54 protein-coding genes, 2 tRNA genes and 1 other RNA gene (2 of these 57 running past the window's edge) are annotated in these 55,680 nt (G+C 64.5%); 34 read left to right on the plus strand and 23 right to left on the minus strand.

Annotation, left to right across the window (positions count from 1 at the left end; all coding sequences use genetic code 11):
- Positions 1–678 carry the 5' portion of a serine hydroxymethyltransferase gene (gene glyA / locus DM806_RS05900; RefSeq protein ID WP_179042301.1) on the minus strand. Its footprint begins 642 nt before the window's first position, so only the first 678 of its 1,320 coding nucleotides appear in the window; it begins with the start codon at positions 676–678; its stop codon lies beyond the left edge, outside the window.
- A gap of 11 nt (positions 679–689) precedes the next feature.
- Positions 690–1,127, minus strand: a complete 438-nt coding sequence (gene rpiB / locus DM806_RS05905; RefSeq protein WP_179042302.1) for a ribose 5-phosphate isomerase B — start codon at positions 1,125–1,127, stop codon at positions 690–692.
- Between the two features lie 103 nt (positions 1,128–1,230).
- On the opposite strand from rpiB, the gene DM806_RS05910 reads away from it, so the two are divergent.
- Positions 1,231–1,422 carry a hypothetical protein gene (locus DM806_RS05910; protein WP_179042303.1) on the plus strand — a complete coding sequence of 64 codons (192 nt, stop codon included), beginning with the start codon at positions 1,231–1,233 and terminating at the stop codon, positions 1,420–1,422.
- On the opposite strand, the gene DM806_RS05915 is transcribed toward DM806_RS05910, so the two are convergent.
- The 4 genes from DM806_RS05915 to DM806_RS05930 form a co-directional block, all read right to left on the minus strand.
- A complete protein-coding gene (locus tag DM806_RS05915) occupies positions 1,419–2,201 on the minus strand; it encodes a helix-turn-helix transcriptional regulator (RefSeq protein WP_179042304.1) in 783 nt (260 codons plus the stop codon). The two genes, DM806_RS05910 and DM806_RS05915, sit on opposite strands and share 4 nt — an antisense overlap.
- Positions 2,202–2,261: 60 nt before the next feature.
- The gene (locus DM806_RS05920; protein WP_179042305.1) at positions 2,262–3,383 is read right to left on the minus strand and encodes an HPP family protein; all 1,122 of its coding nucleotides are present in this window, start codon (positions 3,381–3,383) and stop codon (positions 2,262–2,264) included.
- 66 nt (positions 3,384–3,449) lie between these two features.
- Positions 3,450–4,193, minus strand: coding sequence for a LytR/AlgR family response regulator transcription factor (locus DM806_RS05925; protein ID WP_179042306.1), 744 nt, complete (start codon positions 4,191–4,193; stop codon positions 3,450–3,452).
- Positions 4,194–4,199: 6 nt separating this feature from the next.
- A complete protein-coding gene (locus tag DM806_RS05930; protein WP_179042307.1) occupies positions 4,200–5,312 on the minus strand; it encodes a sensor histidine kinase in 1,113 nt (370 codons plus the stop codon).
- A gap of 157 nt (positions 5,313–5,469) precedes the next feature.
- Here DM806_RS05930 and DM806_RS05935 point away from each other — a divergent pair, with 157 nt between their 5' ends.
- From DM806_RS05935 to DM806_RS05950, 4 genes are all read left to right on the plus strand, one after another.
- Positions 5,470–5,679 (plus strand): hypothetical protein, encoded by a 210-nt coding sequence (locus DM806_RS05935; protein ID WP_179042308.1) that lies wholly within the window; start codon positions 5,470–5,472, stop codon positions 5,677–5,679.
- Between the two features lie 80 nt (positions 5,680–5,759).
- Positions 5,760–6,014, plus strand: a complete 255-nt coding sequence (locus DM806_RS05940; RefSeq protein ID WP_179042309.1) for a hypothetical protein — start codon at positions 5,760–5,762, stop codon at positions 6,012–6,014.
- Positions 6,015–6,064: 50 nt separating this feature from the next.
- Positions 6,065–6,445 carry an STAS/SEC14 domain-containing protein gene (locus DM806_RS05945; RefSeq protein WP_179042310.1) on the plus strand — a complete coding sequence of 127 codons (381 nt, stop codon included), beginning with the start codon at positions 6,065–6,067 and terminating at the stop codon, positions 6,443–6,445.
- A 157-nt stretch (positions 6,446–6,602) separates the two neighbouring features.
- A complete protein-coding gene (locus DM806_RS05950; protein ID WP_179042311.1) occupies positions 6,603–7,151 on the plus strand; it encodes a hypothetical protein in 549 nt (182 codons plus the stop codon).
- A 153-nt stretch (positions 7,152–7,304) separates the two neighbouring features.
- Here the strand turns inward: DM806_RS05950 and DM806_RS05955 are convergent, their stop codons facing one another.
- Positions 7,305–7,961, minus strand: a complete 657-nt coding sequence (locus DM806_RS05955) for an alpha/beta hydrolase (protein ID WP_179042312.1) — start codon at positions 7,959–7,961, stop codon at positions 7,305–7,307.
- A gap of 141 nt (positions 7,962–8,102) precedes the next feature.
- On the opposite strand from DM806_RS05955, the gene DM806_RS05960 reads away from it, so the two are divergent.
- The 13 genes from DM806_RS05960 (at position 8,103) to DM806_RS06020 (ending at position 18,997) form a co-directional block, all read left to right on the plus strand.
- Positions 8,103–9,164, plus strand: a complete 1,062-nt coding sequence (locus tag DM806_RS05960) for a cysteine desulfurase family protein (RefSeq protein ID WP_179042313.1) — start codon at positions 8,103–8,105, stop codon at positions 9,162–9,164.
- Positions 9,161–10,249: a cysteine desulfurase family protein gene (locus tag DM806_RS05965; RefSeq protein WP_179042314.1), complete on the plus strand. Its 1,089-nt coding sequence runs from the start codon at positions 9,161–9,163 to the stop codon at positions 10,247–10,249. Before DM806_RS05960 ends, DM806_RS05965 begins: the two co-directional genes overlap by 4 nt.
- 18 nt (positions 10,250–10,267) lie before the next feature.
- The gene (locus DM806_RS05970; protein ID WP_179042315.1) at positions 10,268–10,603 is read left to right on the plus strand and encodes a 2Fe-2S iron-sulfur cluster-binding protein; all 336 of its coding nucleotides are present in this window, start codon (positions 10,268–10,270) and stop codon (positions 10,601–10,603) included.
- 8 nt (positions 10,604–10,611) lie between these two features.
- The gene (gene blaSGM, locus DM806_RS05975; protein ID WP_179042316.1) at positions 10,612–11,577 is read left to right on the plus strand and encodes an SGM family class A beta-lactamase; all 966 of its coding nucleotides are present in this window, start codon (positions 10,612–10,614) and stop codon (positions 11,575–11,577) included.
- A gap of 39 nt (positions 11,578–11,616) precedes the next feature.
- On the plus strand, positions 11,617–11,961 hold the full coding sequence (locus tag DM806_RS05980; RefSeq protein ID WP_179042317.1) for a hypothetical protein: 345 nt from the start codon (positions 11,617–11,619) through the stop codon (positions 11,959–11,961).
- Between the two features lie 251 nt (positions 11,962–12,212).
- Positions 12,213–12,310: signal recognition particle sRNA small type (gene ffs / locus DM806_RS05985), an RNA gene on the plus strand.
- A 216-nt stretch (positions 12,311–12,526) separates the two neighbouring features.
- On the plus strand, positions 12,527–14,146 hold the full coding sequence (locus DM806_RS05990) for a DNA polymerase III subunit gamma/tau (protein WP_179042318.1): 1,620 nt from the start codon (positions 12,527–12,529) through the stop codon (positions 14,144–14,146).
- 3 nt (positions 14,147–14,149) lie between these two features.
- The gene (locus DM806_RS05995) at positions 14,150–14,473 is read left to right on the plus strand and encodes a YbaB/EbfC family nucleoid-associated protein (RefSeq protein ID WP_179042319.1); all 324 of its coding nucleotides are present in this window, start codon (positions 14,150–14,152) and stop codon (positions 14,471–14,473) included.
- Between the two features lie 133 nt (positions 14,474–14,606).
- A complete protein-coding gene (gene lon, locus DM806_RS06000) occupies positions 14,607–17,003 on the plus strand; it encodes an endopeptidase La (protein WP_179042320.1) in 2,397 nt (798 codons plus the stop codon).
- A 179-nt stretch (positions 17,004–17,182) separates the two neighbouring features.
- Entirely contained in the window at positions 17,183–17,455 is a 273-nt protein-coding gene (locus tag DM806_RS06005; RefSeq protein WP_024019962.1) for an HU family DNA-binding protein, read from the plus strand.
- Positions 17,456–17,667: 212 nt separating this feature from the next.
- A complete protein-coding gene (locus tag DM806_RS06010) occupies positions 17,668–18,240 on the plus strand; it encodes a septal ring lytic transglycosylase RlpA family protein (protein WP_179042321.1) in 573 nt (190 codons plus the stop codon).
- A complete protein-coding gene (locus tag DM806_RS06015; protein WP_256869132.1) occupies positions 18,237–18,845 on the plus strand; it encodes a nucleotidyltransferase family protein in 609 nt (202 codons plus the stop codon). The genes DM806_RS06010 and DM806_RS06015 overlap by 4 nt, the downstream gene beginning before the upstream one ends.
- 75 nt (positions 18,846–18,920) lie before the next feature.
- Positions 18,921–18,997: transfer RNA gene (locus DM806_RS06020), tRNA-His, on the plus strand.
- A 157-nt stretch (positions 18,998–19,154) separates the two neighbouring features.
- Here the strand turns inward: DM806_RS06020 and DM806_RS06025 are convergent.
- Entirely contained in the window at positions 19,155–21,431 is a 2,277-nt protein-coding gene (locus DM806_RS06025) for a TonB-dependent receptor (protein WP_179042322.1), read from the minus strand.
- A gap of 336 nt (positions 21,432–21,767) precedes the next feature.
- On the opposite strand from DM806_RS06025, the gene hisI reads away from it, so the two are divergent.
- Together hisI and DM806_RS06035 are read left to right on the plus strand one after the other, a co-directional pair.
- Positions 21,768–22,139 (plus strand): phosphoribosyl-AMP cyclohydrolase, encoded by a 372-nt coding sequence (hisI, locus tag DM806_RS06030; RefSeq protein ID WP_179042394.1) that lies wholly within the window; start codon positions 21,768–21,770, stop codon positions 22,137–22,139.
- Positions 22,126–22,656 (plus strand): hypothetical protein, encoded by a 531-nt coding sequence (locus DM806_RS06035; protein ID WP_179042323.1) that lies wholly within the window; start codon positions 22,126–22,128, stop codon positions 22,654–22,656. Before hisI ends, DM806_RS06035 begins: the two co-directional genes overlap by 14 nt.
- On the opposite strand, the gene DM806_RS06040 is transcribed toward DM806_RS06035, so the two are convergent.
- The 3 genes from DM806_RS06040 to DM806_RS06050 form a co-directional block, all read right to left on the minus strand.
- On the minus strand, positions 22,653–23,282 hold the full coding sequence (locus DM806_RS06040) for a YitT family protein (protein ID WP_179042324.1): 630 nt from the start codon (positions 23,280–23,282) through the stop codon (positions 22,653–22,655). The genes DM806_RS06035 and DM806_RS06040 overlap by 4 nt on opposite strands.
- A 93-nt stretch (positions 23,283–23,375) precedes the next feature.
- Complete coding sequence (locus DM806_RS06045; RefSeq protein ID WP_179042325.1) at positions 23,376–24,515, minus strand: aspartyl/asparaginyl beta-hydroxylase domain-containing protein; 1,140 nt, start codon at positions 24,513–24,515, stop codon at positions 23,376–23,378.
- 40 nt (positions 24,516–24,555) lie between these two features.
- Positions 24,556–25,764: an MFS transporter gene (locus DM806_RS06050; protein WP_372859313.1), complete on the minus strand. Its 1,209-nt coding sequence runs from the start codon at positions 25,762–25,764 to the stop codon at positions 24,556–24,558.
- A 154-nt stretch (positions 25,765–25,918) separates the two neighbouring features.
- Here DM806_RS06050 and DM806_RS06055 point away from each other — a divergent pair, with 154 nt between their 5' ends.
- Positions 25,919–26,821, plus strand: coding sequence for an EamA family transporter (locus tag DM806_RS06055; protein ID WP_218647382.1), 903 nt, complete (start codon positions 25,919–25,921; stop codon positions 26,819–26,821).
- A gap of 91 nt (positions 26,822–26,912) precedes the next feature.
- Here the strand turns inward: DM806_RS06055 and DM806_RS06060 are convergent, their stop codons facing one another.
- Genes DM806_RS06060 through DM806_RS06070 form a run of 3 tightly spaced genes read right to left on the minus strand, consistent with a single transcriptional unit; the run spans position 26,913 to position 30,858 of the window.
- Positions 26,913–27,605, minus strand: coding sequence for a L,D-transpeptidase family protein (locus DM806_RS06060; protein WP_179042327.1), 693 nt, complete (start codon positions 27,603–27,605; stop codon positions 26,913–26,915).
- A 52-nt stretch (positions 27,606–27,657) separates the two neighbouring features.
- On the minus strand, positions 27,658–29,925 hold the full coding sequence (locus DM806_RS06065; RefSeq protein WP_179042328.1) for an NADP-dependent malic enzyme: 2,268 nt from the start codon (positions 29,923–29,925) through the stop codon (positions 27,658–27,660).
- A gap of 27 nt (positions 29,926–29,952) precedes the next feature.
- The gene (locus tag DM806_RS06070) at positions 29,953–30,858 is read right to left on the minus strand and encodes a LysR family transcriptional regulator (RefSeq protein WP_179042329.1); all 906 of its coding nucleotides are present in this window, start codon (positions 30,856–30,858) and stop codon (positions 29,953–29,955) included.
- A gap of 107 nt (positions 30,859–30,965) precedes the next feature.
- On the opposite strand from DM806_RS06070, the gene DM806_RS06075 reads away from it, so the two are divergent.
- The 5 genes from DM806_RS06075 to DM806_RS06095 all read left to right on the plus strand — a co-directional run bounded on the left by DM806_RS06075 (position 30,966) and on the right by DM806_RS06095 (position 38,330).
- Positions 30,966–33,080 carry a malate synthase G gene (locus DM806_RS06075; RefSeq protein WP_179042396.1) on the plus strand — a complete coding sequence of 705 codons (2,115 nt, stop codon included), beginning with the start codon at positions 30,966–30,968 and terminating at the stop codon, positions 33,078–33,080.
- Between the two features lie 136 nt (positions 33,081–33,216).
- Entirely contained in the window at positions 33,217–34,488 is a 1,272-nt protein-coding gene (locus DM806_RS06080) for a M24 family metallopeptidase (protein WP_179042330.1), read from the plus strand.
- Positions 34,489–35,061 carry a M50 family metallopeptidase gene (locus DM806_RS06085; RefSeq protein ID WP_179042331.1) on the plus strand — a complete coding sequence of 191 codons (573 nt, stop codon included), beginning with the start codon at positions 34,489–34,491 and terminating at the stop codon, positions 35,059–35,061. It abuts the gene before it with no gap.
- On the plus strand, positions 35,058–37,712 hold the full coding sequence (gene alaS / locus DM806_RS06090; protein ID WP_179042332.1) for an alanine--tRNA ligase: 2,655 nt from the start codon (positions 35,058–35,060) through the stop codon (positions 37,710–37,712). The genes DM806_RS06085 and alaS overlap by 4 nt, the downstream gene beginning before the upstream one ends.
- A 102-nt stretch (positions 37,713–37,814) precedes the next feature.
- A complete protein-coding gene (locus DM806_RS06095; protein WP_256869133.1) occupies positions 37,815–38,330 on the plus strand; it encodes a nucleoside 2-deoxyribosyltransferase domain-containing protein in 516 nt (171 codons plus the stop codon).
- Here DM806_RS06095 and DM806_RS06100 read toward each other — a convergent pair.
- A complete protein-coding gene (locus tag DM806_RS06100; protein WP_179042334.1) occupies positions 38,327–39,064 on the minus strand; it encodes a GIN domain-containing protein in 738 nt (245 codons plus the stop codon). The genes DM806_RS06095 and DM806_RS06100 overlap by 4 nt on opposite strands.
- On the minus strand, positions 39,016–39,765 hold the full coding sequence (locus DM806_RS06105) for a head GIN domain-containing protein (RefSeq protein WP_256869134.1): 750 nt from the start codon (positions 39,763–39,765) through the stop codon (positions 39,016–39,018). The genes DM806_RS06100 and DM806_RS06105 overlap by 49 nt, the downstream gene beginning before the upstream one ends.
- A 118-nt stretch (positions 39,766–39,883) precedes the next feature.
- Here DM806_RS06105 and DM806_RS06110 point away from each other — a divergent pair, with 118 nt between their 5' ends.
- From DM806_RS06110 to DM806_RS06125, 4 genes are all read left to right on the plus strand, one after another.
- Entirely contained in the window at positions 39,884–41,473 is a 1,590-nt protein-coding gene (locus DM806_RS06110; RefSeq protein WP_179042336.1) for a M28 family metallopeptidase, read from the plus strand.
- Positions 41,474–41,558: 85 nt separating this feature from the next.
- Positions 41,559–42,554: a porphobilinogen synthase gene (gene hemB / locus DM806_RS06115; RefSeq protein WP_179042337.1), complete on the plus strand. Its 996-nt coding sequence runs from the start codon at positions 41,559–41,561 to the stop codon at positions 42,552–42,554.
- Positions 42,554–44,773 (plus strand): fused MFS/spermidine synthase, encoded by a 2,220-nt coding sequence (locus DM806_RS06120; RefSeq protein WP_179042338.1) that lies wholly within the window; start codon positions 42,554–42,556, stop codon positions 44,771–44,773. The genes hemB and DM806_RS06120 overlap by 1 nt, the downstream gene beginning before the upstream one ends.
- Before the next feature lie 12 nt (positions 44,774–44,785).
- Positions 44,786–45,388 carry a gamma carbonic anhydrase family protein gene (locus tag DM806_RS06125; RefSeq protein WP_179042339.1) on the plus strand — a complete coding sequence of 201 codons (603 nt, stop codon included), beginning with the start codon at positions 44,786–44,788 and terminating at the stop codon, positions 45,386–45,388.
- Positions 45,389–45,398: 10 nt separating this feature from the next.
- Here DM806_RS06125 and DM806_RS06130 read toward each other — a convergent pair whose 3' ends face one another.
- From DM806_RS06130 to zwf, 5 genes are all read right to left on the minus strand, one after another.
- Positions 45,399–45,911, minus strand: a complete 513-nt coding sequence (locus tag DM806_RS06130) for a hypothetical protein (RefSeq protein WP_179042340.1) — start codon at positions 45,909–45,911, stop codon at positions 45,399–45,401.
- A 175-nt stretch (positions 45,912–46,086) separates the two neighbouring features.
- Entirely contained in the window at positions 46,087–46,704 is a 618-nt protein-coding gene (eda, locus tag DM806_RS06135) for a bifunctional 4-hydroxy-2-oxoglutarate aldolase/2-dehydro-3-deoxy-phosphogluconate aldolase (protein ID WP_179042341.1), read from the minus strand.
- 79 nt (positions 46,705–46,783) lie between these two features.
- Complete coding sequence (gene glk / locus DM806_RS06140) at positions 46,784–47,758, minus strand: glucokinase (RefSeq protein ID WP_179042342.1); 975 nt, start codon at positions 47,756–47,758, stop codon at positions 46,784–46,786.
- Positions 47,759–47,871: 113 nt separating this feature from the next.
- Entirely contained in the window at positions 47,872–49,713 is a 1,842-nt protein-coding gene (edd, locus tag DM806_RS06145) for a phosphogluconate dehydratase (protein ID WP_179042343.1), read from the minus strand.
- Positions 49,706–51,181 carry a glucose-6-phosphate dehydrogenase gene (gene zwf / locus DM806_RS06150; RefSeq protein ID WP_179042344.1) on the minus strand — a complete coding sequence of 492 codons (1,476 nt, stop codon included), beginning with the start codon at positions 51,179–51,181 and terminating at the stop codon, positions 49,706–49,708. Before zwf ends, edd begins: the two co-directional genes overlap by 8 nt.
- A gap of 32 nt (positions 51,182–51,213) precedes the next feature.
- On the opposite strand from zwf, the gene DM806_RS06155 reads away from it, so the two are divergent.
- The gene (locus DM806_RS06155) at positions 51,214–51,609 is read left to right on the plus strand and encodes a hypothetical protein (RefSeq protein ID WP_179042345.1); all 396 of its coding nucleotides are present in this window, start codon (positions 51,214–51,216) and stop codon (positions 51,607–51,609) included.
- On the opposite strand, the gene DM806_RS06160 is transcribed toward DM806_RS06155, so the two are convergent.
- Both DM806_RS06160 and DM806_RS06165 read right to left on the minus strand, forming a co-directional pair.
- Entirely contained in the window at positions 51,594–52,022 is a 429-nt protein-coding gene (locus DM806_RS06160; protein ID WP_256869135.1) for a MerC domain-containing protein, read from the minus strand. The genes DM806_RS06155 and DM806_RS06160 overlap by 16 nt on opposite strands.
- Positions 52,006–52,152: a hypothetical protein gene (locus tag DM806_RS06165; protein ID WP_179042346.1), complete on the minus strand. Its 147-nt coding sequence runs from the start codon at positions 52,150–52,152 to the stop codon at positions 52,006–52,008. Before DM806_RS06165 ends, DM806_RS06160 begins: the two co-directional genes overlap by 17 nt.
- 63 nt (positions 52,153–52,215) lie before the next feature.
- On the opposite strand from DM806_RS06165, the gene DM806_RS06170 reads away from it, so the two are divergent.
- From DM806_RS06170 to DM806_RS06180, 3 genes are all read left to right on the plus strand, one after another.
- A tRNA-Leu gene (locus DM806_RS06170) sits at positions 52,216–52,300 on the plus strand.
- 291 nt (positions 52,301–52,591) lie between these two features.
- Positions 52,592–53,992, plus strand: a complete 1,401-nt coding sequence (locus DM806_RS06175) for a TolC family protein (protein ID WP_256869136.1) — start codon at positions 52,592–52,594, stop codon at positions 53,990–53,992.
- A protein-coding gene (locus tag DM806_RS06180; protein WP_179042348.1) for an ATP-binding cassette domain-containing protein crosses the window boundary here: on the plus strand, positions 53,989–55,680 show its 5' portion. The gene runs 36 nt beyond the window's last position; only the first 1,692 of its 1,728 coding nucleotides appear in the window; the start codon lies at positions 53,989–53,991; the stop codon falls past the right edge of the window. Before DM806_RS06175 ends, DM806_RS06180 begins: the two co-directional genes overlap by 4 nt.

Raw genomic sequence — 55,680 nt, forward strand, 5'->3', positions numbered from 1 at the left:
TGCGACTAGACCGGCGAAATGCGCCATGTCGACCATGAACAGCGCGCCGACCTTGTCCGCGATGGCGCGGAAGCGGGCGAAGTCGATCTGGCGCGGATAGGCGCTGCCGCCCGCGATGATCAGCTTGGGCTGGCATTCGACGGCCTGCGCCTCGACCGCGTCATAGTCGATCAGGTGCGTGTCTTCGCGTACGCCATATTGCACGGCGTTGAACCACTTGCCCGACATGCTGGGCTTGGAACCATGGGTCAGGTGGCCGCCGGCATCCAGCGACAGGCCCATGATCGTTTCGCCGGGCTTGACCAGCGCCAGCATCACGCCGCCATTGGCCTGCGCGCCCGAATGGGGCTGGACGTTGACGAAGTTGCAGCCGAACAGTTGCTTCGCACGGTCGATGGCGAGCTGTTCCACCACGTCCGACGGCGCGCAGCCCTGATAGTAACGCTTGCCCGGATAGCCTTCGGCATATTTGTTGGTGAAGACGCTGCCCTGCGCTTCCAGCACCGCCTTGGAGACGATGTTTTCCGACGCGATCAGTTCGATCTGGTTCTGCTCGCGCTTCAGTTCCTGGGCGACGCCGCCGAACACGGCGGGATCGGCTTCGGCCAGGCTGCGCGTGAAATAGCCTTCGGAACGGATGTCCGACAGGGTGGGCTGGGTGAGGGTTTCGGTGCTCATCTCAAGTCCTTTCAGAGCGCGGGCTGGGATAGTTTCTCGACGCGGCCGGCATGGCGGCCACCGCCGAAATCGGTGGTGAGGAAGGCGGTGACGCAGGCCTTGGCCATGTCGATCCCGGTCAGGCGTGCGCCCAGGGCGAGGACGTTGGCGTCATTATGCTCGCGCGACAGGGCGGCCGACAGCGGCTCGCCGACCAGCGCGCAGCGGCAGGCGGGATTGCGGTTGACCGCGATCGAGATTCCGATGCCCGAACCGCAAAGCGCGATGCCGCGCTCGGCATCGCCGGATGCGACGGCCGTCGCGAGCTTGTAACCAAAGTCGGGATAATCGACGCGATCGGCGGTCGCCGGACCCAGATCGTCGACGTCATGGCCTTCATCGCGCAGCCACTGGGCGAGTTCCGCCTTCAGGTCGACGGCGGCATGATCGGAAGCGATAGCGATTTTCATGTGAGAAGCGTCCCTTCACCGAAAGGGTGATTCGTTTCTGCGCGCCTCATAGGGGCAAGGAACGCCAATTGCCACAGTCCAGCTTGGTCCCTATGGCATCCTCATGGCTGGCACCATTTTATCCATCCTGATGCTTGCGGGCGTATTGCTCACCGGCGGCGGCATTTACACCATCGCGAAGAAGCGCGACCGCAAGCGCGGCGCGCTGATGATCTTCGCGGGGCTGGTGATGTTCGCCAATGTCGCGATCACGGCGATCCCGGGGCCGGACCTTCCGATGCTGGAGCAGCGCTAATTTTTGGGCGCGTCGGCTCGGGTCCAATAGGCGGAATGGACGAGGCTCTTTCCAGGCCCGCCGAAACTGCGGACTGAGGGCTTCAGTCTGTCCTTGGCCATTGCCTCCGTTAGCGTGGAGTCTTGCAACTCTTCCATCAGCTTGTTTATCGAACCACTTGGTACGTCAGCCTGAAAGGCGACCTCGCACAAGGTCCGGCCGCACAGGACACGGACAGGCTGGTTGCTCCCGTAGCGCTTCAGCAGTTTGACATATTGCGCATGCAGAGCCACTTCCGCTCCCCCGGCCCAGGCTGGATCGCGCGTTTCACCGCGAAGCATGGCATATAGCTGCGAAGGATAGGGGCCACTTAGCGTCTCGGCCAACAATGGATCATCTTTGGCGGGGTTGGTGATGTCCTGCGCGGCAGGGGTGGACGCCTGCATGAAAAGGGCTGCGCCGGTCAGAATGGTGGCGATGATGGCGATCATGACAACTCCTCGAATCAGGGCGGATCGGGGTTTTGCGGCCGCCTGGAGAGCATCTGCATCGCCTGGAGGGCTTTCCTCGACCCCGATAATCATGTCCCGATTTTCTTGGTCGGCGAGATGACGGGACAGGGCGCGGCTGCTGGTGACGCCTGTCTTGCGCCGAGCGTCGCGTAACCTCTCGTTGATCGATCCGACCGACTTCCCGGTCAGCGCGGCGACGCTCTTGGCGGTGTGACCCTGCGCGAAAAGGCGCAGCACTTCACGCTCGCCATCGTTCAGTTGCGACAGGTCCGGCATGTCTTCAGGCATGGAGCGATCCTGTCATGCGCCATCCGGCATGCAATCCCCAAAAAAATTGGACGAGCAATTTCAGGACGGTTGCACCGCCACCATGGCATTTGCCCGCAACGCCAGCGACGCAAGCAGGTCGGTCTGGGTGATGAGGCCCTTCAGCCGCTGGTCGGCGTCGACCACGATGGCCGCGCGGCGGGCGCCGCTGCTCAGGGGACCGATCAGACGGGCGACGGGCGTGTCGGCGTGGACCAGCAATGGTCGGTGGGCGATGTCGCCGGCCTGCGCACCGTCCTTGCCAAGGTCGAGCGCGCCGATGATCCCTTGCACCCGCCCGGCATCGTCGAGCACCGGCAGGGAGAGAAGGCTGCGTTCCTGCATCAGCGTGCGGACCTGCGCGATCGGCTGGTGCGAGGACACGTGGATCACGTCGCGCGACATGATCTCGGCGCAGGGCACGGTGCCGTGCAGCCGCTCGGCCGCGCGCAGTTCGGCGTCGGCGAGAAGCTGGCGCAGATCGGCTTCATCGACGTCGAGCGCGTCGCCGAAGCCATGCAAGGCGTCCGCGACATCCTGGTCGGACGGGCCGGCGCGCAGCAGCGGGGCCGGGTCGGCCGTGCCGTGGGGCGTTGGCGCCTTGGGCGCGACATGGGGATAATTATGGCCGGCGATCCGATGGAAGAGGATGGCGACGACGAGCAGCAGCAAGGTGTTCACGCCCACCGGCACCAGCGCGAACAGGTAGCTGCTGGCCACGCCCTTCACGCCCAGTGCGGCGGACAGCGCGACCGCGCCACCGGGAGGATGGAGGCAGCGCAGGAGCGACATGATCGTGATCGCCGCGCCGACCGCCAGCGCCGCGGCGAGCGTCGGATCGGGCACAGCCTTAGCCACGGCGATGCCGACAAGCGCGGAAATGACATTGCCGCCCAGCACTGGCCAGGGTTGGGCGAGCGGACTGGCGGGCACCGCGAACAGGAGTACGGCCGTTGCGCCCATCGGCGCGACCAGCAATGGATGGGCGAGGCCATTGCCCAGCATCAGGCCGCAGAGCAGGCCGGTTACGGCAATGCCGCCGATCGCGCCGCTTGCAGCCTTGAGGCGGTCGAACAGGCTGGGACAGGCCGGACCGGCGGGGATGAAGGCGCTGTAATAGCGGCTCCAGATCAGGCGGCCTTCTTTTTGCGGGGCGTCGGACATAGCGTCTCGCTAAAGGTGTGCGGGCGTCGGGCCAAGCGGGAAAATCCTCGACCCGCTCAAGCGCCGCTATCGCCCGGTCATCGCCCGCGCATTGGCGAGGAAGGTGCGTCCGATGCGGATTTCGCCGCCATCGGCGAGCGAGGCGAACCAGACGCCGCTGCCGTCATGTCGCAGCCGCGCAATGTGGTCGCGCCGGACGATATGCGACCGGTGCAGGCGAACGAACTGCTGCGGGTCGAGCCGTTCCTCCAGCGAACTGATCGTCTGGTGGAGCAGATAGCTGTGCTGGCCAACATGAAGGCGCATATAGTCGCGCTCCGCCTCGATCCGGTCGATCTGGTCGGTGGCGATGCGGATCAGTTCGGAACGGTGCGGCACCCAGAATTCCTCGGCCCATTCGGGCTGCGGCTCGCGGGTCGTCGCGGCGGCTTCGGGCAACTGGTTGCGCAGTGCGATTTCCACCCGGTCGATGGCGCGGGTCAGCCGGTCATGGGCGACGGGCTTCAGCATATAGTCGACGGCAGCCAGATCGAAGGCCTCGACCGCAAACCCCTCGAACGCGGTGACGAAGATCACCGCCGGACGGATGCCGAGCCGCCCCACCGCGCGCGCCACGCCGATTCCGTCGAGCAGCGGCATGGCAATGTCGAGCATGACGAGGTCGGGCTTCAGCCCCTCGATCAGGCGCAGCGCCGCTTCGCCATCGGTGGCGGTGCCGACCAGCGCGATGCGCGGTTCGCGGGCGCAGAGCATCTGGAGGCGCTCGATCGCGAGCGGCTCGTCATCGACGATCATGGTGCGGATGGACATGGGCGGTCAGCAACCCCGACGGATGATGGGAAGGGTGAGGAGAACGGCGAAGCCCGCCGTCTCGCGCGGACCATAGACGATGCGGCCCTGATCGCCAAAGCGTGCGGTCAGCCGGTCGCGCACATTGGCGAGGCCGATGCCGCTGCCGCGATCCCCATCGCTGGGCGGATTGTCGCCATTGTCGGTGACGTTGATATGCATGAGGTCGCCATCCTCGCGCGCGGTGATGCGGATCTCCACCGGGCTGGAGGTGCGGGACACGCCATATTTGATAGCATTTTCCACCACGGGCTGGAGGATCAGGCCGGGGACGCAGGCGCTCAGCAAGTATGGCGGGATGTCGATGACGGTGGTGAGCCGTTCGGGGAAGCGCACCGCCTCGATATCCAGATAGAGTTTCTGGAGATGCACTTCCTCTTCCAGCGGCACATCGTCCAACGGATCGCCGGTCAGGCTGGTGCGGTAGAAGTTGGATAGAGACATGATCATCTGCTCCGCTTCGTCGGGGCGATTGCGCATGACAAGGGTCGACAGGGAATTGAGCGTGTTGAAAAGGAAATGCGGGTTCACCTGATAGCGCAGCGAGCGTAGCTCGGCCTGCTGCGCCGCCTGTTCCAGCCTTGCGGCTCTCCGCTCTGTGCTCCGCGCCTGCGCCGCATAGGACAAGGCCAGATAGAGGCCGGCCCAGGCGGACAGGAAGAAGAAGCGGCTGATCGCATCTTCGACGATGCTGATCAGGACATAATTCTCCTCCGCCGCCTTCTTCTGCATGTCCGCATCGGAGAAGAGGGAGATGGGATCGTAGACATTGAACATATAATAGTTGGCCGCCGCCATCGCGAGCGCGAAGGGAGCGGCGAGCGAGAAGGCGGCGATCACCCGGACCATCAGCGGGCGCTGGTCGAAGCGGCGCAACACCAGATAGAGGATCCAGGTGACGATGATGCCGATGATCGCGACCACCATCCGGCGCGCGGCCAGTTCCATCTGCGCATCGAAGCCGATGACGATGGCGCGCAGGCTCACAATCAATGTGTAGAACAGCCAGAAACCCAATATGGAATAAAGAGCGACCGCAGGAGAGACGCCGCGTTCGCCGTCTTCGGAAACATATGTCATCCATCCTGTCTACGCGCCCCCGTGGCGCTTGTCGCCCTGTCTGGCGGTAGCTGGTCGAACCGCTTTGCATGTTGGTCGAACGGCTAGGGAGGAACCGCCTTCTGCGCCTGTCCGTTGATGCAAAGCGCATGCAAGCACGGCGCGAAAGGAGAGTGTAATGGGCAACAAGAGCGACATTCGTCCCCATAGTCGAGAGGAGGTCGGCGATGAGCGTGACACAGACCGACAGGACCATGCCGTCAGCCGGGAGGAGAAGTTGGAAGAGGGACTGAAGGATTCGATGGATGCGTCCGATCCGCCATCGACGACCAAGCCGGGCGATCATGGCGATCCGGTACCCTCGTCGGGATATACGCCACAGGATTGATGGCCGAGCCATGATTTTATGTTAGTCTGTTGAGGCGGAAGAGCGAAATGGCCGCCGCTTGCGAGAGGAGCGAATGATCAATGCCAACATCCTGCACCCCAGCCGTCGAACGTATTGCGCGGGTACTCGCCGGACGGCATCTGAGCCTGAATGGCGGGGGTAGCGATCCCCATGCAGCCGGCGCCGTGGACGCAGCATGGCGCGACCATGTGGATGATGCCTATGCCATCCTGAGCACGCTGCGCGAACCGGACGCCCAGATGGCGCAGGCCGGTGATGTGACGGTGTGGCGCAGCATGATTGGCGCGGTGCTGGACCGGCGTCCCGGCGCGTAAGCCTTTTGCTAACTATTGGAAGGCATTGGGATGGGCCGGAGATCCATCCCATGCCCAACGCGCATTACACGATAAATTTTCGCCACGATATCGGCCTGATGGATGTCGCTTGGCACCGCTTTTTCGCTGCCGACGATGTCGGCCCCTATGCCGATGAATGCAAAGCGCGATTCGTCGCCGAAGCCTTTCAGCCCGGCTATCTCCTGCGCATGGACATGAGCGATAGCGCCGTTCAGCCGCAGGATGCAGTTGCGATGTTCCGCACACATTTCGATGGCTTTCCGCGCGCACGTCGTATCGCCGTCGTCACTTCCAGCGCGATTGCCCGGATGCAGGTGCGTCGGGAGATGACCCAGCCCTATATGCGCATATTCGGTACCGCCGATGGAGCACTGCAATGGCTGTTGGAAGACAGGTGCGTTCCCGCCTGATTTCTGTCATCATCCTGTCGCACAAGGATGATTTTCATGTTGCGCTGCACAAAGAAATCTGATCCCTTGTGAACGACGGTGGAACAGGCGCTTAAGCCTTCAGTAACCATGAGGAGCGCATGTTCTATCGTACGACTTGAAGTCGGAGGGCAAGGACATGAGCACGAGTGCAAGACCGGCGGATGGGGCAGTAACCCTAGCGGAGTTGCGTGAATTCGCGAGCTTCCCGTCTGCCACGCAACGCTATATCCGCAGATCGCTGGACATAGGGCTGCATCGCCGCGACGCGATGAAGCTCTGGTCGCGCGACATGGTGGAGGAGGCTTCGATCCGCGCACAGGCACGGATCTACGGTCGCCTTGACGATATCAAGACGCGCGTGCCCGACGACAGCGGACTGGAACTGGTGGAGCCGTTCATGGCGCCGCTGGTGACGATTTCCGCCTTCGACCTGGGGCAGGACCGGCTCTGCAGCTTTTCCGCCTATCGTTTCCTTTACGAGCGGTTGCTGGGCGCGGGGGCGCGGCCCTGGCTGCCGGGCGCCTTCTGCGCTGCGGCGAGCCTGCCGCACCTCCATCCCGACAAGCGGCGCGCGCTGCTCCAGTCGATCAGCGAGGCGGCGGCGACGGCAGTGGGCTGGTCCAATCGCGAGCCGACCTTCTATCCCGAATGGGTCGAGAAGGTCGATATGAGCAAGGCCAACTGATTCAAGGGGCCATTCCATCCGGGGGGAGGAATGGCGGGCAAGAAGGGGCGCGACGGCATTGGCCGGTCGCGCCCTTTTTGCTTTTGTTGTCCAGACAAATAAAAAGGGGCCGCCCGCCGGGCAGCCCCCTGATAGTCGATACGATTCTGATCCTCAGCGGATCGGCGAGTCGGGTGACAGGCGCATGTCGAGATAATTATCGACCGACTTCATCAGCTGGTCGAGTTCGTGCTCGAAGAAATGGTTCGCGCCCTTGATCTCGTCATGATGGATGGTGATGCCCTTCTGGGTGCGCAGCTTGTCGACCAGCTTCTGGACGGCACTCGCAGTCACCACCTCGTCCGACGTGCCCTGAACGATGATGCCCGACGAGGGGCAAGGGGCAAGGAAGGAGAAGTCGTACATGTTGGCTGGCGGCGCGACCGAGATGAAGCCGCGAATTTCCGGGCGGCGCATCAGTAGCTGCATGCCGATCCACGCGCCGAAGGAGAAGCCCGCGATCCAGGTGGTCTGCGCTTCGGGATGGAAGCTCTGCACCCAGTCGAGTGCCGCTGCGGCATCGGACAGCTCGCCAATGCCATTGTCGAACGTGCCCTGGCTGCGACCGACGCCCCGGAAGTTGAAGCGCAGCACGGCAAAGCCACGCTTCACGAAGGTCTTGTAGAGTGCCTGGGTGATGCGGTCGTTCATCGTGCCGCCGCCCTGCGGATGCGGGTGCAGGATCATGGCGACCGGCGCGCGCGGGCGGGGCGGGGGGCTGAAGCGGCCTTCGAGGCGGCCTTCGGGTCCGGGGAAGATTACGTCGGGCATGGCACCTGTTATGGTTCTGGGCCGCCTTTTGGGGCGGCGGGGATAGGATCGGTGCGCACGCCAAGGCTTGCGCTGGCGCGGCGCGGCAAACCGCCTATATAGATGCCGCCGCCATTTCCGCAATCAATGAGTAACGCCCGCTTGGCCGCCGACCGCCTTTATCTCGATCATGCCGCAACCACCCCGATGCTGCCGCAGGCGCAGGCGGCGATGGTGGCGGCGTTGGCCAGTTGGGCCAATCCGTCCAGCCCGCATGCCGACGGCCGCGCCGCTCGCGCTCGCCTTGAGGATGCGCGCAGGCGCATCGCGGCGGCGCTGGGGTGGACCGGGCATGTCCTCTTCACCTCCGGCGCGAGCGAGGCGATTGCCATCGCGCTGACCCAGGCGAAGGCCGGGCAAGTCGTCACCTCGCCGGTCGAGCATGACGCCGTGCTGCGCGTGACCAAGGGCGCGGAGCGGCTGGCGGTGGATGGGGATGGACTTGTCTCCTCCCGTCATCGCAGCGAAGGCTGGGATCTCCCTTCTTCTGTTTTGGCCATCCAGCATGTCAACAACGAGACCGGCGTCATCCAGCCGCTCGACCTGATCGAACGCGACGGTGCGATCCTCTTCGCCGATTGCGCCCAGAGCGCGGGCAAGCTGCCGCTGCCGGATGCCGACATGATCGCGATCAGCGCGCACAAGTTTGGCGGCCCGCCTGGCATCGGCGCGCTCCTTATCCGCGACCTCGCCCTGATCGAGCCGAGCGGCGGGCAGGAGCAGGGCTATCGCGCCGGCACCGAGAATCTTCCCGCCATCCTCGCCATGGCCGCAGCGCTGGAGGCGCGCGGCGACTGGCTGGAGGCAGCGGCGGCGCTGCGCGCCCGGCTGGACGCGGGCATAGAGGCGGCGGGCGGCGCCATCGTCGCGCGCGATGCGCCGCGCCTGCCCGCCATCGCCAGCTATCGGATGCCGGGCCTGTCCGCCCGCGCGCAGCTGATCCAGTTCGACCTAAAGGGCATATCGGTGTCGGCGGGTAGCGCCTGTTCGTCCGGCTCTCTCAAGACCAGCCATGTGCTGGGCGCGATGGGCTGGGACGATGTCGCTGCATCCGAAGTGGTGCGCGTGAGTTTCGGGCCGCAGACAACGGAGGCGGATGTGGATCGCTTCCTCGACGCCTGGGTGGGTATGGCCCAGAAACTTTCTGCGCAGGCGCGGCGATGATCTATCTCGACTATCAGGCGACGACGCCGCTCGCCCCCGAAGCCTTCGACGCCATGGTGCCGTTGTTGCGCGACCAGTTCGCCAATCCGCACAGCGCCCATCGCCTTGGCCGCGCCGCCGCTGCGCAGGTCGAACTGGCGCGCGACGAGATCGGCCGGCTGCTGCCTTCGGGGGGCAGGCTGCTTTTCACCTCCGGCGCGACCGAGGCGCTCAACATCGCGATTCAGGGCGCACCGGTGGGCGACATCGTTACCATTGCGACCGAACATGCCGCTGTGCTGGACACGGTGGAGGCGATGCGGCGGGTCGGGCGCGACGTCACCATCCTGCCGGTCGGGCCGGACGGGCTGGTCGATATGAAGGCCGCGCGTGAAGCGATCCACCCCGGCGTGGCGCTGGTCGCGGCGATGCTGGTCAATAACGAGATCGGTGTGATCCAGCCGGTCGCGGCGCTGGCGGGTCTGGCGCGGGAGGCAGGCGCGCTGTTCCTCTGCGATGCGGTGCAGGGATATGGTCGCGTGCCGGTGCCGCAAGGCTGCGACATGATCGCGATCAGCGCGCACAAGATCCATGGTCCCAAGGGTATCGGCGCGCTCTGGCTGCGCGATGGGGTGAAGCCTGCGCCGCTGATCCATGGCGGCGGGCAGGAGGGTGGCTTGCGATCCGGTACGCTCTCGCCCGCACTTTGCGCCGGGTTCGGCGTTGCGGCGCGGCTGATGCGCGAGCGGGCGGAGGCCGACCGCGCGCATGTCGAGGAACTGGCCGTCCTCGCGCGCGATCTGTTTGCCGACTGGACGCTGAACGGCTCCGCGACGGAACGTTATTCCGGCAATCTCAACCTGCGGCGCGACGGAATCGACGGTGCGCGCCTGTTGTCCCATTGCCGCAATATTGCTTTTTCGTTGGGAAGTGCTTGCGCAAGCGGGTCCGGGCGGCCTAGCCATGTGCTGCGCGCGCTGGGTCTGACCGATGGCCAGGCGCGCGGATCGGTGCGGATCGGCTTTGGCCGCTACACGACGCCGGCGGAACTGGAGAAGGCTGCAAGGGAAGTGAACGAAGCGGCAGCCGCACAAGCGGCGCCGTGACAAGGGAGCGTCGCACCAATGACCAGGGTCATCTTCATCAGCGCTGACGGCGAACGGCGGCAGGAGGTCGATGCGCCTGCCGGATCGATTCTGCTGGAGATCGCGCAGGCTGCGGGCCAGCCGCTGGAGGGGACGTGCGAGGGGCAGATGGCCTGTTCGACCTGCCATGTCATTGTCGACGCTGACGATTTCGCCAGGCTGCCGGGCGCCAGTGAGGATGAGGAGGATATGCTCGACCTCGCCGCCGCCGCGACCCGCACCAGCCGCCTGTCATGTCAGATCGTGCTGGACGCCGCACTCGATAGCCTCACCGTCCGTATTCCAAGCGAATCCTATAATATGCAGGGCATGTGATCCCACCCATGAAGACATTGACCGCCCTGGCCGCACTCGCGCTATTGGCCGCCCCTTCGATTGCCGCCGATAGAAAGAAGGCACCGCCCAAGGCGCCGGAGCCGACCGGCCGGCTCGATTCGCTGATGCCCGCCGCGCCGCGCTATCTGGTGCCGCAGTCGGCACTGACATCGGCGCGCAACCCGGCAGAGATCGAAAAGGAGACCGGCGGCCGGCTGGGCGTGGCGCTGATCGACCGGAGCGGTGCGCTGCTGCTTGGCTTCAACCGGGACGAGCGGTTCGCCCTGTGCTCGACCTTCAAGGCGCCGATGGCCGCCGCCGTGCTGCTGGGCGCGGAGGGCGGCAAGTTCGGGCTGGAGGGGGAGATACCCTTCAGCGGCGACGATATTCTCGACTACGCACCGGTGGTGAAGAAGAACAGGAAGCGCGGCCGCATGAGCATGGGCGAACTGGCGCAGGCGGCGGTGGAGGTGAGCGACAACAGCGCCGCCAACCTGCTGCTGCCGATGCTGGGCGGGCCGGCGGGCCTCACCGCCTTCATGCGCGCCCATGGCGACAGCATGACGCGGCTCGACCGCAACGAGCCTACGCTTAATGAAAATGCGGAAGGGGATGAGCGCGACACCACCACGCCGGCTGCCATGGCCGGGCTGATGGGGCGGCTCTTCTTCAAGGACATGAAGCAGGAAAGCGCCGACAAGCTGCGCGCCTGGTTCAACGCCAGCAGCACCGGCGACCACCGCATCAAGGCAGGCCTGCCCGAAGGCTGGACCTCTGGCAGCAAGACCGGCACCTGCGGCACCGCCTATAATGACGTGGCGCTGGTCAAGTCCCCGGTGGGTGACGAATATATCCTCGCCATCTATCTCGACCGGCCGACCGTGGACGCGAAAAAGGCGGAAGCGGCGATTGCGGAGACTGCCCAGGCGGCGTTGGCCTTCGTTGCCAAGGCGCAGAAGAGCGGGTTGGAGTAGGGGCTTTCTGGTTGGGGCGGGAAGGAGCCATTTGCCGACGTGCTTCGCATGTCCAATGCATCACTTATGAAATCTGATATGCGCCGACCTGGATGGGGAATTTTCACCGTAAACGCTTTGGTTGGCGTAGCAGTGGCAATAATTCTTCTCGGAATTTTGGCTGTGGGCGAGTGTTTGCCCCGAGATAATAATATAAAGATGCAGGCTTGCGAAATTGCTAAGCGCCGGGATATTTATATTTTCATATCTTGCTTTGTGATTTTGTTCTTAACTTCAATATGTATGCAGGTAAAGCGCTCGAATTGGGCGTGTTCTATAGCTTTGGGAAGTGGGATTGTAGCGCTGATTATTTGGAAAATTATCGAAGCGATGCTGCATATTTGATTTAGTTTTATGGCTGCTTTCCACCCTCGCCGTCATGCTGGGCTTGGCTCGAAATCCATTTGTTCGACGCTTGAACATTCATGAAAGGTTGAGGCTCGTGGATCCCGGATCAAGTCCGGGATGACGGAGGTGGGCAACATAGTCACCCCTTTCAATCAACCCACCCCCATCGCCCGGCCCTCGAACATCCTGAACGCACCGAAGAAATCCGATCCCTCTTGCCAACCCGTCATCACTTCGCCATATGCCGCGCCGGGAGTCGGGCGGACGTGATCGTCGCGAACCGGGTCAGGTCCTGACGGAAGCAGCCACAGTGATTTCGTCACGGGTCGTTCCGGCTCCTACTTTTCCAACATCGTCGTTCCGCCCCATGTGCCGGGCCAGGCCATGTCCATAGACTTGCGTCTGGACAGGCTTCGACAAGCCCCGCCCGAATGGCTGGAGCATTTTCAAGTTGACCGTTTACGGTCAACGTCTCGGAGCCGGAGGCCAGCGAAGCTAAAATGCGGCATCAAAGGAATAGAGCGTTTTCGCTCAATGTGAAAACGCTCTAGAACCGATCCCCATGTCCGATTCCCCGCAGCCCTACCGCGTCCTTGCGCGCAAATATCGACCGCGCAGCTTTCATGAGCTGATCGGCCAGGACGCGATGGTCCAGACGCTGGGCAACGCGATCAAGCGCGGGCGGCTGGCCCATGCTTTCCTGATGACCGGCGTGCGCGGGGTGGGGAAGACCTCCACCGCGCGCCTGATCGCCAAGGCGCTGAACTGCATCGGGCCGGACGGGCAGGGCGGCCCGACCATCGATCCCTGCGGCGTGTGCGAACCCTGTCTGGCGATTGCCGAGGGGCGCCATATCGATGTGGTCGAAATGGACGCCGCCAGCCATACCGGCGTCGACGATGTGCGCGAGATTATCGAGGCGGTGCGCTATGCCGCCGTGTCGGCGCGCTACAAGATCTACATCATCGACGAAGTCCATATGCTCTCCAAGAACGCCTTCAACGCGCTGTTGAAGACGCTGGAGGAGCCGCCCGCCCATGTGAAATTCCTGTTCGCCACGACCGAGGTGAACAAGGTGCCGGTGACGGTGCTGTCGCGCTGCCAGCGTTTCGACTTGCGCCGCATCCCGGCCGAGCTGCTCGCCGCCCATTTCGCCCATGTGGTGGAGGCGGAAAGCGTCGCGGCCGAACCCGATGCGCTGTCGCTGATCGCGCAGGCGGCCGAAGGTTCCGCGCGCGACGGCTTGTCCATCCTCGACCAGGCGATCGCCCATGCGGAGATGGGACCGGACAGCGAGGACAGCGCGCCGCTCGTCACCGCCGCGCAGGTGCGCGAGATGCTGGGCCTGTCCGATCGTGGCTCCACGCGCCGGCTGCTCGGCCTGTTGCTGGAGGGTGATACGGGGGCGCTGCTGGGCGCGGTGCGCGATCAATATGCGCTGGGCGTAGAACCGCTGGCGCTGATGCGCGGCCTGCTGGAACTTACCCATGCGGTGACGCTGGTGAAGGCCGGGCGCGACATTTCCAGCCCCGGCCAGTCGGCCGAGGAGCGGGAGGCCCTGGCCGAATGGGCATCGCAACTGGGTTTCGCGCCGCTCCATCGCCTCTGGCAATTGCTACTCAAGGGGCATGACGAGGTGGCGAGCGCGGTGCTGCCGATCGAAAGCTGCGAAATGGCGCTGCTGCGCGTCATGCACGCGGCGACCATGCCCGATCCGGGCGAACTGGCGCGGATGCTGCGTGACGGAGGCGTTCCGGCCGCCGCGCCGTCTGCGACCAATGGTGCGGCGGCTGTACCGTCTGCTGCGCCCGTGGCACGGCTGCCCGCGACCTTCGCCGATCTGATCGAGGCCTTCTGGCAGAAGGGCAAGGGCCAACTGGCGCAGGAACTTCATGACTGCGTGGGCGTCGTCCATTTTGCACCGCCGCAGTTCGATTATCGCGCGACGCCGCAACTGCCCGCCGACTTCACCGCGCGTCTGCTGCCGGCGCTGCGCGAGGTGACGGGAACGGTCTGGCAGGTGGCGCAGGCCGAGGGTGGTGAGCCGACCCTGTTGGAGCAGGAACAGCGCAAGGCGGCGGACGCCCGCGCGGAGATTTTGGAGACCCCGGTGGTCAAGGCGGCGATGGCGGCCTTCCCCGATGCCGAGCTGGATGACAGGCTCGAACAATGGAGTGCTTGAAACATGAAAGATCTGAATGAAATCCTGGGTATGGCGAGCCGTGTTCAGGAAGAGTTGCAACGGGCGCAGGACAATCTGGACAAGCTGGAAGTCGAAGGCGCGGCGGGCGGCGGCCTGGTCAAGATACGCGCATCGGCCAAGGGCCGCATCCTTGGCGTGTCGATCGACGACAGCCTGCTTGCCCCGTCGGAAAAGCAGATGCTGGAAGATCTGATCACCGCCGCGCTCAATGATGCGCGCAAGAAGGCAGACGAAGTTAGCAACGCCGAAATGGGCAAGATGACGGCCGGTCTGCCGCTGCCGCCCGGCTTCAAGCTGCCTTTTTGATCGTAGATTTGCGATCACTCGCGGTTCATTGTTGCTATGATATGACCATAGGCTGATTGATTGACGCGCCGGGCATCACCATAAAGGCGATGAACCGCAAGGAAGGGCCGCTTGTTCTGGCCCCGGAGAGTGAATGACTACGCAATATCCCCTTCTGCCGCTGCGCGACATTGTCGTCTTCCCGCAGATGATCGTCCCGCTGTTCGTCGGTCGCGACAAGAGCGTTGCGGCGCTCGAAGCAGCGATGGAAGGCAATAAGGAAATCTTCCTCGTCTCGCAGCTCGACCCGGCCGAGGATGATCCAGGTCGCGACTCGCTCTATGACACTGGCGTCGTCGCCGTGGTGCTTCAGCTGCTGAAGCTGCCCGACGGCACGGTCCGCGTGCTGGTCGAGGGCAAGCATCGCGCGCGGCTTGAACAGATGGAGGCGCGCGATGCCTATCTGGTCGCCGATGTCGCCGACGTCGAGGAAATTGCCGCCGAAGGGCCGGAAGCCGCCGCGCTCATGCGCTCGGTTGCTGAGCAGTTCGAGAATTACGCGAAGCTCAACAAGAAGTTGCCGGCCGAAACGCCGGTGCAGCTGCGCGAGATCGAGGATGCGGGCCGTCTTGCCGACGCCGTGTCGGCGAACATCAACGTCAAGGTGTCCGACAAGCAGTCGCTGCTGGTCGAGGCCGACCCGGTCAAGCGCCTCGAAATGGTCTTTGCCTTCATGGAAGGCGAGCTGGGCGTGCTCCAGGTCGAGAAGAAGATTCGCGGCCGCGTGAAGCGGCAGATGGAAAAGACCCAGCGCGAATATTATCTGAACGAGCAGCTCAAGGCGATCCAGCGCGAGCTGGGCAATGGCGAGGGTGAGGAAGGCGACGAACTCGCCGAGCTGACCGAGAAGATCGCCAAGACCAAGCTGAGCAAGGAAGCGCGCGCCAAGGCGACGGCGGAGCTGAAGAAGCTCAAGGGCATGCAGCCCATGTCGGCCGAGGCCACCGTCGTGCGCAACTATCTCGACGTGCTGCTGGGCCTGCCCTGGGGCAAGAAGGGCAAGGTCAAGACCGACCTCAAAAAGGCGCAGGACATCCTCGACGAGGATCATTTCGCACTGGAGAAGGTCAAGGACCGGATCATCGAATATCTGGCCGTGCAGGCGCGCACCAACAAGCTGAAGGGGCCGATCCTGTGCCTCGTCGGCCCGCCGGGCGTCGGTAAGACCTCGCTCGGCCGTTCGATCGCAAAGGCGACCGGGCGCGAGTTCGTGCGCCAGTCGCTGGGCGGCGTGCGCGACGAGGCCGAGATTCGCGGCCACCGCCGCACCTATATCGGTTCGCTGCCGGGCAAGATCGTGTCGAACCTGAAGAAGGCCGGGACGATGAACCCGCTCTTCCTGCTCGACGAGATCGACAAGCTGGGCCAGGATTTCCGCGGCGATCCGGCGTCGGCGCTGCTGGAGGTGCTCGACCCCGAACAGAATAGCAAGTTCCAGGATCATTATCTGGAGATCGATGTCGATCTTTCAGACATCATGTTCGTAACTACCGCTAACTCGTTGAATTTGCCGCAGCCTTTGCTCGACCGCATGGAGATCATCCGGCTGGAGGGCTATACCGAGGACGAGAAGGTGGAGATTGCGGAGCGGCATCTGCTGCCCAAGCAGATCGACGCCCATGGCCTTAAGGATGGCGAGGTCGAAGTGACCGTGCCGGCGATCCGCGACCTGATCCGCTATTACACCCGCGAAGCCGGCGTCCGCACGCTGGAGCGCGAGATGGCGCGCCTTGCGCGCAAGGCGCTGCGCAAGATCCTGGAAGGCGAATATGAAAAGGTCGTCATCACGCCCGACAATCTGGCCGACTATGCCGGCGTGCAGAAATTTCGCCACGGCGTGGGCGAGGAAGAGAATCAGATCGGCGCCGTCACCGGCCTGGCCTGGACCGAGGTCGGCGGCGAGCTGCTGACGATCGAGGCCGTGACCGTGCCCGGCAAGGGCGCGATCAAGACCACCGGCAAGCTCGGCGAAGTGATGAACGAATCGGTGCAGGCCGCCTATTCCTATGTGAAGGCGCGTTCGCCCGGCTATGGCATCAAACCGAGCCTCTTCAACCGCAAGGACATCCACATTCACCTGCCTGAGGGTGCGGTGCCCAAGGATGGTCCTTCGGCGGGTATCGGCATGGTCACGACCATCGTGTCGACCCTGACCGGCATCCCCGTCCACAAGGATGTGGCGATGACCGGCGAGGTCACGCTGCGCGGTCGCGTGCTGCCGATCGGCGGACTCAAGGAGAAGCTTCTGGCCGCCCTGCGCGGTGGCATCAAGACGGTGCTGATCCCACAGGAAAACGAGAAAGACCTAGCGGAAATTCCGTCTAACATCCGCGAGGGGCTGGACATCATTCCGGTGTCGCATGTCGATGAAGTGCTGGCCCGCGCACTGGTGTCGAAGCCTGAGGCGATCGCCTGGACGGAGGAGGACGACCTCGCTGCCCAGCCGCCCGCAGCGGCGGGACGTGATAGCGATCCCACGCTTCGTCACTGAGGCTGATGTAAATGGCGGAACTCCTTGGCTTTGGCCTGATACGCATCCCAATGTGCAAAATGGGGTCAGGGCCGGGGAAAACGTCGCTTTCCCTTTGACAGGCGCTTGAATCCACGCCTTATTGCCGCCCCTACGCCGCGATTCCTAACAACCAAACAGCACAAGGGGGTTCCCAAGGCATGAACAAGCAGGATTTGATCAGCGCGGTTGCTGAAAGCAGCGGCCTTAGCAAGAATGACGCGACCAAGGCCGTCGAAGGCGTGTTCGACGCCATCACCGGCGCTCTGAAGAAGGGCGACGAAGTTCGCCTGGTCGGTTTCGGTACTTTCTCCGTTTCGCAGCGCAAGGCTTCGACCGGTCGCAACCCGCGCACCGGCGAAACCATGACCATCAAGGCTTCGGCTCAGCCGAAGTTCAAGGCCGGCAAGGGCCTGAAGGATTCGGTCAACTAAGGGATTGAGCGCCTGCTTCCGGCAGGCGCTCGCTCTGACCAGTTTACCGGCATCGCGGCCGGAAAGTTTTCAGGAGAGTGACGCGATTTTGAGGGGCAACCCCGGAAGCGCGATTTGCCGTTAGGGAAGGGGTGAAGATGTCAGCGCATCTTCGCCCCTTTTTCCGTTTTACCGCCCTCGACGCGCCACGGAGGGGACGATAGGAAAGGGGCATGACGCTCTGGAAACGATTGGCCCGGATCGCGCCCGTACTGGCTCCGGCGCTCGCTCTGGCGGCTTGCGCAGGCGGCAATTACCGCCCCGTCAGCGACAGCCCCGTCCGCATCGGCCCGCCCTACAAGGTACGCGGCACCACCTATGTCCCTGTCGCCGACCCCAGCTATGACATGCTCGGCTATGCCAGCTGGTATGGATCGGAATCGGGCAATCGCACCGCCAATGGCGAACGCTTCCGCGCCAAGTGGATCACCGCCGCCCATACCAGCCTGCCGCTGCCGAGCTATGTCGAGGTGACGTCGCTTCAGACCGGGCGGACGATATTGGTGCGGGTCAATGATCGCGGACCGTTCGCCGGGCGCGGGCGGATTATCGACCTGTCGCGCGGCGCGGCGGAGGAACTGGGCATCCGGGCGCTTGGCCATGCAGCCGTGCGAGTGCGCGTGGTCGACGCGTCGGAAAAGGACCGCGCCCGGCTGCGCAAGGGCAAGCCCGCGCGGGAACGGCCCAGAGTATCGGAAGGCACGCTCGCCAATCTGCGTGCGCAGTTGGAGGCGACGGGGCTTTGACCGAGCGATCGGTGGTGGAACAAGCGGTGCGCCACCTTGCCGCCCGGCATCCCGTGACAGGTATGATCCTGCATCGATGGGACGCCGTCCAACTGCCTGATGTCTGGCTGTCGGGCAGTCTTCTGGCGCAGACGCGCTGGAATGAGGCGTTCGGCTTTCCCCCGTTTCATGGAATTGCAGACGCCGACATCATCTATTTCGATGCCGCGGACCTGTCCGAAGCAGCGGAGCGGACCGCAGCGGCGCGATTGAGCGACGTTTTTGCCGACCTGCCGGTTCGGATCGATGTGAAGAACCAGGCGCGGGTCCATCTTTGGTATCCGGATCGCTTCGGCACGCCTATCGACGTCTATCGATCTGCCATCGATGCGACGCTCACCTTTCCGACGACGGCTTCGGCGGTGGCGATCACGCCGGAGGCGCTGTCGGCTCCCTTTGGTCTGACCGACCTGCTTGATCCCGTCGTGCGAGCCAATGCGGCTCAGATCGATCAGGCTTATTATGAAGCCAAGGCACGGCGCTGGGCGGCGTGCTGGCCCGATCTTACCATCTTGCCGTGGCATCACGCCATTCGCCCGGCACAGGAATCCACGCCTTTGCAATAAAGTCGTCATTGGGCGCTTGACGAGGGAGGATGGGCCGCATATGTGGCCCTTCTCGCGGGGTCAACGGCCCCTGTGGCGGTCGTAGCTCAGTTGGTTAGAGCGCTGGTTTGTGGTACCAGAGGTCGCGGGTTCGGATCCCGTCGATCGCCCCATTTCTCCCAAAATCGGGAAATTGGACAGACCTGTAGAGCAGCAGCTCGCAGGCCTTTTTGTCGTGTGCGCTCTTGCCAGCAGCGCGTCAAAAATGCGCCCAACGGCAAAGGGCGCCCCTTGCGGGACGCCCTCTGTTTCTACCAGTCGTGCGATCGATCAGAAGCTGGCCTTGATCATGCCGCCGATGATGCGTGGCTCGTTGATCATGCCGGTCAGGTTGTTGAAGTCGATCGCGCTGACGGCGCGGATCTGGTTGGTGATGTTGCGAGCGAAGGCCGCGACCTCATAGCCATGATCCGACTTGTAGCCGATCTTCAGGCCGCCTTCGAGCAGCGAACGCCCCCGGAACTCTGCCGCCGAGTAGAGGAAATAGTTCACGCTGCTGCGATAGGCCCAGTCGGTGAAGGCGAAGACCTCGCCAGCGCCGACGGGGATGCCGTAGCGCAGCGTCGCATTGGCGATGTAGCGCGGCGCCTGGGGCAGATCGTTGCCGTCCAGATAGCTGTAGGTCGTGCCGCCATCGACGAAGATACTGCCCGTGGGCGTGCACATGCCGGAACCACAGACCGCCACGAAGGCCGCATTGTCGCGGATCTCGGTGAAGTTGTAGCTGCCGCCCGCCGTCAAAGTCAGGTTCGGGATGGGCTGCGCCTCGACATTCGCCTCGACGCCATAGCCGACCGCCTTGTTGACGTTGATCAGGCGCGCCGAATTGCCGACGCCGCCGACCGCGGTCAGCTGAAGATCGTCCGTGTTCCAATAATAGGCCGACAGGTCGAAGCGCAGGCTGTTGCCGATTGCGCCCTTCACGCCGCCTTCATAGGAAATGGTGGTCTGCTTCTTGGCCACCGAAGGCACGCTGAAGAAGGTGACGCGGTCCTGGATCGCCGGACCCTGATAGCCGGTGGCGACACGGGCATAGAGGTTGACGTCGGGGCTGAGCGCATAGGTGGCGCTGACGTCCCAGGACAGGTTCTTTCCACGCGCGGTGTTGCTGAGCGGCAGGTCGACGGCGATCAGCTGGCTGGAGATGGTGCTGGCCGCCAGCGCCGGATCGAGCGTGATCGTGTCGCGCTTGTTGTCGCGCGTGTAGCGCACGCCGCCGCGCACCGTCAGCGCATCCGTCAGCTTGGCTTCACCCGACGCGAACACACCGATATTCTCGTTCGTGTTGTTGTGCAGGATGTTGCTGATCTTCGTGCCCGCCAGATCATAGCTATATTCGGTATATTTCAGGCGCTGGTGGAAGAAATAGGTGCCGGCCTGAAGGCGGATGCCGTTCATGTCGTCGGTAGCGAAGCGGAATTCCTGGCTGAACTCCTCCGGCTTGACGCCATTGCCGGTGTTGGAATCGAAGGTGCCGACGCCCAGGTCGCCGAAGGTGCAGCCGGTATAGGGGTAGCAGCCGCCGCCATCGATGTCCCCGGTGCTTTCCACCGACGCCTTTTCAAAGCCGGTGGTGGAGAAGATGGTGCCGACGCCGTCCAGATGGACCTGCATGCGCAGATTGCCGCCGCCCTGCTTCATCGACTGGCTGGTGCGGCCGTCGAGGTTCACATGGTCCTTGTCGAAGCCGTCGACGAAATGATTGCTGCCCGGCTGGAAGATATTGGCGCGGAACACGCGCGGGCTGCCCTTGAGGTCGCGATAATGGCCGCTCAGCACCGCCTTGAAGTCGCCCGATTCATAGGCGACCTGCAGGCGGCCGGCGACGTCGCGATAGCCTTCCAGCTCGGCGTCGGCATTGCCGCCCTGATTGTCATTCTTCACCCAGTCGTCGCGGCGCTGGAGCAGACCCGACAGGCGGAAGCTCAGGCCGTCGGCGATCGGGCCGCTGATCGCCCCTTCGGCATTGACCGTGTTGTAGGTCGCCCAGGATGCGGTCGCATAGCCGGTATAATGGTCGGTCGGCGCGGCGGAGCTGAGCTTGACCACGCCAGCGGGGGTGTTGCGGCCGAACAGCGTGCCCTGCGGCCCGCGCAGCACTTCGACGCTGGCGAGGTCGAACACCGGGAAGCTCTTGAGCATCGGATTTTCGAGCGCGACATCGTCATAGACGACCGATACCGGCTGGGCGGCGTTGGGATCGAAGTCGGTATTGCCGAGGCCGCGAATATAGAAGCGCGGGAAGGTACGGCCGAACGAGCTTTCGACCTGAAGGCTGGGCGTGCGCGCCGACAGGAAGCGGATGTCGAGGCCGCTGCTGTTGAGCGCGTCCAGCTTCTCGCCGCCGATCGCGGTGACGGCAACGGGCACGTCCTTGGCGTTTTCCGCACGGCGCGAGGCGGTGACGACGATTTCACTCAGGCCTTCTTCGTTAGCTGCGGCCGGATCGGTCTGGGCATGGGCGGCGCCGACGGGCGCCAGAGCAGCGGCGAGCGAAATCGCAAGCGCGCCGCGCGAAATGGTGGTGAAGATCGGCATATATGACATGGTGGAGGCCCCTTTTTCCCTGGCCCTGCATCCCGCTCCCTGCGGAGTCCCATTGTTCGGATCGTTGGCGCGACGCTATGCGCGCTTTCCGTGAGGGGCAAGAAAAGCTGACGCCATTTTGTCGCAAATTGGCAACGGTCTTGCCAAAAAGTGACATATTGGCGCCTGGTCAGGGATCGAGGGCGCGGGTCGCAAAAGGGCTTCGCAACGCGCGTCCGGCCCATTGGAGGCGTGAACGATCAGATTGAATCGCGCATGGTTATTTCTGTTTTGATTACCGCTTTCTGGGAGCCTTCGGCTGTTTCAGCCGGCTTCAGAATGCTCTATATCGCCGCGATGGACGATGCACGCGACATGGGGCTGACCCTCAATCCGAAATATGACGGGGACGGGCTGATCACAGCCGTTGTGACCGACGATGCCACTGGCGAAGTGCTGATGGTCGCGCATATGAATGCGCAGGCTTTGGCGCTGACGGTGGAGACGGGGCTGGCCCATTTCTGGTCGCGCAGCCGCCAGTCGCTCTGGAAGAAGGGCGAGACGTCGGGGCATATGCTCCAGGTGCGCGACCTGCGCATCGACTGCGATCAGGATGCGGTCTGGGTGAAGGCGGTGCCGGCTGGTCCCACTTGCCACACCGGCGCGCGCTCCTGCTTCTTCCGCCGGATCGGCCCGGAGGGTCTCAGCAGCGTCGATGCGGCGAACTAGCGTTGCGCTCCTCGCTCTGCTGGCCGCCTGTCAGCAACCGCCGGAGCGCAGTGTTGCTGCTCCGGACAGCGGCGGCGCGTCCGTATCCGGGCTAGAGCGCGCAGCGATCGCAAGCGGTGCGATCGCCGACGCCAGCAAGATCTCGCCGGTCGGCCTGTTTCAGCGCAGTCATGAAGCGGGGCGGGATGCGCTCTGCGTCATTCCCGGCAAGGACGGCCAATATCGTTTCGGGCTGGAGGCGGTGTTCGGCGAGGAACCCAATTGTCGCGGCCACGGCAGCGCGCGCCGCGCAGGCGATAAACTGATCCTCAGCTTCAAGGGTGGGGACCGCTGCATCATCGTCGCTCAATATGATGGCGATCAGGTCGCGCTGCCCGGCGTGGTCGACATGGCCTGCGCGGACCTTTGCGAAGGGCGCGGGTCGCTGGAGGGCGTCACTTTCCCACGCATCGCCAACGACGCCGCCAGTGCCCTGCGCGCGCGCGATCGGGGCAATGATCCGCTTTGTGAGACTTAATAACCGATATAGCGCCCCGGCCGATGGTTCACGACCAGCACGGCGTTCATCGCGGCAGCGGACAGGATAGACAGGCCGAACCGGTCGAGGCTGAGCACCGGCAGCGACAGCAGCAGGATTATGATGTCGCACAACATCTGCGTGCGGCCGGCATTCCAGCCGCGCGACTTTTGCAGCGCCAGCGCGACGACGCCCACGCCGCCGACGCCCGCGCCATGGCGGGCGATGGCAAGGATGCCGAAGCCGATAATCGACCCGCCGAACAGGGCGGCGAAGAGCGGGCTGATCTTCGCGATCTGCATCGCCCAGGGCATGGTGAGGCCCAGCGCCATGATCGCGACATTGGCGAACAGCGTCTTGAGGCCGAAGGCCGGTCCCATCGCCTTGCCTGCGAACAGGAAGAAGGGGATGTTGATCAGGATGAACAGCGCGGCGGGCGACCAAGGAATGAAATAGGATAGCAGCAGCGCGATGCCCGCCATACCGCCCGTCACCAGACTCGCCTGTTTCAGCAACATGATCCCCATGGCGATGAAGGCGCAGCCGATGGCGATGGAATAGCCATCCTCGGCAAGGCTGTGGGGACGGGCAGACGGCGTCGTCTGTGACGGGATGACAGGAGGCATGGGCGAAGTCCGTAGAGCGGGAGCGCCTTGGCCATCCTCCTGTTATTTTGTTACGTTCGCTTATAACAACATTACGAGCGTGTGGGAAGAGGTTCAGCCGCCGGTATCGACCTGCGCCGGTCCGAAAGTGTCGATCGCCTGGAACAGCCGGGTCAGCGCCTCGCGTTCCTCCGCGCCTATTTCCGGCCGCCACACTTCGAACAGCAGCACCACGCGGGTTTCCTGGCTGCGGTTCCAGGCTTCATGCTCGATGCTGTCGTCGAAGATCAGCATCTCGCCCTTGCGCCAGGCCCGCGTCTCCGCGCCGACCCGAAGCGCGCAATCGCCGGGCGCCAGCAACGGCAGGTGACAGATGAGGCGCGTGTTGAGGAGGCCGTGGTGCGGCTGGATATGCGTGCCTGGCTTGAGCAGCGACCAGAGCGCGATCGGCGACCGGCTTTCGATCACCGGCATGGGCGCATGGGCGAGCGCCGCCATAACGGAAGGGCAACGGCGGGCATTTTCCTCGACCGGCGCGCCATTCTGCCAGAAATAGAGCGCCCCCCAGCTGGGATCGTCGCGCAGGGGATTATTGGGCGCAGGCCGGTCGGCCGGAGTCTGGACATAGGGCGCGAACTCCGCTTCCTCCGCACGCACCGCCGTCAGTTCCGCCACTATGGAGTCGGTCATTGCCTCCATCGGCGCGACCCAGTCGAACGCCTCGCGCTCGTAGAAGGCGCGCTGGGGCAGGTCGGGGAAATAGAACATGCTTGGTTGCTGGAGATAGACGTCGCGCTTGCCGAGCAGCAGGTCGGTGGCGTGGGCGATGCGGGGCAGGGGTGGCAGACCGCGAATCGCGGCGGTCAGATGATCCTCGAAGCGCTGACTCGACCGCGCGATGCTGGCTTGCGCTTGCTGGAGCAGCGGTTGGATCTGGGGCGGCGCGCCGGTTGCGGCCGCCTGCGCCAGCGCCGCGCGGAACCAACTGGTCGACCCGCGTTCGTCACCCCGGCGCAGCGCATTCTGACCCATGCCGAGCAGGGCGGGCAGGTTGCGCATATCCTTGTCGAGCATGCTGCGGAGCGCTGCCGCTTCGCCATCCAGATCGCCGTTGCGATTGCAGGCCTGCGCCATCAGCATCGCCGGCGGATCGGTCATTTCCCGCAGGGTCGCCAGCGCCACTACCGCATCGCCTCGGCGCAGGGCGGCCACCACCGCCTCGGCCAGCATCGTCTCTCTTGCATGATCGTTCATGCCTCTGCCTTATCGGGCGACAAGGCGGGACGAAAGCGGCTTATTCGGCGGCGGCGGGAACCAGATCGGCCTGACGCCGCTCCAGCGTGATGGCGAGCAGGAAGACGGCCAGCCCGCCCAGCGCCAGTGCGGCGCCGATCCAGCCAGTCGACACCAGCCCATAGCCCGCAGCGATCGACACGCCGCCCAGCCACGGCCCGATCGCATTGGCGACGTTGAAGGCGCTGTGATGCAGCGCCGCCGCCAGCGTCTGCGCGTCGCCGGCCACGTCCATCAGGCGCGCCTGCAAGGGTGTGCCAAGGCCGCCGCCAATGCCGATCAGGAAGACAACCAGGCTGAGCGTCCAGATATTGCCGGCCATCAGCGGGAACAGCGCCAGCGACGCCGCGCTCCACAGCAGCACGCCGATGACGGTGCGGCTCTGCGCGCGGTCCGCCAGCCAGGCGGCGACCAGATTGCCCAGCGTCATGCCGATGCCGAAGATGATGAGGATCAGCGGCACATAGGTTTCGGGCACGCGTGTCACCTCGATCATGGTCGAGGCGACATAGGTGTAGACCGCGAACATTCCGCCAAAGCCGATCGCGCCCGTCAGCAGCGTCAGCCAGACCTGCCCTTTGCCGAGCGCGGTCAGTTCGCGCATCGGGCTGGCCTTGGGATCGCCGGCGTCGCGCGGGGCGTAGAGCGCGACCAGAGTCACCGTCGCGACCGCCAGCGCGGCGACCACGAAGAAGCCCGAGCGCCAGCCCAGAACCTGTCCCATCCAGTTGGCGACCGGCACGCCCAGCACGGTCGCGACGGTCAGGCCGGACATGACCTTGGCGATGGCCAGCGTCCTTTTCTCGATCGGGACCAGGCTGGCGGCGACCAGTGCGGCGACGCCGAAATAGGCGCCATGCGGCACGCCCGACAAGAAACGGAACAGCAACATCCAGGGATAGCTTGGCGACAACGCCGACAGGGCATTGGCGACGGCGAACATCGCCATCAGGCCGATTAGCAGCGTCCGGCGCGGCAGGCGCGCGGCAAAGGCGGCGATCACTGGCGCGCCCGCGACCACGCCCAGCGCATAGGCGCTGATGGCATGGCCGGCAGTCGGGGCGTCGATACCCAGGTCGCGTGCGAAAAAGGGCAAAAGGCTCATCGAGGCGAACTCGGTGGTGCCGATCGCGAAGGCGCCGACCGAGAGCGCGAACAGGACGAGCGCGGGATGCGCGTTCTGGGTAGGGGCGCCCATGGCAAGCTCCATGCTGCAATGCAAAATATATGGAAGCCCCGCAAATGGGCCTGATGACAGCGTTGGTCAACCCTGCATTCGTATGAGATTCCTGCAACTGCGCACGCGCATCACGCAATCGGGAAACATTCGCCCTGGCGGTGGGATCGGCTATAGGGCGGCCGTGATGACAGGGAATGGCGACAAGAAGGGGCGCGGCTTCGCCCTCGCAGGAATTGGGGCCGGTGCGGGAGCAGTGCTGCTGTCGCTCACATCGATGAATCTGGGCGCGGCCTTCGCCAAGACGCTGTTCCCGCTGGTCGGCGCCTATGGCATTGCCGCGCTGCGCATCGATCTTGCGGCGATCCTGCTGCTGCTCTTTCGCCGGCCCTGGCGTCGTCCCATCCCGCGCGATGTGCGCTGGCACCTGCTGGCCTATGGCGCGACGCTGGGCCTCATGAATCTGACCATCTATCAGGCGTTCGCGCGCATTCCGCTCGGCATCGCCATGGCGATCGAGGTGACGGGACCGCTGGCGATCGTGCTGTTCGGATCGCGCCGGCCGCGCGATTTCCTCTGGCTGGGCGCTGCGGTGGCCGGGTTGCTGCTGCTCCTGCCGCTCCGCGCCGACGCGCCGCTCGATCCGCTGGGCGTCGCCTTCGCGGCCGCCGCGGCGGCATGCTGGGCGCTCTATATTCTGACGGGCAAGCGATTGTCGGGCGCGCTAGGCGGCGATGCGGTCGCCTGGGGGATGCTGGTCGCCGCGATTCTCGTCATGCCCGTCGGTCTGGCGCATGCCGGTGCGGCGCTTTTTTCGCCCTGGGTGCTGTTGATCGGCATCGCTATCGCGTTGCTGTCGAGCGCCTTGCCCTATTCGCTGGAGATGGAAGCAATGCGGCGTCTGTCTGCGCCGGTGTTCGGGCTGATGCTGAGTTCAGCGCCCGCCATCGGCGCGCTGGCGGGCTTCATCGTGCTGGGCGAGCGGTTGACGGGCATGCAATGGATCGCGATCGCCTGTATCGTCGCCGCATCAGGCGGCAGCGCGCTCACCGCCGGGCACAAGCCGGCGATCGAGGATGCGCCGCAATGAGGTAGTTCCGTTCGCTTCGAGCGTGTCGAGAAGAGGGTAGGTCATCCATATCGTTTCTCGACTTCGCTCGAAACGAACGGAGAGAGGAATTTCACCCGCCAACCTGCGCCTTGCTCACGTCCAGCATCTTGCCGTTGGTGATGACGGCCACGTCGCCCAATTTGGTGACGGCGAACAATTTTTTCGCGAATTCCACCGGCACGCCAATGCAGCCATGGGTGCCGCGACCATATTCGACGTCGCTGCCATGGATGAAGACGCCGTCGCTGGTCAGGCGCTGCGCATAGGGCATGGGCGCGTCATAGAGGTTGGACACATGGTCCGCATCCTTCTGCGTGATCGGGAAAGCACCCTGCGGACTGGGCTTGTCGGTCGCGCCATAGAGGATGACCGCCGCGCCGATCTCATAGCCCGCGCGGAAGACGGACAGCGTTTCGGCCTTCAGGTCGATGGTGATGATGACCGGCCCGGTCGTCGGTGCGCCCTTTTCGTCCCAGACATAGTCGCCATGGCGGAAAGGCCCGTCGATCTTCAGCACGCGCTTCACCAGCAATGCGCGCGGATCGATGTCCATCGGCTGGTCGCTGCGCCGCTCCATCGGCTTGGTGGGGGCAGGGGCTGGGGCGGCGGCGGGTCGGCCCTCCGCCACGTCCGCCGATGCGGCATCCTGCGCTGCGGGCCGGTCGATCCATTGCATCGCCAGCAGCGCAGCGCCGCCCAGCCCCAGGCCTATCGCCAGCTTGGGTCCGGTGCTTTTCGCCAATGCCTTGAACCAACCCGTCATCTCGTTCCTCATGCCTCCGTTCAAGCTCAAGGATAGGGATGAAAGGTTAAGCTCAGCCTTCGCGCGCTACTTCCGCCGCCGCGATCGCGGTCAGGTTCAGGATGCCGCGCGACGTGACGCCGGGCGTCAGCACATGGATCGGCTTGGTCAGGCCCATGAGCATCGGTCCGACCGTCGGCGAGCTGGAGGCGGCTGACAGGGCGGTCAGCGTGATGTTCGCCGCGTCGAGGTTCGGCATCACCAGCAGGTTGGCCGGCCCCTCGAAGCGGGAATCGGGGATCAACCGGTCGCGCAGCGACTGGCTGAGCGCGGCGTCGGCGTGCATTTCGCCGTCCACCGCCAGTTCGGGCGCGGCTTCGCGCACCAGCTTGAGCGCCCGGCGCATCTTGCGCGCGCTGTCGGTGTGCGACGCGCCGAAATTGGAGTGCGACAGCAGCGCCACGCGCGGTGGCAGTCCGAAATGCTGCAACTCGGCCGAAGCCGCCAGCGTCATTTCCGCAATCTGCTCGGGAGTCGGGTCCGGCACCATATGCGTGTCGGTGATGAACAGCGCGCCCGCGTCGAGGATCAGGCCCGACAGCGCGTAGACGCGGCTATGGCCGGGTACCCGGTCGATGATGCGCAGCACATGTTCGACCTGGCCCCAATATTCGGAGCGGCCGCCGACCAGCGCGGCATCGACCCGGCCGGTGCGCAGCAGCATGGCGGCTGTGATGGTCGGGCGGCGATAGACATGGCGAAGAATTTCGTCCGCCGGTACGCCCCGGCGCGAGGCGACGGCGCGATAAGCCTCCACCAGTTCGCCCATGACGAGGTGATCCGTCTCCGGATCGACCAGATCGACATCCTTGTCGAGGTCGAGGGTGAGGCCCAGTTCCGGCAGCTTCTGTTCCAGAATGCGACGGCGACCGACCAGCGTCGGGCGCACGATGCCTTCGTCCAGCGCGTCGCGCACGGCGCGCAGCACGCGGTCGTCCTCGCCCTCGCCATAGGCGATGCGGGTCTGGCTGCCGCGGGCGGCTTCGAACACGGGCAGCATCAACTGTCCCGACCGGGTCGCCTTGTGAGTCAGGCTGCGCTTGTACTCGTCAAGGTCCAGCGCCTTCTTCGCGACGCCGCTGTCCATCGCCGCCTTGGCGACGGCGACCGCGATCTCGCCGATCAGGCGCGGGTCGAACGGCGTCGGGATGATATAGTCGGCGCCGAACACCAGCTTGCGACCGCCATAGGCTTGCGCCACGCTGTCATGCGCAGGCTTGCGGGCGAGGCCGGCAATGGCGTCGGCCGCTGCGACCTTCATCGCCTCGTTGATCTGCGTCGCGCCGCAATCCAGCGCGCCACGGAAGATATAGGGGAAGCACAGGACGTTGTTGACCTGATTGGGATAGTCCGACCGGCCGGTGGCGATGATTGCGTCGGGGCGCACCTCGCGCGCGGCTTCGGGGCGGATTTCCGGCTCCGGATTGGCCAGCGCGAAGATCAGCGGATTGGGCGCCATCAGCGGCAGCCATTCCGGCTTCAGCACGCCGGGCGCGGACAGGCCCAGGAACAGGTTCGCGCCTGGCAGCACGTCGGGCAGGGTGCGCGCATTGGTGTTGCGGGCATAGCGCGCCATGTTGGGCAACATGCCCTCGCGGCCCGAATGGATGACGCCGTCCTTGTCGGTCATCGTCACATTTTCGACCGGCAGGCCCATCGACACGAGCAGGTCGACGCAGGCGAGCGCCGCCGCGCCCGCGCCCGACGTCACCAGCTTCGCATCGGCCAGCGTCTTGCCCTGTAGCACCAGAGCATTGCGCACTGCCGCGGCGACGACGATGGCGGTGCCATGCTGGTCGTCATGGAAGACCGGAATGTTCATCCGTTCCTTCAGGCGCTGCTCGATGGCGAAGCATTCGGGCGCCTTGATGTCTTCCAGATTGATGCCGCCGAAGGTCGGCTCCATCAGCGCCACCGCCTCGACGAACTTGTCCGGGTCGGTAGTGTCGACTTCGATGTCGAACACGTCGATGTCGGCAAATTTCTTGAAGAGGACGGCCTTGCCTTCCATCACCGGCTTGGACGCTAGCGCGCCGATCGCGCCCAGGCCCAGCACGGCGGTGCCGTTGGAAATGACGGCGACCAGATTGCCGCGCGCGGTATAGTCCATCGCCTTGTCGGGATCTTCGGCGATCTCGACGCAGGGTGCGGCGACCCCCGGCGAATAGGCCAGCGCGAGGTCGCGCTGGTTCACCATGCGCTTGGTCGGCTCGATACGGAGCTTACCGGGCTGGGGATAGCGGTGATAGTCTAGGGCGGCGCGGCGTGTGTTATCGTCCATGCGATGGGCCTTAGTGACTGCGTTCCGCTAGGGCAAGACGGTGCGTTCCCAGGGCGGCGTCGGGACATAAAGTGTAACAAGAAAATCGATGAAGGCGGTGATCGCGGCGGGCGGATTATGCTGCGGCAGTTGCACGGCGAACAAGCCGACGTCCGCCGAACCTTCGAAATTCGGTAGGATCTGCCGAACATCGCCACGGCCGATCGCGCCACTGATATCCCACAGCGATCGCAGCGCGATGCCGCCGCCCGTCAGCGTCAGTTCGCGGACCAGTTCGCTGCTGTTGGTGCGCACATCGCTGCGTCCCTCGACGCTCACCGGACCCATCGGCCCGACCAGTCGCCACGGCATCTGACCTTCGGCGGCGAGCAGGCGATGGTTCTTGAGGTCGGCGATCGTCTGCGGCGTGCCATGCCGCGCCAGATAGTCGGGCGAGGCGCAGAGGATGCGCCGGTTGGTTGCCAGCCTCTTCGCTGTCAGTCCCGGCCCCGGATCGGCGGTGATGCGGATGGCGAGGTCGGCGCGGCTTTCGATCAGATCGGCGAAATCGTCGGACAGATCGACGGCCAGTTCCACCTTCGGATGCGCGTCGATGAAGCGCTGGAGATAGGGGGCGAGGTGCATCCGCCCGAAGGAAGTCGGTGCGGTGATGCGCAGCGACCCGCTCGCCACCGCCGACGCGCCCGACACGCGTCGTTCCGCTTCGTCCAGCGCCGCCAATATGCCGCGCAGGTCGGCATGAAGCCGCTCGCCGGCCGGGGTCAGCGCCAACCGCCGCGTGGTGCGATGGATGAGCTTCGCGCCCAGCCTTTCCTCCAGCCGCGCCAGCCGCTTGGACATCATGGCAGGCGAGATATGCAGCCGTCGCCCGGCCGCCGCCAGCCCGCCTTCATCCACGACGGTCACGAACAATTCATGATCCGGGTCCATCATATTCGTTCACCACAGGAATGACTGTCTTCGAATAATAGCGTCTACACAGCATAATGCGAAGAGATTATGAAGGGCGCAACCAAGGAGTGGACCCCATGACCGACCGCATGATTGACCGCATGACCGACAAGGCAGGCCTTCAGGTCGCCCAGCAACTGGCCGATTTCATCGACAGCCGCGCTCTGCCCGGCACCGGCATCGCGCCCGACGCCTTCTGGACCGGCGCCGCCGATATCTTCGCCCGCTTCGCACCGGACAACGCCGCCCTGCTGCGCAAGCGCGACACGCTTCAGGCACAGATCGACAGCTGGCACGAACAGCGCCGGGGCCAGCCGCACGACGCGGACGCCTATCAGGCTTTCCTGCGCGAGATCGGCTATCTGGTCCCCGAACCCGCGGCCTTCACCATCGGCAGCCAGAATGTCGATGACGAAGTCGCCCGCATGGCTGGCCCGCAACTGGTCGTTCCAATCCTCAACGCCCGCTTCCTGCTGAACGCCGCCAATGCCCGCTGGGGCAGCCTCTATGACGCGCTCTATGGCACCGACGCCATTCCCGGCGCGGCGGCGGGGAAGGGCTATGACGCCGCTCGCGGGGCGCAGGTCATTGGCTGGGCCAAGGCGTTCCTCGACGATGCGATCCCGCTGGCGAACGGCAAGTGGGCCGACCTCACCGGCGATGAGATCGACCTCGCCGATCCCGCCCAGTTCGTCGGCACCAGCGAAAAGGGCCGTTTGTATCGCCACAACGGCCTGCACATCGAAGTCGTCTTCGACCGCGCCCACCCGATCGGCAAGGATGATCCGGCCGGTATCGCCGATGTCATTCTCGAATCCGCGCTGACCACCATCTGCGATCTGGAGGACTCGGTCGCCGCCGTCGATGCGGCGGACAAGGTCGTCGCCTATGCCAACTGGCTCGGCCTGATGCAGGGCGACCTGACCGACACGTTCGAGAAGGGCGGGCGGCAGATGACCCGCGCGCTCAACCCCGACCGCGCCTACAGCGCGCCGGACGGCAGCGCCTTCACCTTGGCCGGTCGCAGCTTGCTGTTCGTCCGCAATGTCGGCCATCTGATGACCAACCCGGCGATCCGCCTGCCTGATGGCGCGGAAGCGCCCGAAGGCATAATCGACGGCATCGTCACCAGCCTGATCGCGCTCCACGACCTGAAGCGGGATGGCGGCAACAGCCGCGCGGGCAGTGTCTATATCGTCAAGCCCAAGATGCACGGGCCGGAGGAAGCCGGCTTCACCAACCGTCTGTTCGACGCGATCGAGGATATGCTGGGCATGCCGCGCCATACGATCAAGGTCGGCGTCATGGACGAAGAGCGCCGGACCTCGGCAAACCTCGCCGCCTGTATTCATGCCGTCCGCGACCGGATCGTCTTCATCAACACCGGCTTCCTCGACCGCACCGGGGACGAGATGCACACGTCGATGCAGGCCGGCCCGATGATCCGCAAGGGCGAGATGAAGGCGAGCGACTGGATCACCGCCTATGAGGATCGCAACGTCCAGATCGGCCTTGCCTGCGGCCTGTCCGGCCGGGCGCAGATCGGAAAGGGCATGTGGGCCGCGCCCGATCGCATGGCCGACATGCTGGATCAGAAGGCCGGCCACCCCAAGAGCGGCGCCAACACCGCCTGGGTTCCGTCGCCCACCGCCGCGACACTGCATGCGACCCATTATCACCGCATCGACGTCTTTGCCCGTCAGGCGGAGCGCGCGGCAGAGGGCATCGCGCCGCTCGGCAAGCTGCTGACCATCCCGGTCGCGGTCGGCCGGAACTTCTCGGACGAGGAGATCGCGCAGGAACTGGACAATAATGCGCAGGGCATATTGGGCTATGTCGTTCGTTGGGTCGATCAGGGCGTCGGCTGTTCCAAGGTTCCCGACATCCACGATATCGGCCTGATGGAGGACCGCGCGACGCTGCGCATCTCCTCGCAGCATATGGCCAACTGGCTGCTGCACGGCGTCTGCACGCCCGATCAGATCGACGCCGCGCTCCGGCGCATGGCCGCCAAGGTCGACGCCCAGAATGCAGGCGACTCGCTCTACCAGCCGATGAGCGGCCGGGAAACGGAGAGCCTCGCTTGGCAGGCCGCTCGCGCGCTGGTGTTCGAGGGCGTCGAGCAGCCCAGCGGCTACACCGAACCGCTCCTCCACGCCTTCCGCGCGAAGAAGAAGGCGGAGGCTGCGCTGGAGGTCGCGTGAAGCACTAACCTCCGTTCGTTTCGAGCGCGTTGAGAAGCGCAACGCTAACCGCTTCTCGACACGCTCGAAACGAACGGCTGTTGTTATGGCCCTCTCGCTACGTTAGCCATTCGGACTACGCAGCCGGGGGAACCTCATGACCAGATCGTCCTTTCATCCAGATCGCCGCACCCTGCTGCGTACCGCGGCCGTCAGCCTTGCTGGCGCGGCTTTCAGTCCGCGCCTCTTCGCGCAGGAAAAGGCGGGTGAGGCGCTGCAATCCCTTACCGGCACCGTCGCTCCGATCGGCAAGGCGGAGCGCGCCGATCGCCTCGCCCGCGCGCAGAAGATGATGCAGGCGCAGGGTATCGACGCCCTTCTGGTCGAACCGGGCGCCAGCCTCATCTATTATAGCGGCATCCGCTGGCATCGCTCTGAGCGCCTCACCGCGCTGGTCATTCCCGCCAGCGGCGCGCCTCTGGTCGTCTGCCCCTTTTTCGAAAAACCCTCGATCGACGAATCGCTCGCCATCCCCGCAGAGGTCCGCGTCTGGCAGGAGGATGAAAGCCCCTATGCCCCGATCGCCGACTTTCTGACCGCGAAGGGATTGGCCAAAGGCCGCATCGGCATCGAGGAAACCGTCCGCTATTTCGCGGTCGACGGCATCAAGGCCGCGCTGCCCGCTGCGACCCTCGTCAAAGACCCCGTCACCCGCGCCATCCGCATGCGCAAGACGGCGGCCGAAATCGCCCTGATGCGGAAGGCGGCCGACGTCACCATGGCCGCCTATCGCTGGACTTACGCGCAGGTGAAGGTCGGCATGACCCCCACCGACATCGGCGCGCTGATGAGCGCGGCCACGAAGCAACTGGGTGGGCAGGTGGAGTTCAACCTCATTCTACTCGGCGAGGCCGCCGCCTATCCGCATGGCTCTGGCAAGCCGCAGGCGGTGCGCGCGGGCGAGGTGGTGCTGATGGACTGCGGCTGCACGATCGAGGATTATCAGTCCGACATCAGCCGCACCTTCGTCTATGGAGCCGCCCCCAGCACCCAGCAGCGCAAGGTCTGGAACGACGTGTCGCAGGGCCAGAAGATCGCCTTCGCCGCCGCGAAGCTCGGTGCGCCCGCTGGTTCGGTCGATGATGCGGTGCGCGGCTATTATCAGCGCCAAGGTTACGGACCCGGCTACGCGCTGCCGGGCCTCTCCCACCGCACCGGCCATGGCATCGGCATGGAAGGACATGAGCCGGTCAACCTCGTCCATGGCGAGGCGACGAAGCTGGACGTCGGCATGTGCTTCTCCAACGAACCCGGCCTCTATCTCCCCGGCACCATGGGCGTCCGCATGGAAGACTGCTTCCACATGACCGCGCAGGGGGCGGTATGGTTCTCGAAACCGCCTGTGTCGATTGAAGAGCCGATGGGGTAGATGCGCGAACTGGTACGCTTCATTCAATGGTGTGGCCGGCTGAGCGCGCTGGTTATTTTGATTCGAGTTTTCGACGGAAGTGCCGCGATCATGATCGTGCCCTTCCTCTGGATATTTGCTATTTGGCTTAACACGGTAGTCCATGAGGTCGGCCACGCCTTTGCCGCGCTACTTTGTGGAGGGCGTGTGACGTTTTTAGCGGTCAGGCCATTTTGTCTTCGCGTCGCGCCGTTCAAATTTGAAATGATCGGATGGCGCCGCCTTCGGAATATTGTGCCGGGAGCCGGCCGAGCGGAATATCAGTTTGAACGAAGACACGGAAATCATTGGGGATGGGTTACTGCTGGAGGCAGTATCGCCAATTCCCTCGTCGCTCTTTTGTCCTTCGTCATAGTTCGCATTACCGGTTTTTCACCATCGTCGGCGGTCCTTTTGGCGACGGGTTTATGCGCCCTAGGCGACCTACCGCGAAACCTGCTGCCCTATCGGGGGAGCGACGGGCAACAATTCGTCAATATCATTCGCGCGAGGCGCTTGAGCAAAAGGCACAATCTCACTAAATCGCGCGCATGACCTCGACCAACGACATTCGCCGCTCTTTCCTCGACTATTTCGGGGCCAACGGCCACACCATCGTTCCGTCGGCGCCATTGGTGCCGCACAACGACCCGACGCTGATGTTCGTGAACGCCGGCATGGTGCCGTTCAAGAATGTCTTCACGGGTCTGGAAACGCGCCCCTACAAGACCGCGACGTCGAGCCAGAAGTCGGTCCGCGCCGGTGGCAAGCATAACGATCTCGACAATGTCGGCTATACCGCGCGCCACCATACCTTCTTCGAAATGCTGGGCAATTTCAGCTTCGGCGACTATTTCAAGGAACAGGCGATCACCCATGCCTGGACCCTGCTGACCAAGGAATGGGGTCTGTCGCCCGACAAGCTGACCGCGACCGTCTACCACACGGACGACGAGGCGTTCGAGCTGTGGAAGAAGATCGCGGGCCTGCCCGAACATCGCATCATCCGCATCCCGACCAAGGATAATTTCTGGGCGATGGGCGACAGCGGTCCCTGCGGTCCCTGCTCGGAAATCTTCTACGACCATGGCGACCATATCTGGGGCGGCCCGCCGGGATCGCCGGAAGAGGATGGCGATCGCTTTGTCGAGATCTGGAACCTCGTCTTCATGCAATATGAGCAGGAAGCGAACGAGATCGTTTCGGAACTGCCCAAGCCCTCGATCGACACCGGCATGGGTCTGGAGCGCATCGCCGCCGTCATGCAGGGCGTGACCGACAATTATGACACCGACACGTTCAAGGCGCTGATCGCCGAGAGCGGCGCGCTGTCGAAGACCGCTACAACCGGCGAGCACAAGGCCAGCCACCGCGTCATCGCCGATCATCTCCGCTCGACCAGCTTCCTGATCGCGGACGGCGTGCTGCCCGCGAACGAAGGCCGTGGCTACGTCCTGCGCCGCATCATGCGCCGCGCCATGCGCCACGCCCACATCATCGGCGCGAAGGAGCCGCTGATGTATCGTCTCGTTTCCAGCCTCGTGTCGGAAATGGGCGGCGCCTATCCCGAACTGGTCCGCGCCCAGCCGCTGATCGAGGAAACGCTGCTCCGCGAGGAAACCCGCTTCCGCAAGACGCTGGAAAATGGCCTGCGCCTGCTCGACGAAGCGACCGTGGATCTGAGCGAAGGCGGCACGCTGCCCGGCGAGACCGCGTTCAAGCTCTACGACACCTATGGCTTCCCCTATGACCTGACCGAGGATGCGCTGCGTTCGCGCGGCCTGACCGTCGACCGCAGCGGTTTCGACAGCGCGATGGCGGAACAGAAAGCCGCCGCGCGCGCCGCCTGGAAGGGGTCGGGCGAAAAGGCGTCGGACGAAATCTGGTTCGATATCGCCGAAAAGGCGGGCAATACCGAGTTCATCGGCTATTCCTCGACCGAGGGCGAGGGCGAGGTGCTGGCGATCGTCAAGGACGGTGTGAACTTCGACAGCGCGACTGCTGGCGAGACTGTCACCATCGTCACCAACCAGACGCCGTTCTACGGCGAAAGCGGCGGCCAGATGGGCGACGCCGGTGTCATCTCCTCGCAGGGCGGCCTGTCCGCCAAGGTTGAGGATACGTCCAAGCCGCTCGGCCGCCTGCATGCCCATCGCGCGAAGATCGAGGCGGGCAGCGTCAAGATCGGCGATACGGTTCACTTGGTCGTCGATGTCGAGCGTCGCGACCGCGTCCGCGCCAACCACAGCGCCACCCACCTGCTGCACGCCGCCCTGCGCAACGAACTGGGCGCACATGTCACGCAGAAGGGCAGCCTTGTCGCGCCGGACCGCCTGCGCTTCGACTTCTCGCACCCCGAAGCGCTGACCCATGCGCAGATTGCCCGCATCGAAGCGGATGTGAACGCGCAGATCCGTCATAATGACGAAGTTACGACCCGCCTGATGACCCCGGACGACGCGATCGCGGCGGGCGCCATGGCGCTGTTCGGCGAGAAATATGGCGACGAAGTCCGCGTCCTTTCGATGGGCAAGGGAGACGAGCATAGCTATTCCGTTGAACTGTGCGGCGGCACCCATGTCCGCGCGCTGGGCGATATCGCCTTGCTCAAGATCGTGTCGGAAAGCGCCGTTTCCTCGGGCGTGCGCCGGATCGAGGCGTTGACCGGCGAGGCTGCGCGTCTCTGGCTCACCGAACGCGACGACAAGCTGCGCCAGACCGCCGCCGCGCTCAAGACCACGCCGGAAGACGTGCCCGCGCGCATCGCCGCGCTGGTCGAACAGAGCCGCAAGCTGGAACGCGAACTGGCCGAAGCGAAGAAGGCGCTGGCCCTTGGCGGCGGTGGCGCGGCGCAGGCGGCTGGCCCGGAGAAGGTCGGCAGCATCGACTTCCTTGGCCAGGTCATCGACGGCCTTGATCCCAAGGAACTGCGCGGCATCGTCGATGGTAACAAGAAGACGCTGGGCAGCGGCGTGTCCGCCGTGCTCGCCGTGGTCGATGGCCGCGCCACCATCGCGGTGGGCGTCACCGACGACCTGACCGGTACATTCAGCGCGGTCGATCTCGTCCGGGCCGGCGTGGAAGCGCTGGGCGGCAAGGGCGGCGGCGGTCGTCCCGACATGGCGCAGGGCGGCGGCCCCGACGGCGACAAGGCGCGGGCCGCGATCGACGCGGTCAAGGCCGCGCTCGCCAGCGTCCCGGCCTGAATGGGATAGGAGGCGCATCGACCACGCGCCTCCCTTCGTCCTTCCATGATCCGGTCCCTGTTTCTGGCGGTTCTCGTCCTGCTCTTCGCTGCGGAATCAGCCATGGCGGCTGACGCACCGAGCGCCGTCACGATCACATCTCCCGAGCCTTTGCCCGCCGCCCATGATCGCGCACGCCTGTTTCTGGGCGGCAGCATCGACATGGGCAAGGCGACCGACTGGCAGCGGGACATGATCGCCGCGCTGGCCGGCGAGCGGGTTGCGATCCTCAATCCCCGCCGTCCCGACTGGAACCCCGCGTGGAAACCCGAGGCGAGCGACCCCAATTTCCGCGAGCAGGTAGAATGGGAACTGGCCGCGCTCGACAGCGCGGACATCATCATCCTTTATTTCGCGCCGGGATCGCAAAGCCCGGTCAGCCTGCTCGAAATGGGACTGCACGCCCGGTCGGGCAAGCTCATCATCTTCTGCCCGGAAGGCTTCTGGCGGAAGGGCAATGTCGACATCACCGCGCAGCGCTATGGCGCAAAACAGGTGTCGTCCTTTGACGAATTGCTGGCCGAGGTCCGCGTGCGCATCGAAACGGTCAACGCGGCTTCAGCGTCGAAGCGGGATTAATAATTCGCCCCACCGCACAGGATATTGCCGGTGCCGCGATTGTCCACGGTGCAGGCAGGCTTGCCGCCGACCGTGACGTCGCCTGATCCGGTCGCAACGATCTTCGCATTCACGTCGGCGGTCAGGACGACGCTACCCGGCCCGTCATTGACCACATTCGCCTGTCGCGCGCGAAGCGGTTCTGCGGCCACCGCGCCGGGACCGCTGACCCGCACATTGGCGATGCCTGCGCGGCCGGTCAGCGTCACCCGCCCGCCGCCGGACAAGGTCAGGTCCAGCCGGTCGAGTTGCACATCGTTCACGCTGACATCGCCATTGCCGGCGAGCGCTAGTTCGCCTTGCAGCCCCTTCATCCGATTGATGGCGATCGAGCCGCCGCCGTTCAGGACGACGCGGCCGACCATTTCGGTCGACAGGCGCAATGTCGCCGCTCCGGCGCTTTTCTCACCGGCGCGGGGCCTCTCCATGCTGACGATCAGAAGCCGGCCGGATACGTCGACCTTCAACCGGTCGAGCGCGCCCTGATCGCCTTCCGCCCGCGCGGACGTACCCCCGCCCGTGGTCAGCACCACAGTCACGGGCGCGTCCACGCGGATCGCGTCGAAGCTGGTGATGGTGAAGCCGCGCGTGGCCGCGCTCGCGGGCGCAGCCACGGCCAGTACTGCCGAGATTAGGCCTGCGGCGATCAGGGCGCGCAGCGCGCCTCGCCCGGTCCAACACCCTTGGTCGTGCATTGCGCCTTACCCTTCACCGTCACGTCGCCCGGCCCCATGATGCTGATAGCGACCTTCCCGTCGGAGGCAAAGTCGATGTCGCCCGCACCCAAGATCGATACATCGGCGTCGCCGACCTTCAGCGCTTCGCCATCGATATCGCCTGCGCCGGTGATGGACAGTTTCGCCGTATCGGCCGTGCCGGCGATCTTGATCGACCCTGCGCCAGTAATGTCGGTGGTCAGCGTCTTGAGCTTCACCGTGCCGATGCGGAAATCGCCCGCACCGGTCAGCGACAGGTCGAGACTGTCGCCTTCCGCCTTGTCCAGATCGAAATCGCCCGCGCCGGTCAGATCTGCGGATTTGATCGCGGGCATGGTGACATGGACGGTCGCACCCTTGTCGCCATCCTTGCGGCCCCAACTCCAGTCGCCCTTGGATTTGCGGCCGATCACAAGCTTGCCGCCCTTCACCTGGATATCGAGGTCGGCGACCGACTTCGGATCGCCTTCCGCCTTGACCGAGAAGTCCTTGGCGATGGTGACGGCGACATTGTCCGGCCCGGTCGCCTCGATCGCGTCGAAATCCTTGAGCGTGGACCAATCCTGCGCGGTGCGCGCGACTTCATCGGCAGCGGGCGATTCGCTGCTGCGCGAGCAGGCCGATGTCGACAGGGCCATGCCGGTCAGGACCAGCGCGAAAAGGGGAAGGGGACGAGGCATCGCAATCTCCATACTGTATTGTCTTTATAATACACAACAAGATGGCGGTTCCAAGCCTCTTGTTCGTCGCAACATTCTGAACAAGATAATATGTTGAAATCGCGGAGTCTCCCCACCAATGCGCCTGTCCCACATCGCTCTTCCGCTTTTGTCGCTGATCGCTGCCACCGCCGTTCGGGCGGAGACGAACCAGGAGAAGGGCGCACGCTGGTGGGCGCATGTGCAGGCGATCGCCAATGACGGGATGGAAGGGCGCGGCACCGGTACGCCGGGCTATGACCGCGCGGCGGACTATGTGATCGGCCAAATGAAGGCGTTGGGCCTCAAGCCGATGGGCGTGGACGGCTACAAGCAGCCGGTCGCTTTCGTCGAGCAGGTCGTGCTGTCCGACCAGAGCAGCGCCGCGCTGGTCGGCGCCAAGGGGGAAACGGCGCTGTCCGTGCCGGGCGACCTGATCTTTTCCGGCAGCGGCGGCCCGGCGCCCGAAGCGATCGATGCACCCATGGTCTTTGCCGGCTATGGCCTGCATCTGCCTGAAGCGGGGCATGACGATTTTGCCGGCCTCGACCTCAAGGGTAAGATCGTCGTCGTGCTGTCGGGTGGGCCGGCCACCATTTCCGGCGCCCTCAAGTCGCATGCGCGTTCGGAACGCGCCCACTGGCTGGCGGAGCAGGGGGCGCTCGGCCTCATCACGCTGGTGACGCCCAAGCAGGTGGAAATTCCCTGGGGTCGTCGGGTGGCGCTCGCCAGCGCGCCGGCCCTCTATTATGCGGACAACAGCCTGCGCGAAACGCAGGCGCCGTTCCTGGGCGCGCAACTCGATCCGGCCAAATCGGCGATGTTCTTTGAAGGCACAGGCAAGGATTTCAACGCGATCGCCGCTGCTGCCGACGCGTCCGCGCCCGTCGCCAGTTTCCCGCTCGCACTGCGGCTCAGGGCGAAGGTCGCCGCGCGCCGCCGTGATCTGTCGTCGCCGAACCTTGTCGGCATGATGCCCGGCAGCGACCCGAAGCTGCGTGGCGAATATGTCGTCCTGTCCGCCCATCTCGACGGCTATGGCATCGGCACGCCGATCAAGGGCGACGCCATTTATAATGGCGCGTTCGACAATGCCTCGGGCGTCGCCAGCCTGCTGGAAATCGCCCGCACGCTGACGACCGGAAAGGACAAGCCGAAAAGGTCGATCCTTTTCACTTTCGTCACGGCGGAGGAAAAGGGGCTGCTGGGCGCCCGCTATTTCGCCCGCCGGCCGACCGTGCCGCAAAAGGCGATCGTCGCCGACCTCAATTTCGATATGGCGCTGCCCATCTTCCCGCTGACCGCCGTCACCCCGATCGGCTATGACCAGAGTTCGCTGGGGCAGGATGCGGCGGCGGTGAGCGCGGCCATGAACCTGCCGATCACGCCCGATCCCTTCCCGGATCGCAACGTCTTCATCCGTTCCGATCAATATGCCTTCATCCGCGAAGGCATTCCCGCACTCTTCTTCAAATATGGATTCAAGGCCGGCACGCCCGAAGCCGAAACGGAAAAGGCCTGGCGGGCGAACCTCTACCACTCGCCCTTCGACGATTTGAACCAGCCGGTGATGCCGGCCGAGACGGCTAAGCTGAACGATTATGTGACGGCGGTGACACTGCGCGTCGCCAACAGCCCCGCGCGCCCGCGCTGGAATGATGACAGCTTCTTCCGCCGATTTGCGGAATAACGGCGGGCGAAGGGCGCGTTGTTTCAGCCGGTTGGGACAATGTGCCCCGCTTGATCCTCTCGATCCTCCGGCCTACACCCTGCGCATGACCTATGCCCCCTATCCGGCGCTGCGCATGCGCCGCACTCGCGCCGCGGCCTGGAGCCGGGCGATGCACGCCGAAAACCGCCTGTCGCCCAGTGACCTGATCTGGCCGCTCTTCGTTACCGAAGGCGATGGTGTCGAGGAGCCGATCGCCGCGCTTCCCGACGTGTCGCGCTGGTCGGTGGACCTGATGGCCGCGCGGGCGAAGGAAGCACGCGACGCGGGTATCCCTTGTCTCGCCCTCTTCCCCAACACCCAGGCCGACCGGCGCAGCGACGACGGTGCCGAAGCGCTCAATCCCGACAATCTGATGTGCCGGGCGATCCGGGCGATCAAGGATGCCGTTCCCGATATCGGCATCCTGACCGATGTGGCACTCGACCCTTATACCGCCCATGGACAGGACGGACTGCTCGACGAGACGGGCTATGTCGTCAATGACGCCACGATCGACGTGCTGATCGGCCAATCGCTCAACCAGGCGGCGGCCGGCGCGGACATCATCGCGCCGAGTGACATGATGGACGGCCGCGTCGGTGCGATCCGCGAGGCGCTGGAGGAAACCGGCCACGCCAATGTGCAGATCATGGCCTATGCCGCCAAATATGCGAGCGCCTTCTACGGACCGTTCCGCGATGCGGTCAGTTCACGCGGGCTGCTGAAGGGCGACAAGAAAAATTACCAGATGGACCCCGCCAATGGCGAGGAAGCGCTGCGGGAGGTCGCCCTCGATCTCGCTGAAGGCGCCGACAGCGTGATGGTAAAGCCGGGGCTGCCCTATCTCGACATCGTGGCGCGCGTGCGCGACCGCTTCGCCGTGCCGGTCTTCGCCTATCAGGTGTCGGGCGAATATGCGATGCTGGAACATGCGGCAGCAGCGGGCGCCGGAGATCGCGACGCGCTCGTCCTCGAAACGCTGATGGCCTTCAAGCGCGCAGGCTGTTCGGGCGTGCTGACCTATCACGCCCTCCACGCGGCAAGGCTGCTCGGAGCTTGATGCGGATAGGCCAAATCCACTTGAAAACGCGCCCACGCTTCGTCCTCACGATCTGCGCGGGCTCATTCCTCCTTTTCCTTGTCCAGCCGATGATCGCCCGCATGGCGCTGCCGCGCCTGGGCGGTGCGCCATCGGTATGGAACTCGGCGATGCTCGTCTATCAGGCGCTGCTGCTTGCCGGCTACGCTTATGCCCATCTGCTGGGGCGCTTGCCTGCGCGTCGACAGGCGATGATCCATCTGGGTCTGTTCCTGTTTTCCGCCATATTCCTGCCGATCGGTCTGGCCGGTTGGCAGCCGCCGCCGAATATCGAGCCGGCCTTCTGGGTACTCTGGCTGCTGGGCGCGTCGATCGGCCCGCTCTTTTTCGTGGTGGCTGCACAGGCGCCGCTGCTCCAGCGCTGGTTCGCCATAGCCGACGGCGGCGATCCCTATCCGCTCTATGCCGCGTCCAACCTCGGCAGCTTCGCCGGGCTGATCGCCTATCCGATGCTGGTGGAGCCACTTCTGACGCTCAAGGTACAGAGCATTCTCTGGTCGCTCAGCTACGGCGCACTTTTCTTTCTCGTTTATGCCAGCGCCCGCCGCCTGCCACCGGACGGTGCGGCAACGGTGAAAGCGGAAGATGCATCGCCGCCGCCAAACTTGCGGAGAATGCTGCACTGGACCGTGCTGGCGGCGGTGCCGTCCGGCCTGATGCTGGCGACGAGCCTATATCTCACCACCGATATCGTTGCGATGCCGCTACTCTGGGTGCTGCCGCTAGGGCTGTATCTGCTCAGCTTCAGCATCGCCTTTGCCAGCAGACGCGGAGCGGCGAGGCTTTGCACCTTGATCGCGCCGATCCTGCTGTTGATCGGCGCCTGCATCGCATTCACCGGAGGCGTATATTTCCCGGTCTTCGTTGCGCTGGGCATATTGGCGGTGCTGTTTGTAACGGCGACCGCGCTCCATGCCCGTCTTTACGATCTGCGTCCGGCTCCTGTCCATCTGACGCGCTTTTATCTGGTGATGTCGGTCGGTGGCATGATCGGCGGTCTGTTTTGCGCTCTGATCGCGCCGCTGATCTTCGACTGGACCTACGAGTATCCGATCCTTCTGGTCGCTGCCGTGTTGCTGCTCCCGCCGCGCGAGCCGTTCCTGCGCCTGCCGCGCCTGTTGTGGGAGGATCCGCGCCACCGTGCCTGGCTGGGCGCGCTGATGCTGATCGCCGGTCTGCTGCTGTCGGTGATCGGCGGCGGGGTCCTGGTGCCCGAATGGAAGTCGCCTATGCTCAAGACGATCAGCTTCCTGGCGATCATTGCCATGGGGGTCATGGCGCTCGGCCATCGGTTGCTGACGGCGGGGATGCTGCTCTATCTGATGCTCTGCCTTAGCGGTTGGGACAAATTGTCGCAGTCGGTGTCGGGTTTGCTTACGCGCAGCTATTTCGGCGTCTATGGCGTGGCCGACCGGAATATGTCGGAACGTATCCTGTTCCACGGCACGACGCTGCACGGCATCCAGGATCGCAGGCCCGGACGAGAGCGCAATCCCACAAGCTATTATGCGCCGGAGTCGGGCGTCGGGCTGGCTTTGCGCCATGCACCGGACCTGTTCGGTGGCCGCGCGCGTATCGACGTGGTCGGTCTCGGCGCTGGAACGCTCGCCTGCTATATCCGTCCCGGCCAGACGTGGCGCTTTTATGAGATCGATCCAGCCATGGCGGCGATTGCGCGCAATCCGGCCGACTTCACCTTCTTGTCGCGGTGCCAGCCCCATGCTGACATCGTGATCGGTGACGCGCGCATGACGCTGGCGCGGCAACCGGCGGGTGGCGCCGACCTGCTGGTGATCGATGCCTTTTCTTCCGATGCCATCCCGATGCACCTGCTGACGCGCGAAGCGCTGGACATCTATGCCCGTCGGCTGGCGCCCGATGGGCTGCTGCTGATCCATATTTCCAACCGCTATCTCGATCTGCGCCCGGTGCTGGCGGCCGGGGCGAAGGCGGGGGGCTGGCAGGCGCAGTTGCGCAATTATATGCCGAACAAGCGGGATGATGGTCGCCACTATACGGCGTCGGTCTGGGTTGTCTTGTCGCGCGATCGGGCGCAACTGGGCCGACTGACCGCATTGACCGGTGCGCAAGGGTGGAAAGCCTTGCCTGTCAGATCAGGCTTTACGGCCTGGTCGGATGACCATGCCAGCATCCTGCCGATCCTGAAGATCAGACCATAAGAGGAGAGTCCCATGTCCCCTGAAGCTTATCCCCCCGAAGCACATCCCGACGTCAGCATCATTCCCTTTGGCGGCAAGACACCCGTCATCCATCCCAGCGCCTTCATCGCGCCGGGGTGCCGGATCATCGGCGATGTGGAGATCGGTGAGGATGCCAGCATCTGGTATAATTGTGTGATCCGGGGCGACGTGAACCGGGTGCGGATCGGCGCGCGGACCAATGTGCAGGACGGCACCGTCATCCATTGCGACAGCCCCGGCGATCGCGCCGACGGGCGCCCGGCCGAAGGTTGGGCGGCGATAATCGGGGAAGATGTGCTCATCGGTCATATGGCGATGATCCATGGCTGCGTGCTGGAGGATCGCGCCTTCGTCGGCCTTGGCGCGATCGTCATGAGCGGCTGCGTCGTGGAAAGCGATGCGATGCTCGCCGCGGGCGCGCTGCTGTCGCCGGGCAAGCGGCTGCTGCACCGCCAGCTTTGGGCTGGCCGCCCCGCGAAACATATGCGCGATCTGAGCGACGCTGCGCTGATCGACATGCGCGAAGGCGTCGAACATTATGTCCACAATGCCAAGGCGCACAAGGGTGCAGTCAAGGCCGTCGCGGAGAAATAATCCGGGGGGATCAGGGCTGCGGCAGGCGGCCCTTCATCGCGTCAATCCGGTCATTCTGCTGGTCGACCAGCGCCAGCGTGGCGCTGCGGGCGGCGTCGATATCCTCCAGCCCGCCGCGCGCCTTGCCGTCGGCGACCTGATTGCTGCGTTCGACATAGAGGGTGTCGAGGCTGGCGAGCGCTGACACGCTGTCGTTGCGCGCCGATTCCAGTTCGCTGATCGCGACCTGCGCCGTTACCCATGCGTCGCTGGATACCGCGGAGCCCGATGCGGCCTTTACCGCCTTGTCCGCCCTGGCATAGGCGGTGTCGAACGCGGTCGCGCCCTTGTCCGCCTGCGCGACATGGCGGGCGATTTCGGCCGATAGCTGCGGATCGGCGGCCACCGGCGCGGCGGCTGGACTGACCTCCGCCATGGGTGCGCCCTCCACCGCACGCTTGGCGAGCGAGGGATAGGTTTGCGGCGCTCCGGCACAGCCGAAGAGCATCAGGGCCAGGGCGGCGAAAAGGCGGCGCGGAGTCATGATCTGCATCTAGAGTGATTTTGAGTGAAATGGAACATTTCACGGCTCGGAAATCACGGAAAACAAACGAGTGATTTCGAATGAAATGGAACATTTCATGGCTGGGAAATCACGGAAAACAAATGCTCTCGGCGAGCGGGGCATAGGGCGCAATGGCCCCTGTCCCGTCACCGGATCAGCGCGGGAGCGCCGCCGCTTCGCGCGCGAGCGCTTCGATCTTCACCGGGTCGACCGGTCCCTTGGGCACGATCCAGCTGCCGCCGACGCACTTGATGAAGGGCTGGGCGAGCCATTCGGGCGCGCTCTGTGCGGTGATGCCGCCGGTCGGGCAGAAACGAGCTTCGTAGAGCGGCGCGGCCAGCGCCTTGAGTGCAGGCAGGCCGCCGGAGGTTTCGGCCGGGAAGAATTTGAAATGGGTCAGCCCCATGTCCAGCCCGCGCATGATGTCGCCGGCGGTCGCCGTGCCCGGCAGGAAGGGCATCCCCGCCTCGATCGCCGCCTTGCCGAGCGGTTCGGTCAGGCCGGGGCTGACGGCGAAGCGGGCGCCCGCTTTCATGGCGGCTTCAAGTTGCTTCGGGTTCAGCACCGTACCCGCGCCCACGACCGCGCCTTCGACCTTCGCCATTTCGCGGATCACATCCAGCGCGGCGGGTGTGCGCAGCGTCACTTCGAGCGCCGGCAGGCCGCCCGCAACCAGCGCTTTCGCGATCGGCAGCGCATCTTCGACATTCTCGACCACCAGCACCGGGATAACCGGGGCCAGTTCCATTACCTGGGCTACGGTCAGGCTCATTCTTAACTCTCCTTATGAGCGTTTTCGAAGCGGATGCTCGCATCCACTGGAAACAATATGGTTGGGGGGGGGATCGCGATCAGCTTTCCCGAAACGCGGCTGCGGCCCCGAACAGGCCGATTTCATCATGGATGGCGCAGCGTATCGGCACGGTCGCCATCAGGCTTTCGAAGCGGCCCTTGGCCTTGAATCGGCTGTGGAATCCGCTCTGCGACAGGAAGTCGCGCATCCGCTGGGTCAGGCCGCCGGCCAGCACGACGCTGTGCGGGCCATGCGCCAGCGCCAGGTCGCCTGCCACCGACCCGTAGCTCAGGCAAAAACGCTCCAGCGCCCGACGGGCGAAATCGTCGCTGTCCTCCAGCGCCGCCTGCCACAGTTCCGGATCTTCCATCAGGACGACGCGGTCATGGCCGATCGTCGCCATTGCCTTGTAGATATTGTTGAGGCCGGGGCCGGACACGATCCGTTCGGTGGATACGCGCAGGAACTTGTCGCGCAGATAGGCGAGGATCTTTTCCTCCAGCGGATCGAGCGGCGCGAAGTCCAGATGGCCGCCCTCGGTCGCGATGACATGGGGGTGGCCATTGTCATAGGCGATCATCGCGACGCCAAGGCCCGTGCCCGGGCCAAGCACCGTCACGCCGCCGTCGCGGGGGAAGGGGCGGTCCTCGCCGAACAGCAGCGGCAGGTTCTCTTGCGGCAGGCGCGACACGGCGTGGGCTACCGCCTCGAAATCATTGACCAGCCGCACGGCGCGCACGCCCAGATCCTCCGCCAGCGTATCGGCGCGGATCATCCAGTTGCTGTTGGTCAGCTTGATGATCTCCCGCCCGATCGCGGTGGCGAAGGCGATCGAGACGGCGTCGGGCAGGGGGCCATTCCCGTCCTTCTGCTCATCCTCTGAAAAGGCAGCCCAGCAGGCCTGAAGGCTGGGATAGTCGGCCACCTTGTACTTGCGCACGGCGCCGAGCGTCGGCACGCCACGCTCGTCCAGCGAAGCACGTGCAAAGCGGGCATTGGTCCCGCCAATGTCGGCGGCGATGATGTCGGTCATCAGGGCATCCAATTCTTTTCTGACCGTCATCCCAGCGAAGGCTGGGATCTCATGAGGCTGGGCCGTGCCCTTTCGCCAGAGATGCCAGCCTTCGCTGGCATGACGGGTGGAAATTACAGTTCGCTTTCCATCGCCGCCAGGATCGGCGACGCGCCTTGCTCGGCGAGGTCGCTATGATGGCGGAACAGGGCGAATAATTCGCGGCCGGTGTCATAGGGCGGGGGCGGGGCGGCGGGGATGTCCCGCGCCTCCCACGTCGCCGCATCGACCAGCGCATCGACCGCGCCGGTCTCCGCGCAGACCCTCACCATGTCGCCGTCGCGCAGCTTGCCGATGGCGCCGCCGCCCAGCGCTTCGGGCGAGAGGTGGATGGCCGCAGGCACCTTTCCGCTTGCGCCGGACATGCGCCCGTCGGTCAGCAGCGCCACCTTGAACCCGCGATCCTGCAACACGCCGAGCGCCGGGGTCAGCTTGTGCAGCTCGGGCATGCCGTTGGCGCGCGGTCCCTGGAAGCGGACGACGACCACGACATCGCGTTCCAGTTCGCCAGCCTTGAAGGCGCGCAGCACATCGTCCTGATCCTGGAAGACGGCGACGGGCGCCTCGATCGTCCAGCGTTCCTTATCGACCGCGCTCACCTTCATGACGCAGCGGCCCAGATTGCCCTGGAGCAGCTTCATCCCGCCATCGGCCTGGAATGGGTTGGACGCCGGGCGCAGCATGGCTTCATCGCGCGAGGCGGGAACGTCGTTCCACACCAGCGCCTCATTCTCCAGCACTGGTTCCTTACCGTAATCGGTCAGATCCTGTCGCGCGACGGTTGGAATGTCGCGATGGAGCAAACCTGCGTCGAGCAGTTCGCGGATGATGACCGCCATGCCGCCCGCCGCGTGGAAATGGTTCACGTCGCCCGAGCCATTGGGATAGACGCGCGCCAGCAGTGGCACCACGTCCGAAATCTCTGCGAAGTCGGTCCAGTCGATATGGATGCCCGCTGCCCGCGCGATGGCGGGCAGATGGATGGCATGGTTGGTCGAACCGCCCGTCGCCATCAGGCCGATGATCGCGTTGACGATCGCCTTCTCGTTCACGCAATGGCCGAGCGGGCGATAATCGTCATTTGGCTTGCCGTCTTTGGCCCAGCCGATATCCGCGATCCGGTGGGTTGCAGCTCGCGTCAGTTCGGTGCGCAGCTTCGTGCCCGGATTGACGAAGGCAGCGCCGGGCATGTGCAGGCCCATCATCTCCATCATCATCTGGTTGGAGTTGGCGGTGCCATAGAAAGTGCAGGTGCCCGCGCCATGATAGGAGGCGCTTTCGGACTCCAGCAGTTCATCCTTGCCGACCTTGCCCTCGGCATAGAGCTGGCGGATGCGGACCTTTTCCTTGTTGGCGAGGCCCGAAGGCATTGGACCAGCCGGGATCAGGATTGTCGGCAGATGACCAAAGCGCAGTGCACCGATCAGCAGGCCCGGCACGATCTTGTCGCAGATGCCGAGCAGCAGCGTGCCTTCGAACATCGCGTGGCTGAGCGATACGGCGGTCGATAGGGCGATGGTGTCGCGGCTGAACAGCGACAGGTCCATGCCGGACTGACCCTGGGTCACGCCGTCGCACATGGCCGGTACGCCGCCCGCAACCTGCGCCGTCGCGCCCACTTCGCGGGCCGCGATCTTGATCTGCTCGGGATAGCGGCCATAGGGCTGATGCGCCGAGAGCATGTCATTGTAGGACGTCACGATGCCGATATTCATCGCCGCGCCGGTGCGGATGACGGGCTTGTCCTCGCCACTAGCGGCAAAGCCATGGGCGAGGTTGCCACAGGATAATTGCGCACGATTGGTGCCGGCGTCGCGGCCTCGTTCGATCAGGTCGAGATATTTGAGGCGCGAAGCCGCGCTCCGCTCCACGATGCGGTCAGTGACCTTCGCGATCACCGGATGTAGATTATTCATGCCAGCTGGCTCCGTCACGTTCGATAAGGGCAATGGCCGAAGACGGACCCCAGTTCCCCGAAGAATAGGCGGCGGGCTTCACATTGGCCTCTTTCCACCCGTCGATGATCGAATCGATCCATGTCCACTGCGCCTCCACCTCGTCGCGGCGCACGAACAGGGTCGCGTTACCGGCGAGAAGGTCCAGGATCAGTCGTTCATAGGCGATACGGCGGCGCTGGCCGGCAAAGGCGGCGGTCAGCGACACGTCCAACGTCACCTCCTCCAGCCGCACCTGCTGTTCCAGTCCAGGCCTTTTGCTCATGATCTGGAGGCGGATATATTCCTCCGGTTGCAGGCGGATGACCAGCGTGTTCGGCTCCAGTCCCGTCCCCCCACCGGCATTCTGTCCGTCACGGCCGAAGATGCTGTGGCGCACCGGCTTGAACTGGATCACGATCTCGGACTGGCGGGCGGGCATCCGCTTGCCGGTGCGCAGGTAGAAGGGCACGCCCTGCCAGCGCCAATTGTCGACATAGGCCTTCAGCGCGACGAAGGTTTCGGTGTCGGACGGCTTGCCCAGTTCATCGGCATAGCCGGTCACGATCTGTCCCTGCACCGCGCCCGGCGTATATTGGCCGCGCACGCTGTGGGTCTTGACCGTCTCGTCGGTCATCGGGCGGAGCGACCGCAGCGCCTTCACCTTCTCGTCGCGCACGGAGGTCGGGTCCATGCGGGCGGGTGGCTCCATGGCGATGATCGACAGGATCTGGAGCATGTGATTCTGCACCATGTCACGCAGCGCACCGACACCGTCATAATAGGAGACGCGGCCTTCCAGGCCGACCGTCTCACCGACGGTGATCTGCACATGGTCGATCGCCGTGGCGTTCCACAGCGGTTCGAACATGACATTGCCGAATCGCAGGGCGAGCAGATTCTGGACCGTTTCCTTGCCCAGATAATGATCGACGCGGAAAATCTGGTCTTCGGCGAACAGGGCGCCGATGCCGTCATTGACCTGCCGGGACGAAGCGAGATCCTTGCCGATCGGCTTTTCCATCGCGATCCGCGTCCTGGGCGTGATCAGGCCTGCATCGGCCAGCCCCTGCGCGGTCGGCGCGAACAGGGATGGCGGCGTCGACAGATAGACCGACAGGCCGCGCTCCAGCCTGCCATCGACCCGTTCGGCCAGCGCGGCGAACTGCGCGGCGTTACCGGCCTCGACCGGCTGATACTGGATCATGGTACGGAATCGCTCCGCCACCTCCGCCTCATAGCGGTCGGCGGGCAGGAACTGCTGCAAGGCAGCGCAGACATCGCCCCGGAAATCCTCGTCGGACATGTCCGACCGGCCGGAAGCAATGATCAGGAAGTCGTCGGGCAACAGCCCGTCGGACAGGAGATTGTAGAGCGACGGAAAAATCATGCGGCGGGCAAGGTCGCCCGTGGCGCCGAATAACAGAAACGTGGCAGACGGCTCGGTCAAAGGAAGATCCTTCTCCGTTTTTGAAGTTGTCTATGTCTGCACGATGCGGCCCTTATAGCGAGCGCGGATCGTTACGCAAGAAGGCTATCGAGCATGCTGGTCTGCCGCAACATAATGCTCCGGCGATCCTGTCGATCCTTCGAACCTTCGCCTTTCTCCTGGCGCTTGCCGCTAGGGCTGGGCTGGTGGTGGGCGGATTCGGTTGCGGCCGCACTCATCTCGATCGACATCATCAACGATGGAATAAAGGCGCTACGGTCTTCCACGGAGGAACTGGTCGATGGTTCGCCGAGGTGCATGGCCATGTCGGGCCGCGCGAGCCGGTCGACGCCAATGCGCACTGGCCCGCCGAGGAAGAGCGGCTATGGCGATTGGCGCAGGTCAGCTTCATCCCGCCACGCCTGGACCCGGATCAGGTCGACGGCTGATGTCCTGCCCTGCTGCGTCGCCAGTTGAGGATATTGGCCAGCGCCAGCAGCGTACTTCCCGCAACCGTCCAAGCCACCTCGTTCAACGCGCCCTCCACCAGCAAAGCGCCGACGCTCATCAGGATAAGGCCCGAAAGGCCCAGCCACAGTGGGCGCCGCCATCCATGGACGCGCCATCCCTGGAGCAGCGCGAACAGGCTGGTCGGCGCGGCCAGCGCCAGCATAATGCCATGAAAGGATTCGCCGGGATCGATCCGGCTTGCAAAAGCGGGGAGCAGGGCGAAGAGCAGGGGCAGGCCAAGGCAGTGCAGGGTGCAGAGCGAGGAGGCGCAAAGCGCAAAACCATCCAGCCATTGGTTTGCCGACTTTTGCCCGCTTGCCGCTGGCTGATCTTCGTCAAAGGAAATCATCATCGATCCAAAATGATATAATGTTACATTCATGACGCAAATGGGTTTCGATGCGCGGGCTGTCAACCGGGCCGTCATGGCTTTCGTCCACCGATCCGATTTTCGGCTGGACGCCTGCGATGGATTTTGCCATTTGGCGGCTCCAGGCCGGTGGACGGGATTCATTTCTCCCATCCGTGGCCCCATTGTGTTTCGTGCGGGTGTGGTGAAATTGGTAGACGCGCCGGACTCAAAATCCGGTTCCGCAAGGAGTGTCGGTTCGAGCCCGACCACCCGCACCATCATAGTGACGCGACAATGCAGGTCGCCGTTTCCCGCCGGTAAAGCCGGGATGACATGCCCGATTTGAATGACCATTGGCTTCGGCTTGTCCGCGAACCACGTTGCGCGCCATTCTGACATCAGGCATATAGATGGCGGGCCGCGCTCGCACATGATGTCTCTTCCGACAAGGAACGACCATGTGGGGGAGGGAATTTGCGTGGTGTTGGGGTGTCAGGCTTTTGTCGAAGGAAACACGGCCTTGGGGAAGGCTGGCCATAGGTGCTGGATGGATGCCGGCGATAGGTGCCATGGCAGCTGTCCTGACGTGGTCTGGATCTGGTCTCGCTGCGGAGGCTCAACCAAATCTGTTACTTCCGCCTAATCCCGAGCCTTTTTCCAATCCTGTCCGCTCCGATCCGCTGCTGGATCTTGCAAGGCAGGTCGGGCCCGTCGCGCCCTTCCGCGAAGAAGTGCAGGCTGCCGTTCAGACCAATGCCCTGCTCGACGAAGCGCGCGCGGGCGAGCGTGAGGCGGAGGCCGCGCGCGTGCAGGCCCGATCGGCCCTGTTCCCCAGCGTCGACCTGACAGTGGATGCGAATCGCTCCTTCGCTCGCAATTTCGCCAATGATCCCGGCAATATCATCGAACGATCCCGGCCGGCGGGACGAACCGACGCTTCGGCATCCGTCCGCCAGCGACTGCTGGATTTCGGTGCGACCTCCAGCCGTATCAATGCTGGTAATGCGCGGGTCGAGGCGGCCCGGACGGCGACGCTGGGCTATGGCACGGACGTAGCGCTCCGGCTCGTGACCGCCTGGTATTCCATCCTCGCGCAGCGGCTGATGGAGCAGGCGGCGATCGAATATGCCCAGCGCCAGACGCAATTGCGTGCTGCGGTCGAACGGCGCATCACGCAGGGCTTTTCCGCCAGGGGCGACTTGCCCCGGATCGACAGCTCGATCGCGACTATCCAGACCCGCCTCGCCAACTTCCGCCGCGACCGCGCCAGTGCGGAGGCGCAATATCGCGCGATCGCCGGGCATGATGTGCCCGACAATCTGATGCGCGTGCCTTTGCCCTCTGTCGACGCCTTGGATCATGAGACGCTGGAGGCACTGGTCCTGCGTTCACCGGCTGTCGAAAAGGCCGATGCCGAAGCACGCGCCGCCCGGCAGGAATCCCGTGCCGTCCGGGCGGAACGCCTGCCGACCATTGCTGCGGGCGTTGATGCCGGGCGCTATGGCGTGTTCGAAAATAGCGGCGACTATGATGTGCGCGGCCGCCTGATCCTGCGCGCGCAGATCGGGGCAGGTATCAACGCCAGGGCGGATCAGGCGACGGCACGTGCCGACGGTGCGGATGCCTATGCTTCGCGGATACGGCGCGAGGCGTTACGCGACGCGGAAATGGCCTGGTCGGACGTGAAGGGGCTGGACGAACAATTTACCGCTGCGGAGGCCGCCTATCTGGCCAGCCGCACCAATCGCGACGTCTACGCTACCAGGTTCGCGACGTCGGGTGGCACCCTGTTCGACCTGATCAATTCCGAAGATAATTATTTCTATTCCATCGCGACCTATGTCCAGACGCTGGCGGAACGCGACCTGTCGCGCTTCATCCTGCTGGCCAGGGCCGGACGGTTGCTGGACGATCTGTCGATTCGGGTGGACCCGGCCGACGGGCGCAATGACGGGAACCCCATGCCATGACCGAAGAACCGTTGCTCGCCACCACCAAGGCCCGCTTCGCCCCCTGGCTGATCGAACCGATGCTCCGCAACAGGGCGATCTACCTGAAGGTCGCGATCGCGGCGGCGCTGATCAATATCTTCGGCCTCGTCTCCTCGCTCTTCACCATGACCGTCTATGACCGCATCGTGCCCAATGACGGGTCATCCTCGCTGATCGGCCTCAGCATCGGTCTGGTCTTCGTCATCATCTTCGATTTCGTGCTACGGTTGCTGCGCGTCTATTTCGTCGACATCGCCGGCGCCAATATCGACCATGATGTCGGTGAAACCCTGTTTGCGCGCCTGCTGGCGCTGCGACTGGACAAGAGGCGCGGATCGACCGGCACGCTGACCGGCCTGATGCGCGAACTGGAAACGCTGCGCGATTTCTTCGCGTCTGTCACGCTCACTGCGATCATCGACGTGCCCTTCATCATCGTCACCCTGTCGGTGATCGCGCTGCTGGGCGGTGTGCTCGTTCTGCTGCCGTTGGCGATGGTCCCGCTGGTGATTGGCGCAGGGCTGCTCGCCACGCCGGCGCTAGACCGGCTTTCCGCGCGCAGCCTGGGGGACGGCCTCACCAAACAATCGGTGCTGGTGGAGGCGATCGGCAGCCTGGAGACGGTGAAGGCGATCGGCGCCGGACCGATGCTGACCCGCCGCTGGCAGGCCGCGCTCATCAGCCATTCGGAAAGCTCGCTGGGCCAGCGCCTCGCCGCCGCCATACCGATGACCGTCGCCAGCAGCGCATCGACCATCGCCTATTGCGGTATCGTCATCGCCGGCGTCAGCCAGTTGCGCAATCATGAGATCACCACCGGCGCGCTGCTTGCCTGCTCGATCCTGTGCGGCCGTGCGCTCGCCCCGCTGGCGCAGATCGCGACCCTGCTTTCCCGCCTGTCGGCCACGCGCGTGGCCTATCGTCAGATCAACGCGCTGATGGAGACCCCGACCGAGGGGCCGCAGGGCGATGCGTTGCATCCGGCCCGACTGGAGGGCGGGATAGAATTGCGCAATGTTTCCTTCCGTTATCCCGGCGCGCCCGAAAAAGCGCTGGAAGGGGTCAGTCTCGCCATCAAGCCGGGCGAGCGGGTCGGCTTTCTGGGCCGGGTCGGATCGGGTAAGTCGACCCTGGCGCGGCTGGTCCTCGGTCTCTATGAGCCCGAGGAAGGCGTGGTGCTGATCGATGGCGTCGATGTGCGCCAATATGACCCGATCGAATTGCGCAAGCTGATAGGCGCGGGGATGCAGGACAATGTGCTGATCGCGGGATCGGTGCGTCAGAATATCTGCCTCGACCGCGCCGGCGTCGAGCAGGAGGAGATGATCCGCGCGGCCGAGATCAGCGGCACCCATCGCTTCATGGGGCAGATCGCCAACGGCTATGATCTGCGCCTCGCCGATCGCGGCGACGGCCTGTCGGGCGGTCAGCGCCAGTCGATCGCCATCGCCCGCGCCATTGCGGGGCGTCCGCCGATCCTGATCTTCGACGAGCCTAGCAGTTCGATGGACGCGCAGACCGAAACCGATCTCATTGCCCGGCTCCAGCCCGAAGTGAAGGGGCGCACCCTGTTGCTCATCACGCATCGGACCTCGCTGCTCACCATGGTCGACCGCATCGTCGTGCTCGATCGGGGCAAGATCGTCGCCGACGGCCCGCGCGATGCG

The sequence above is a fragment of the Sphingobium lactosutens genome, from assembly GCF_013393185.1.
Classification (GTDB): domain Bacteria; phylum Pseudomonadota; class Alphaproteobacteria; order Sphingomonadales; family Sphingomonadaceae; genus Sphingobium; species Sphingobium lactosutens_A.

What these genes read in the sequence shown, in the direction of transcription:
- DM806_RS06080 (WP_179042330.1), top strand. Translation starts at nt 33,217, where the DNA reads ATGACCAGATCGTCCTTTCATCCAGATCGCCGCACCCTGCTGCGTACC.
- blaSGM (WP_179042316.1), top strand. Translation starts at nt 10,612, where the DNA reads ATGAAGACATTGACCGCCCTGGCCGCACTCGCGCTATTGGCCGCCCCT.
- DM806_RS06040 (WP_179042324.1), bottom strand. Translation starts at nt 23,282, where the DNA reads ATGCCTCCTGTCATCCCGTCACAGACGACGCCGTCTGCCCGTCCCCAC.
- DM806_RS05945 (WP_179042310.1), top strand. Translation starts at nt 6,065, where the DNA reads ATGCCCAACGCGCATTACACGATAAATTTTCGCCACGATATCGGCCTG.
- DM806_RS05965 (WP_179042314.1), top strand. Translation starts at nt 9,161, where the DNA reads ATGATCTATCTCGACTATCAGGCGACGACGCCGCTCGCCCCCGAAGCC.
- DM806_RS05935 (WP_179042308.1), top strand. Translation starts at nt 5,470, where the DNA reads ATGGGCAACAAGAGCGACATTCGTCCCCATAGTCGAGAGGAGGTCGGC.
- DM806_RS06100 (WP_179042334.1), bottom strand. Translation starts at nt 39,064, where the DNA reads ATGCACGACCAAGGGTGTTGGACCGGGCGAGGCGCGCTGCGCGCCCTG.
- DM806_RS05930 (WP_179042307.1), bottom strand. Translation starts at nt 5,312, where the DNA reads ATGACATATGTTTCCGAAGACGGCGAACGCGGCGTCTCTCCTGCGGTC.
- rpiB (WP_179042302.1), bottom strand. Translation starts at nt 1,127, where the DNA reads ATGAAAATCGCTATCGCTTCCGATCATGCCGCCGTCGACCTGAAGGCG.
- DM806_RS05990 (WP_179042318.1), top strand. Translation starts at nt 12,527, where the DNA reads ATGTCCGATTCCCCGCAGCCCTACCGCGTCCTTGCGCGCAAATATCGA.
- lon (WP_179042320.1), top strand. Translation starts at nt 14,607, where the DNA reads ATGACTACGCAATATCCCCTTCTGCCGCTGCGCGACATTGTCGTCTTC.
- DM806_RS06075 (WP_179042396.1), top strand. Translation starts at nt 30,966, where the DNA reads ATGATTGACCGCATGACCGACAAGGCAGGCCTTCAGGTCGCCCAGCAA.
- DM806_RS05920 (WP_179042305.1), bottom strand. Translation starts at nt 3,383, where the DNA reads ATGTCCGACGCCCCGCAAAAAGAAGGCCGCCTGATCTGGAGCCGCTAT.
- DM806_RS06055 (WP_218647382.1), top strand. Translation starts at nt 25,919, where the DNA reads ATGACAGGGAATGGCGACAAGAAGGGGCGCGGCTTCGCCCTCGCAGGA.
- DM806_RS06050 (WP_372859313.1), bottom strand. Translation starts at nt 25,764, where the DNA reads ATGGAGCTTGCCATGGGCGCCCCTACCCAGAACGCGCATCCCGCGCTC.
- DM806_RS06045 (WP_179042325.1), bottom strand. Translation starts at nt 24,515, where the DNA reads ATGAACGATCATGCAAGAGAGACGATGCTGGCCGAGGCGGTGGTGGCC.
- DM806_RS05925 (WP_179042306.1), bottom strand. Translation starts at nt 4,193, where the DNA reads ATGTCCATCCGCACCATGATCGTCGATGACGAGCCGCTCGCGATCGAG.
- DM806_RS05915 (WP_179042304.1), bottom strand. Translation starts at nt 2,201, where the DNA reads ATGCCTGAAGACATGCCGGACCTGTCGCAACTGAACGATGGCGAGCGT.
- DM806_RS06070 (WP_179042329.1), bottom strand. Translation starts at nt 30,858, where the DNA reads ATGATGGACCCGGATCATGAATTGTTCGTGACCGTCGTGGATGAAGGC.
- DM806_RS05970 (WP_179042315.1), top strand. Translation starts at nt 10,268, where the DNA reads ATGACCAGGGTCATCTTCATCAGCGCTGACGGCGAACGGCGGCAGGAG.
- alaS (WP_179042332.1), top strand. Translation starts at nt 35,058, where the DNA reads ATGACCTCGACCAACGACATTCGCCGCTCTTTCCTCGACTATTTCGGG.
- DM806_RS06035 (WP_179042323.1), top strand. Translation starts at nt 22,126, where the DNA reads ATGCGGCGAACTAGCGTTGCGCTCCTCGCTCTGCTGGCCGCCTGTCAG.
- DM806_RS06160 (WP_256869135.1), bottom strand. Translation starts at nt 52,022, where the DNA reads ATGATGATTTCCTTTGACGAAGATCAGCCAGCGGCAAGCGGGCAAAAG.
- hisI (WP_179042394.1), top strand. Translation starts at nt 21,768, where the DNA reads ATGGACGATGCACGCGACATGGGGCTGACCCTCAATCCGAAATATGAC.
- DM806_RS05955 (WP_179042312.1), bottom strand. Translation starts at nt 7,961, where the DNA reads ATGCCCGACGTAATCTTCCCCGGACCCGAAGGCCGCCTCGAAGGCCGC.
- hemB (WP_179042337.1), top strand. Translation starts at nt 41,559, where the DNA reads ATGACCTATGCCCCCTATCCGGCGCTGCGCATGCGCCGCACTCGCGCC.
- DM806_RS06125 (WP_179042339.1), top strand. Translation starts at nt 44,786, where the DNA reads ATGTCCCCTGAAGCTTATCCCCCCGAAGCACATCCCGACGTCAGCATC.
- DM806_RS06060 (WP_179042327.1), bottom strand. Translation starts at nt 27,605, where the DNA reads ATGACGGGTTGGTTCAAGGCATTGGCGAAAAGCACCGGACCCAAGCTG.
- DM806_RS05910 (WP_179042303.1), top strand. Translation starts at nt 1,231, where the DNA reads ATGGCTGGCACCATTTTATCCATCCTGATGCTTGCGGGCGTATTGCTC.
- glk (WP_179042342.1), bottom strand. Translation starts at nt 47,758, where the DNA reads ATGACCGACATCATCGCCGCCGACATTGGCGGGACCAATGCCCGCTTT.
- DM806_RS06175 (WP_256869136.1), top strand. Translation starts at nt 52,592, where the DNA reads ATGGCAGCTGTCCTGACGTGGTCTGGATCTGGTCTCGCTGCGGAGGCT.
- DM806_RS06110 (WP_179042336.1), top strand. Translation starts at nt 39,884, where the DNA reads ATGCGCCTGTCCCACATCGCTCTTCCGCTTTTGTCGCTGATCGCTGCC.
- DM806_RS05950 (WP_179042311.1), top strand. Translation starts at nt 6,603, where the DNA reads ATGAGCACGAGTGCAAGACCGGCGGATGGGGCAGTAACCCTAGCGGAG.
- DM806_RS05995 (WP_179042319.1), top strand. Translation starts at nt 14,150, where the DNA reads ATGAAAGATCTGAATGAAATCCTGGGTATGGCGAGCCGTGTTCAGGAA.
- DM806_RS06155 (WP_179042345.1), top strand. Translation starts at nt 51,214, where the DNA reads ATGTCTGCACGATGCGGCCCTTATAGCGAGCGCGGATCGTTACGCAAG.
- DM806_RS06025 (WP_179042322.1), bottom strand. Translation starts at nt 21,431, where the DNA reads ATGTCATATATGCCGATCTTCACCACCATTTCGCGCGGCGCGCTTGCG.
- DM806_RS05940 (WP_179042309.1), top strand. Translation starts at nt 5,760, where the DNA reads ATGCCAACATCCTGCACCCCAGCCGTCGAACGTATTGCGCGGGTACTC.
- DM806_RS06120 (WP_179042338.1), top strand. Translation starts at nt 42,554, where the DNA reads ATGCGGATAGGCCAAATCCACTTGAAAACGCGCCCACGCTTCGTCCTC.
- DM806_RS06065 (WP_179042328.1), bottom strand. Translation starts at nt 29,925, where the DNA reads ATGGACGATAACACACGCCGCGCCGCCCTAGACTATCACCGCTATCCC.
- DM806_RS06165 (WP_179042346.1), bottom strand. Translation starts at nt 52,152, where the DNA reads ATGGCAAAATCCATCGCAGGCGTCCAGCCGAAAATCGGATCGGTGGAC.
- DM806_RS06005 (WP_024019962.1), top strand. Translation starts at nt 17,183, where the DNA reads ATGAACAAGCAGGATTTGATCAGCGCGGTTGCTGAAAGCAGCGGCCTT.
- DM806_RS06105 (WP_256869134.1), bottom strand. Translation starts at nt 39,765, where the DNA reads ATGCCTCGTCCCCTTCCCCTTTTCGCGCTGGTCCTGACCGGCATGGCC.
- edd (WP_179042343.1), bottom strand. Translation starts at nt 49,713, where the DNA reads ATGAATAATCTACATCCGGTGATCGCGAAGGTCACTGACCGCATCGTG.
- DM806_RS06085 (WP_179042331.1), top strand. Translation starts at nt 34,489, where the DNA reads ATGCGCGAACTGGTACGCTTCATTCAATGGTGTGGCCGGCTGAGCGCG.
- DM806_RS06095 (WP_256869133.1), top strand. Translation starts at nt 37,815, where the DNA reads ATGGCGGCTGACGCACCGAGCGCCGTCACGATCACATCTCCCGAGCCT.
- DM806_RS06130 (WP_179042340.1), bottom strand. Translation starts at nt 45,911, where the DNA reads ATGACTCCGCGCCGCCTTTTCGCCGCCCTGGCCCTGATGCTCTTCGGC.
- DM806_RS06010 (WP_179042321.1), top strand. Translation starts at nt 17,668, where the DNA reads ATGACGCTCTGGAAACGATTGGCCCGGATCGCGCCCGTACTGGCTCCG.
- eda (WP_179042341.1), bottom strand. Translation starts at nt 46,704, where the DNA reads ATGAGCCTGACCGTAGCCCAGGTAATGGAACTGGCCCCGGTTATCCCG.